At 60.4% G+C, this 57671-nt stretch carries 39 protein-coding genes and 1 pseudogene (2 of these 40 only partly in view); 24 read left to right on the top strand and 16 right to left on the bottom strand.

Features of this window, described 5'->3' with window-relative positions:
* Positions 1-148 carry the final stretch of a FecR family protein gene (locus PSH64_RS12745; RefSeq protein ID WP_105341989.1) on the top strand. Its footprint begins 854 nt before the window's first position, so only the last 148 of its 1002 coding nucleotides appear in the window; its start codon lies off the left edge, out of view; it ends in the stop codon at positions 146-148.
* Positions 149-203: 55 nt separating this feature from the next.
* Here the strand turns inward: PSH64_RS12745 and PSH64_RS12740 are convergent, their stop codons facing one another.
* Positions 204-2549 carry an acylase gene (locus PSH64_RS12740; protein WP_105341991.1) on the bottom strand — a complete coding sequence of 782 codons (2346 nt, stop codon included), beginning with the start codon at positions 2547-2549 and terminating at the stop codon, positions 204-206.
* A 231-nt stretch (positions 2550-2780) separates the two neighbouring features.
* On the opposite strand from PSH64_RS12740, the gene PSH64_RS12735 reads away from it, so the two are divergent.
* Complete coding sequence (locus PSH64_RS12735; protein WP_105341993.1) at positions 2781-3182, top strand: fe2+ zn2+ uptake regulation protein; 402 nt, start codon at positions 2781-2783, stop codon at positions 3180-3182.
* Here the strand turns inward: PSH64_RS12735 and PSH64_RS12730 are convergent.
* A complete protein-coding gene (locus tag PSH64_RS12730; RefSeq protein WP_018926107.1) occupies positions 3172-3360 on the bottom strand; it encodes a hypothetical protein in 189 nt (62 codons plus the stop codon). The genes PSH64_RS12735 and PSH64_RS12730 overlap by 11 nt on opposite strands.
* 57 nt (positions 3361-3417) lie before the next feature.
* Entirely contained in the window at positions 3418-3603 is a 186-nt protein-coding gene (locus PSH64_RS12725) for a hypothetical protein (RefSeq protein ID WP_305481225.1), read from the bottom strand.
* A gap of 344 nt (positions 3604-3947) precedes the next feature.
* Between PSH64_RS12725 and PSH64_RS12720 the strand changes: the two genes are divergently transcribed.
* The 5 genes from PSH64_RS12720 to PSH64_RS12700 all read left to right on the top strand — a co-directional run bounded on the left by PSH64_RS12720 (position 3948) and on the right by PSH64_RS12700 (position 11059).
* Complete coding sequence (locus tag PSH64_RS12720) at positions 3948-5189, top strand: MFS transporter (RefSeq protein ID WP_305480849.1); 1242 nt, start codon at positions 3948-3950, stop codon at positions 5187-5189.
* A gap of 21 nt (positions 5190-5210) precedes the next feature.
* On the top strand, positions 5211-6341 hold the full coding sequence (locus PSH64_RS12715; protein ID WP_305480847.1) for an acyl-protein synthase: 1131 nt from the start codon (positions 5211-5213) through the stop codon (positions 6339-6341).
* A gap of 1 nt (position 6342) precedes the next feature.
* Complete coding sequence (locus tag PSH64_RS12710; RefSeq protein WP_305480846.1) at positions 6343-8745, top strand: aldehyde dehydrogenase family protein; 2403 nt, start codon at positions 6343-6345, stop codon at positions 8743-8745.
* Positions 8746-8807: 62 nt separating this feature from the next.
* Complete coding sequence (locus PSH64_RS12705; RefSeq protein ID WP_305480845.1) at positions 8808-10100, top strand: AMP-binding protein; 1293 nt, start codon at positions 8808-8810, stop codon at positions 10098-10100.
* Positions 10097-11059 carry a GNAT family N-acetyltransferase gene (locus PSH64_RS12700; protein WP_305480844.1) on the top strand — a complete coding sequence of 321 codons (963 nt, stop codon included), beginning with the start codon at positions 10097-10099 and terminating at the stop codon, positions 11057-11059. The genes PSH64_RS12705 and PSH64_RS12700 overlap by 4 nt, the downstream gene beginning before the upstream one ends.
* Here PSH64_RS12700 and PSH64_RS12695 read toward each other — a convergent pair.
* Positions 11048-11974 (bottom strand): LysR family transcriptional regulator, encoded by a 927-nt coding sequence (locus PSH64_RS12695; protein WP_105342006.1) that lies wholly within the window; start codon positions 11972-11974, stop codon positions 11048-11050. The genes PSH64_RS12700 and PSH64_RS12695 overlap by 12 nt on opposite strands.
* Positions 11975-12087: 113 nt before the next feature.
* Between PSH64_RS12695 and PSH64_RS12690 the strand changes: the two genes are divergently transcribed.
* Entirely contained in the window at positions 12088-13083 is a 996-nt protein-coding gene (locus PSH64_RS12690; RefSeq protein WP_105342008.1) for an aldo/keto reductase, read from the top strand.
* A gap of 48 nt (positions 13084-13131) precedes the next feature.
* Here PSH64_RS12690 and PSH64_RS12685 read toward each other — a convergent pair whose 3' ends face one another.
* On the bottom strand, positions 13132-13662 hold the full coding sequence (locus PSH64_RS12685; protein ID WP_105342011.1) for a hypothetical protein: 531 nt from the start codon (positions 13660-13662) through the stop codon (positions 13132-13134).
* Between the two features lie 547 nt (positions 13663-14209).
* Between PSH64_RS12685 and PSH64_RS12680 the strand changes: the two genes are divergently transcribed.
* The 13 genes from PSH64_RS12680 (at position 14210) to PSH64_RS12620 (ending at position 32279) form a co-directional block, all read left to right on the top strand.
* On the top strand, positions 14210-14656 hold the full coding sequence (locus tag PSH64_RS12680) for a DUF411 domain-containing protein (RefSeq protein WP_305481146.1): 447 nt from the start codon (positions 14210-14212) through the stop codon (positions 14654-14656).
* Positions 14656-15090, top strand: a complete 435-nt coding sequence (locus PSH64_RS12675; RefSeq protein WP_105342015.1) for a YqaA family protein — start codon at positions 14656-14658, stop codon at positions 15088-15090. Before PSH64_RS12680 ends, PSH64_RS12675 begins: the two co-directional genes overlap by 1 nt.
* 75 nt (positions 15091-15165) lie before the next feature.
* Positions 15166-16203: an alpha/beta fold hydrolase gene (locus tag PSH64_RS12670; protein WP_305480843.1), complete on the top strand. Its 1038-nt coding sequence runs from the start codon at positions 15166-15168 to the stop codon at positions 16201-16203.
* 13 nt (positions 16204-16216) lie between these two features.
* Positions 16217-17170, top strand: coding sequence for a D-2-hydroxyacid dehydrogenase family protein (locus PSH64_RS12665; RefSeq protein ID WP_305480842.1), 954 nt, complete (start codon positions 16217-16219; stop codon positions 17168-17170).
* A 586-nt stretch (positions 17171-17756) separates the two neighbouring features.
* Complete coding sequence (gene glgA, locus PSH64_RS12660) at positions 17757-19343, top strand: glycogen synthase GlgA (protein WP_305480841.1); 1587 nt, start codon at positions 17757-17759, stop codon at positions 19341-19343.
* A 13-nt stretch (positions 19344-19356) separates the two neighbouring features.
* On the top strand, positions 19357-21153 hold the full coding sequence (gene treZ / locus PSH64_RS12655) for a malto-oligosyltrehalose trehalohydrolase (RefSeq protein ID WP_305480840.1): 1797 nt from the start codon (positions 19357-19359) through the stop codon (positions 21151-21153).
* Complete coding sequence (gene malQ, locus PSH64_RS12650; RefSeq protein WP_305480839.1) at positions 21150-23228, top strand: 4-alpha-glucanotransferase; 2079 nt, start codon at positions 21150-21152, stop codon at positions 23226-23228. Before treZ ends, malQ begins: the two co-directional genes overlap by 4 nt.
* Entirely contained in the window at positions 23225-26020 is a 2796-nt protein-coding gene (locus tag PSH64_RS12645; protein WP_305480838.1) for a malto-oligosyltrehalose synthase, read from the top strand. The genes malQ and PSH64_RS12645 overlap by 4 nt, the downstream gene beginning before the upstream one ends.
* Before the next feature lie 21 nt (positions 26021-26041).
* Positions 26042-26383 carry a DUF2934 domain-containing protein gene (locus PSH64_RS12640; protein WP_305480836.1) on the top strand — a complete coding sequence of 114 codons (342 nt, stop codon included), beginning with the start codon at positions 26042-26044 and terminating at the stop codon, positions 26381-26383.
* A gap of 93 nt (positions 26384-26476) precedes the next feature.
* The gene (gene glgX, locus PSH64_RS12635) at positions 26477-28633 is read left to right on the top strand and encodes a glycogen debranching protein GlgX (protein ID WP_105342033.1); all 2157 of its coding nucleotides are present in this window, start codon (positions 26477-26479) and stop codon (positions 28631-28633) included.
* A 366-nt stretch (positions 28634-28999) separates the two neighbouring features.
* Positions 29000-29758, top strand: coding sequence for a PIG-L deacetylase family protein (locus PSH64_RS12630; RefSeq protein ID WP_105342036.1), 759 nt, complete (start codon positions 29000-29002; stop codon positions 29756-29758).
* A gap of 230 nt (positions 29759-29988) precedes the next feature.
* The gene (locus PSH64_RS12625) at positions 29989-30789 is read left to right on the top strand and encodes an endonuclease/exonuclease/phosphatase family protein (protein WP_305480835.1); all 801 of its coding nucleotides are present in this window, start codon (positions 29989-29991) and stop codon (positions 30787-30789) included.
* Between the two features lie 425 nt (positions 30790-31214).
* Positions 31215-32279, top strand: coding sequence for an autotransporter outer membrane beta-barrel domain-containing protein (locus tag PSH64_RS12620; protein WP_305480834.1), 1065 nt, complete (start codon positions 31215-31217; stop codon positions 32277-32279).
* A gap of 62 nt (positions 32280-32341) precedes the next feature.
* Here PSH64_RS12620 and glgB read toward each other — a convergent pair whose 3' ends face one another.
* From glgB to PSH64_RS12600, 4 genes and pseudogenes are all read right to left on the bottom strand, one after another.
* Positions 32342-34573, bottom strand: a complete 2232-nt coding sequence (gene glgB / locus PSH64_RS12615; RefSeq protein WP_305480832.1) for a 1,4-alpha-glucan branching protein GlgB — start codon at positions 34571-34573, stop codon at positions 32342-32344.
* A 2-nt stretch (positions 34574-34575) separates the two neighbouring features.
* Positions 34576-37917 carry a maltose alpha-D-glucosyltransferase gene (gene treS / locus PSH64_RS12610; protein ID WP_305480831.1) on the bottom strand — a complete coding sequence of 1114 codons (3342 nt, stop codon included), beginning with the start codon at positions 37915-37917 and terminating at the stop codon, positions 34576-34578.
* A gap of 163 nt (positions 37918-38080) precedes the next feature.
* Positions 38081-40078 carry an alpha-1,4-glucan--maltose-1-phosphate maltosyltransferase gene (locus PSH64_RS12605; RefSeq protein WP_305480830.1) on the bottom strand — a complete coding sequence of 666 codons (1998 nt, stop codon included), beginning with the start codon at positions 40076-40078 and terminating at the stop codon, positions 38081-38083.
* A 401-nt stretch (positions 40079-40479) separates the two neighbouring features.
* Positions 40480-40979: pseudogene (locus PSH64_RS12600) on the bottom strand (MgtC/SapB family protein).
* 137 nt (positions 40980-41116) lie between these two features.
* Between PSH64_RS12600 and PSH64_RS12595 the strand changes: the two are divergent.
* The 3 genes from PSH64_RS12595 (at position 41117) to mapR (ending at position 44575) form a co-directional block, all read left to right on the top strand.
* Positions 41117-41350, top strand: a complete 234-nt coding sequence (locus tag PSH64_RS12595) for a DUF3203 family protein (RefSeq protein WP_105342052.1) — start codon at positions 41117-41119, stop codon at positions 41348-41350.
* Between the two features lie 195 nt (positions 41351-41545).
* On the top strand, positions 41546-42976 hold the full coding sequence (ccoG, locus tag PSH64_RS12590; RefSeq protein ID WP_305480829.1) for a cytochrome c oxidase accessory protein CcoG: 1431 nt from the start codon (positions 41546-41548) through the stop codon (positions 42974-42976).
* 189 nt (positions 42977-43165) lie between these two features.
* The gene (gene mapR, locus PSH64_RS12585; RefSeq protein ID WP_105342056.1) at positions 43166-44575 is read left to right on the top strand and encodes a GntR family transcriptional regulator MpaR; all 1410 of its coding nucleotides are present in this window, start codon (positions 43166-43168) and stop codon (positions 44573-44575) included.
* Between the two features lie 116 nt (positions 44576-44691).
* On the opposite strand, the gene PSH64_RS12580 is transcribed toward mapR, so the two are convergent.
* The 7 genes from PSH64_RS12580 to tpx all read right to left on the bottom strand — a co-directional run.
* A complete protein-coding gene (locus PSH64_RS12580; RefSeq protein ID WP_105342058.1) occupies positions 44692-45438 on the bottom strand; it encodes an SDR family oxidoreductase in 747 nt (248 codons plus the stop codon).
* 193 nt (positions 45439-45631) lie between these two features.
* Positions 45632-47767, bottom strand: a complete 2136-nt coding sequence (locus tag PSH64_RS12575) for a bifunctional diguanylate cyclase/phosphodiesterase (protein ID WP_305480828.1) — start codon at positions 47765-47767, stop codon at positions 45632-45634.
* A 266-nt stretch (positions 47768-48033) separates the two neighbouring features.
* The gene (locus PSH64_RS12570; protein WP_105342063.1) at positions 48034-49515 is read right to left on the bottom strand and encodes an efflux transporter outer membrane subunit; all 1482 of its coding nucleotides are present in this window, start codon (positions 49513-49515) and stop codon (positions 48034-48036) included.
* Positions 49512-52619: an efflux RND transporter permease subunit gene (locus PSH64_RS12565; protein ID WP_305480827.1), complete on the bottom strand. Its 3108-nt coding sequence runs from the start codon at positions 52617-52619 to the stop codon at positions 49512-49514. Before PSH64_RS12565 ends, PSH64_RS12570 begins: the two co-directional genes overlap by 4 nt.
* A complete protein-coding gene (locus PSH64_RS12560; RefSeq protein ID WP_305480826.1) occupies positions 52616-55720 on the bottom strand; it encodes an MdtB/MuxB family multidrug efflux RND transporter permease subunit in 3105 nt (1034 codons plus the stop codon). The genes PSH64_RS12565 and PSH64_RS12560 overlap by 4 nt, the downstream gene beginning before the upstream one ends.
* Positions 55717-57033 carry an MdtA/MuxA family multidrug efflux RND transporter periplasmic adaptor subunit gene (locus tag PSH64_RS12555; RefSeq protein WP_305480825.1) on the bottom strand — a complete coding sequence of 439 codons (1317 nt, stop codon included), beginning with the start codon at positions 57031-57033 and terminating at the stop codon, positions 55717-55719. Before PSH64_RS12555 ends, PSH64_RS12560 begins: the two co-directional genes overlap by 4 nt.
* 181 nt (positions 57034-57214) lie before the next feature.
* A protein-coding gene (gene tpx / locus PSH64_RS12550; RefSeq protein WP_105342071.1) for a thiol peroxidase crosses the window boundary here: on the bottom strand, positions 57215-57671 show its 3' portion. The gene runs 44 nt beyond the window's last position; only the last 457 of its 501 coding nucleotides appear in the window; its start codon lies off the right edge, out of view; its stop codon occupies positions 57215-57217.

The following is a 57671-nucleotide window of genomic DNA, read 5'->3' as shown; positions in this document are numbered from 1 at the left end:
CTCGATCCGCCTCGGCGGCATCTACAGCATCAAAGAGCTCGACAACCTGGTGGCTTCGCTGCCCAAGGTGCTGCCGGTCTACCTGACCCGCAACAAGGACGGCAATCCAGTTCTCAATTCGATGCCGCAACAAGCCCCAAAAAGCTGAAGGCCGCGACCTTTGCGGGGGGCGACCTTCATTTTTCATTTAAACGCTATCGCTGTTACTGCGCGGCGATCTTCCCTGCTTTTTCATCCTGCTCGCGGATCGTCTGAGCCTGGTACTGCGGATCGGCCTTGATCTGCTGCTCGGTGAACGGCAACACACTCAACTGTTTCTTCGAAAAAGCCAGTGTCTGGTCCCTGGAATACTTCGACGCCGGATCACTGGACAATGAGAATGCCAGCAGGCCCTGAGCCTGCGGCCCGTTGTCATCGAACGTCACCACCTGCAAATAGCTGGTGCCACTGACGACTTCGCGTTTGCCGTCGGTTCTCGGCACGCTTTGAATGGCGTTGTACACCCCCAGCGTGCCGAGACCACCATGGATCGGCGTTTGCCGCCCGCCACTGCTGGCCACCTGAATGTCGCCCCAACGGCTATCAGCCTTCAGGCCAAGGGTTTTCACCTTTTCTACCGAGGCCAGCATCGCCGCCCGAAGCGCTTTGGCGATTTCCGGCCGTTCTATGGCCAGGCCACTCGGCGTGTGTTGCGCGTCCTTCGGATCGAACGCCACACGCCAGAGGTCAGGGACTTGCTGCAACGCCAGCATGACATTCTGAAAATGCACAAAGCCCAGCCCACTGTCCAGATTCACTCGGCGATCCCAAGTCTTGAGACTGGCACACAGCGGCGCCAGTGTCGGCGCATCGGGGCCGAGGGCCGCGGCGCAGAATTGCAGGAGGTCCGGCATGACCAGGGCCGCCTGATACACCTGATCGTCCATCACCATGTGCTGCAGATCCGCCGCAGTGATAGGCCCCGCCTTGCTCAAGATGCCCAGACGCTCCAATGCGAAGCGCGAACGCAGCCCCAATGGCAGATTGTCCTGACTGATCAACGGCGAAAAACCAGTGAGCGGCTGTGCCGGATTGGCCATCCACGCCGAATCGTTGGAGTGCTGCACAAAGTCTTTGCGCAGCAGCTGCGGCAGTTTGTCTGCCGCATAAATACCTTTTTGTGCAGCATTCGGGTCGATATCCCAGGCGCAGGCGCTTTTGGAGCCGTCGAGCAGGATCATCTGCAGTCCGGCCCGTGGATCGCTGCACTTGGCCAGCTTGTCGGCACTGACGTTCGGCACCACCGACAGGTTCATGTAAAGCGTCTGCCCTCGATCGTCCACCGCCAGGGTATTGACCCACGGAATTCCCTGAATCTTGTGCACCGAAGCCTGCAACTCCTTGAGGCTGACCGCACGGTTCATCGCGTACCACTGCTGCAAGACCCGGTCGTTATCCAGGTTGGCATCGCGCAGGCTGTAGGCGAATTGGTTGTTCCAGTCCAGCTTTCCCGGCCATTGCACAATCGGGCCGAATGGCGAGCTGTAGACCACATGGGAAATCTGCCGGGTCTGACCATCGGCTTGCTTCGCGTTGACGGTCAGCGTCTGCTTTGTCATCGGCAAGGACTGGCCATCGAGCAGGTAACGGGTCGGATCCTTTGGATCGAGTTGCAAGCGATACAGCGTGAAGTGCCTGGACGAATCCACGGTGTGGGTCCATGCCAGATGTCGGCTGAAACCGATATTGATCATCGGCAAACCGGGCAACGCCGCGCCCATGACGTCCAGTTTGCCGGGAATGGTCAGGTGCATCTGATAGAAACGCATCCCGCCCGCCCAGGGGAAATGCGGGTTGGCCAGCAGCATTCCGCGACCGTTGAACGAGCGCTCGCTGCCGACCGCCACGGCATTGCTGCCGCGATCCAGAGCGAATCGTTGCATGCGCGAGGCCGCCAGTTGGAACGATGCCGGTTCACCTGCCACATGAGCGACGGATTCAGGCGGGGCCGCGCCAGCCAGGGCTTCGGCAAACTGCCCCACTCCGCCTTCGACCAACAGACGACGGGTCAACTTGACCAGGTCCTGGGCGGTAATCGCGCGCACCCACTCTCCCTGGCATTGCTGCGGCAGCCCCTGCGCCCGACGCTCTGTCAGCGAACGGTTGTAGCCCGCCACATAACCTTCGATGAGTTCCCGCACTTCAGGCGTTTGCGCCTGCCAGAAAGCGGCGACGGCCTGGGGAGTATTCAGCCAGTTGAAAAACACATCGCTGGCCAGGTTGCCACGCTCCTCGAGCGTCAACTGGTCCGGGCCGAAATACCGTGAACGTTCGCCATTGACCGTCACGATCTCATTGGCCAGCAAGCACACGTTGTCTTGAGCGTAGGCATAGCCAATGCCATAGCCGAGCCCGCGCTCGTTTTCGGCACGGATATGCGGTACGCCGAAACTGGTTCGACGAATGTCGGCGGTCGCCTGTTCTGGCTGGGTACGCGCGTTTGCCGCAAGGCTCACCCCCAGAATTACACCCGCAAGGCTCAACCCGGTTAATTGCCTGGAAATAATCACGCTCGCTCCTGATCGAAAAGACGTATGACAGCCAATGCGCCTTCCATTAAAACGAAGCGAACCACAAAAAATTAGGCCTTTGCGGGCTTCCCCACGCCCATCTCACAGAGCGCTGACGTAACAGCGACAAATTTTCTACATACGGGCATTCATTATTTCCTCGCTCGTACGTCTTATTGCTTGAGAGCACCCATCACTTTTCCTGATCAGGCTCTGAAAAGGAGTTTTTGCATGTACAACCCGCAACTGCCAACGGATGGTAGCCATGCACCAAAGGGCCCTGGCATGGGCACCGGCGTTTTCAATCAACAGACCGAACGTCAAGGCAACGAACGGATCAGGTTTCTGCTCAAATCCTTTGGCCTGCGCACCAGCCTGATTCGCCTGAAAGTCATCGACGCCTTGCTGACCGCCGCCGAGAGCGAGCGCAGCCTGGGCGTGCGTGGCGTGCATAGCCACTTGCTGGAGTTGGACATTCCCCTGTCCTTTCTCAGTGTCCGCGAAGTGTTGAAACGCCTATGCGGTGAGGGTGTGATTACGCTCAATCCGGACAAAAGCTACAGCCTGCATCCACAGGCTGTCGCTGTCCTTCATGGTGAGCATTCAGGCCGGCAGGCATCGCTCAAGGCTTGACCTTGCGACGCATCACGCCATTGATGACCACCACGACCACCGCCACGCCAATGGCGATGTACTGGAATAATTTCTCGCTGATGAACCCTGCGTTCTGCAGCCAGGAAAGGCCGAACATGATCCCCAGTACCACCAGGGAAATCAGAATCGAGTACTTCAAACGTTGCGACTGGGTCATTACGGGTTCCTGAGCAAAAATATGTATCCGGTTTGTATCCGATTGCTTACCAAGCCCCTACAGTTCAGCACGAATGCGGGGCTGCAAACGGGGTCTCATGTTACAGCCGATGAAGAGTTTTGACTTCATTGCGGCGATAACCATGAGGATTTTGAAATGCTCCGTCGAATCACACTGCTGATTCCACTGCTCGCGCTCCTGACCCTGAGTGGCTGCATCATTTTTCCCAATAACGGCTGGCATGGCGGCCACCATTATGACCGTGGCGGACCGGGCTATTATCACCGTCGATAGTTTGAAATGGCTGACATTAACGATTATTCAGCCGATCCTTCGTAAGAAAAAAATCATTCTTTTGCCCACTGAACAAATGCCCGCACCCTGGCGGGCATTTTTCGTACACGATTGTTCCAGTCGGGCTGTCAGCTGAATCCATCATTTTTTGCATGTTCCCAAACCTGGAAATATTGCGAAAACCGTTGAAGCTTTAAGTCTCAATCGTGCATTTGAGCTGTTCGTAGTCGATCTCTATTCTCGAGACATCAGAGAAGAATCAACTCTCTAACTTCGAGTAATACAGGGATTTCATGCTCAAGCCTTTAATACATATCAGCCCCCATCATGTGCTTGGCTTTTGCCTTGCAATCACTCTTTTTGAACTACTGACTTATATGGGCAGCGACATGATCATGCCCGCCATGTTGACTGTAACGCGTCAACTGAATGCCAGTTCGAGTCACGTTCCCTATGCCTTTAATCTTTACTTGATTGGCGGCATTCTTTTGCAATGGCTTATAGGGCCGTTGTCCGATCACTTCGGCCGCCGCAGATTATTGCTTATCGGGTGTGCGGTGTTCGCGCTGGCCTGTGCCGCGGCGTTCCATGTGCAAAGTATCATTGCCTTCAATGGCTTGCGCCTGATTCAGGGCATAGGATTGGGATTCGTCATCGCCGTCAGCTATCCAGCCCTGCAAGAAGTCTTCTGCGAAGCCGATGCGGTAAAAATCATGGCGTTGCTGGGGAACGTCGCACTGCTCTCCCCCCTGCTTGGTCCCCTGCTCGGTAGCCTGGCGCTGGAATGGCTCTCCTGGCGGGAGCTGTTTTTACTATTGGGCGTTGGCGGCGTGATGGTCTGGTTCGGGCTTTACCTGTTCATGCCGGAAACCGTGGGCACCTTGCGCCAGGATGGTCAACGACTGGCCGCGGTGCCTTTTGAATGGGGCGGTACGGTGCGCCGCTACGCCGCTTTGCTCACCAACCCGCAATTTCTGAGCGCTACCGTCGCCTTGGGTCTGATGGGCCTGCCGTTGATTGCCTGGATCGGGTTGGCGCCACTCCTGCTGATCCAGAACCAGGGACTCTCCCCCTTGCACTACGGCCTGTGGCAGATCCCGGTATTTGCGGCCGTCATTCTCGGAAATCTGATACTCAACCGACTGATTGCCAGCACTGAACTGGCCCAATTGATTAGGTATGCGCTCTGGCCGTTTTGCGGCGGGCTCATCGCATTAGTCATGGTCATGCTCATCGGCGCTTCAACAGTTCTGGTGGTCAGTTGCCTGTCGCTTTACGCCATCGGTCTTGGCATGAGCAACGCGGCGCTATACCGGCTCGCACTGTTTTCCAGCGACGACGGCAAAGGCCTGGTCTCGGCCATGATCGGCATGATCTCCATCGCCGTCATGGGGGGCGGCGGCTCGATTATCGCCGCGCTGGGTGCCGGTGACAGCCTTGAAGCCTTCGCCCTGATGGCCGGTCTCACGGGGCTCTTGTGCCTGGTTCCTCTGCAACTGTTTCTGCGCCGCTCTCACATCGAACTTTCGGTCTGATCCCACACCATAGGTCCTTTGATGATCCATCTACCCCACACCGATGCGCTTTGCGCGCTGACGCAACCCTATTGCCTGGATTCCATGCCGGAAGGCCTGTTCGATCAGGCCATGGGTGAAATCAGTCTGTTTCATTACCATCACACGCCCGGATACGAACGCTGGCTGAACGCCAATGGCCTTGATGCCAACGCCCTGGAGACGCTGGATGACTGGTCAAGGCTGCCGCCGATTTTCGCCAATTACTTCAAGCGTCATCTGGTGTTCGGTCCAACAGGCGAAGGCGCGCTGGAGCTGACATCGTCCGGCACCAGCGGCCAGAAGAGTCGCATGCGCTATGACCAGCGCAGCATGGCCGCGGCACAAGGCATGGTGAGCCACATTTTCCGGCATTACGGTTGGGACACCCCGGACAGCCCCTGCAATTATCTGCTCCTGAGCTATGAGCCCGAGGCTGACATCACCCTGGGCACTGCCTACACCGATCATTTTCTGTGCAGCTATGCCCCCGTCAACCGAGTGGTTTACGGCTTGCGCCTGACCGGAAAAGGCCACGAATTCGATCTTTTTGGAGTGATTCGTGCCTTGCAGGCGTTTGCCGAGGAAGGATTGCCCGTTCGAATTCTCGGATTTCCCGCACTCCTTTCTCATGCACTTCAGTGCATGGAAGACACCGGCGTGGCCGATTTGCAGTTGCCTGACCAGTCACTGGTATTTCTGGGGGGCGGCTGGAAAACCCAGACAGCGCAGGAAATCCCCCTGAGTCAGTTGTATGCACGAATCAACCGGCAATTGGGTATCGACCTGTCTCGCTGTCGGGACGGATATGGGGCCGTAGAGCATGCCGTGCCCTATATCCAGTGTACCCATCATCATTTTCATGTACCGATTTACTCGAAGGTTTTCGTGCGCAACCCATCCGATTTCACTGTCCAGTCCTACGGCCGACGCGGCTTGCTGGAATTCGTCTCACCGTACATTTCATCCAGCCCTGCTCATGCCGTGGTAATGGGCGATCTGGCGACATTGCACCCCGCCGCCAGTTGTGGATGCGGCCTGATGACAGACTGGTTCGAGCTGCATGGGCGTGCCGGTACCAGCGCCAGCCGCAGCTGTGCCATGGCCGCTTCTGAATTGATCGGGAGGGCTTGATATGTACCTGATCAATGGCCAACTACGTGACGACGTTACCCCACAAAGCGCACTCGACCTTCTTGAAAAACAATTGCCCCGGCTGCTGGCCGCGCCGATCGATAGCGATACCGTCATCGAGTCCGCCGTTCGCTTTGCCACGCAGTTGCAGGCTCACCATCCCGATCTGCCCCTCGATGACGATCAACGTCAGGGATTGATCGTCTTTTGCCAGCACAGCAACCTGAGCAGCAAACTCGATCGGGAACTGGGCCAGCAACCGCGTTCGCTGCGCCGCATCGACTATCGGCAACCCTGCTTCGAAAGCTGGCACCCGTTGGGGCTGGTGGTGCATATCACCCCAGGCAATGCGCCCATGCTGGCGTTCTGCGCGGTGCTCGAAAGCCTGTTGGCCGGCAACATCAACTGGCTTCGCCCCAGCTCCAGCGATCGCGGTTTGACTGCCCGGTTGCTCGCAGCCCTTGTGCAGTGCGACATCAGCGGCAGGCTGGCGGAATTCGTAGCGGTTCTGCCGGTGAACACCTCTTGCATCACGCAACTCTGCGCCAGGGCTGATGGAGTATCGGCCTGGGGCGGGGAAATGGCGCTCAAAGCAATCCGTCAACAAATCCCCGCCGGATGTCGATGGATCGATTGGGGACACAAAATCAGCTTCGCCTATCTGTCACCTGACGCGGCGAATCCTTCAGCGCTCGATGCGTTGGTGGATGAGGTCTGCCACCTGGATCAGCAAGCGTGCTCCAGCCCTCAATGGGTGCTGGTGGACAGTAACGATCCGGCGGTCCTGCACGACCTGGGAGATCGTCTGGCCGAAGCATTCAAACAGCGCGCCCCACATTGGCCGGCGCTGGTACCGACAGACCAGGAAGCTTGCGAAATCACCACTCGCATTGCCTTGGCGCAGCTCGATCAATGCTTTGCCGATCAGACCGGTCATGTGTGGACCGGCCCCGGATGGCGCGTCATCTGGGAGCATCATCAGACGCTCGCGCCGTCGCCGCTGTTTCGTACGATTGTGCTCAAACCCGTACCACGACACCTGCTCATCGAGACACTGCTGCCCTGGCGCGCCGTCCTGCAAAGTTGCGCATTGATGTGCCCCCGGGCAGAAACCCCCGAGCTCGTTCGAACGTTGCTCAACGCCGGTGTCAGCCGCATTGCGCCTTGCCAGTCGATTCATGACGGCTACGCCGGTGAACCCCACGATGGTGTCTACGCGCTGACTCGCCTGAGTCGCCGCCTGTCGGTGAGCCTGCCAGCGGATGTCTCGACGGGCCGTGCAACGCTCGACCCGGTTCCGTGCGCACCCGACACCTGCGATGACCCGATCATGGACAAGGAGACCTTCACGACCCAACCGATCGGCCCCCAAGCGCAATTGTATTTCCGCTCTGGCGGCAGCAGCGGGATCCCGGCCCTCGCCGGCTTCAGCTATCGCGACTTTCAGCAACAGATGCGCGCCGCCGCTGACGGGCTGTTCTGCGTCGGGCTCGACCCATCAACGGACCGGGTGATGAACCTGTTCTATGGCGGCAACCTTTATGGTGGATTTTTCAGCTTTTCGAAGATTCTTGAACAGATGGGCGTCGCGCATTTACCCATGGGGGCTCCCCAGGATGATGATTTCAGCGAAGTCGCCCGACTGATCGTGGAGCAGCGTGTCACCGTGCTGATCGGCATGCCCAGTACGCTGCATCGCCTGTTTCTCAAAGAGCAGGATCGACTGCGCGCCTATGCCGGTGTCGGCAAGGTGTTGCTTGGTGGCGAGCATCCGGGAGAGACCAGTAGACGGCTGATGGAAAGCTGCGGGGTGTCGACGATTCGCTCTGCCATCTATGGCTCCGTCGATGCAGGCCCCTTGGGGCATGCCTGCCCGGCGACGGCGGACGGCGTGTTTCACTTGATATGCGAAACCCAGCATCTGGAAATCGTTCAGCTCGAGCAGGATGTGCCGGTGCAAGGCAGTGAAATCGGTCGCCTGCTATTTACGTCCCGCGCCCGGCAAGGTCAGCGCGTGCGCCGGTATGACGTCGGCGACACCGGCCGCTGGATCCCCGGAGCCTGCCCTTGCGGACTCGAAACGCCGCGATTCGAACTGTTGCAGCGGCACGGCAAGCTGGTGCGGATTGGCACCGAATTCATTTCCCCTTCAGCGCTGGCGCATAGCTTGGAAGTCCCCATTCAAGTTGTACTGGGTCACACCGCCGACGGGATCGAACGAATGCACGTTCTCGCGGATGCGAACCCCACCTGGGTCCACGAAAAACTGCTGACCCACGAAGCCTTGGCCAATGCGGTCAGTGCCGGGCTTTTAATTGTGGAAGTTACAGCGTGCGTCGAACAGGAATTCATCCGAAATAAACACAGCGGCAAAATCCCATTGATTATCGATCGAAGAATATAAAGACAGAACGTTCAACGACCGTAATCTTTAACCAAGACGCCTGATTCAAAAGAGGGGACCCCGTGAAATCTACTTATTCACTCGAACAACTTTTGCCTTTTGTACGACAACACTCAAACTACTACTGCGAGCATCTGAAACACCTACCCACAACAGGGATTACTTTAGAGAACTTACCGTTAACCAACGTGATCGACTATTGGGCCGGCAGTAACGATTTGAGTCACTGGCCGGTCCTCACCGGAAACGTCGATAATGCGCTGGTATTTAAATCGGGAGGTTCAACCGGCCAGGGTAAACTTGCGGTGTATTCCTACGAGGAATGGCACGCATTGGTCAGTACTTTCGGAGCCAGCATCTCATCTCAACTGAATAACGGAGACCGAGTCGCCAATCTGTTCTTTTCAGGGGATCTTTACGCCAGCTTTTTGTTTATTCACGACTCCCTGGCCCATGTCGGGCGATCCATCAGCGAATTTCCGTTTACCGGAAACGTCGAGCTGGACGTACTGGCGGATGCCATCGCGCGATACCGGATCAACGTTCTGGCCGGAGTACCGGCACAGCTACTGCGATTTGCGGCCTACCTGGCGCAGCATCGGCGTGTGTTGTGTGGGGTCGATACGTTGCTGTATGGCGGAGAAAGCCTGTTTGCCCCACAGCTGGCCATCCTTGGCGAAGTCTTCCCTAACGCCCGCTTCGCCTCCATTGGCTATGCCAGCGTAGACGCCGGACTCATAGGCGCCAGCAGTCGCGACTGTGCATTGGGCGAGCATCGGGTGTTCGAACAACAAACCCTGCTGGAAATCATCGATGAACACACTGGTGAAGTCATTGAGGAATGCGATCGCATCGGAATGCTCGTGTTGACCAATCTGACTCGTCGGCTCATGCCGCTGCTGCGCTACCCGGTAGGAGACCGTGCCTGTTGGTGTGAACCGATTGGGTCTCCAACACGTAAATTTGCGCTCAAAGGGCGCTGCGCCCATAGCCGGCGGGTACGAGTGGGTGTGCTGTCGCTGCTTACCGAAGAAGTACACGAGGTCGTTCAGCGTGTAGCACACAGCGAGCAATGGCAATTGCTGATCGAACAGGCCGGCCACAAGGATCTGTTGAGCCTGAAGTGGGTGCCCGGCTCTGTGTTACAAACTGTCGAAGCGATAGGCCAGGCACTGCTTGAAGCACTGGTTGCCCGTTACCCGGTCATTGACGACCTGAGCCACGAAGGTCTGCTCGAGTTTCGGGTCCTGCCGTGTGCAACGACTGATCTGAGACTTCACCCGCGCTCGGGCAAACAACTCAGGGTGCTGGATTTGCGCGTGTATGACGCTCCCGCACTGGAGTCGGTGCGATGACCCGATTGGTTTTTCGCCCCTACCGCCCCTCCGACGCCGGAGCCGTGAGCCGGCTATTTCGAGAGGTCTACGGCGATCATTACGTTCAGCCGGATGTCTACCTGCCGAACATGATCAATCAGCACAACGCCGAGGGTCACTGGCAATCGATGTTGGCGGTGGATGACGTGCGGGTTCTGGGGCACGCTGCCCTGTGTCGCACCGCGCATTCGAATACCGCTGAGCTGGCGCTGAGCGTGGTTCATCCTGCCGCACAGGGGCAGAGCATCGCGACCCGTCTGGGCCGGGCGTTACTGATGCAATCAGGTTGCCTGGGGCTGGAGAGCGTTTCGATCAAGCAAGTCACCCATCACCCCTACACACAACGCATGGCCCAGAAAATCGGCTTCCACAGCACGGGTCTGATGCCCGATTATGTCCCTTCGCCATTCGCTGATCCGCTCCCGGAAACCATCGTGATGGGCTATCACATGATCGATGGACACAGGCGCCCACTCCCTGACATTCCCTGGCCCGAAAGCTGCCGTACGTTAATGCAGCACCTTTGCTCGGTGTTCGGAACCCACCAGCACAAGACGTCACCCGCCGCGATGCCCTTGCAAATCAAGCAACACCAGCGTCGGTTCGACATTGTGATTCAGTATTTGAACAAAGATTTACTTGAGCAACTCTGGCAACTGCCCAGGCACTGGCTGATCTCGGTACGACTCGAACTGTCCCGGCACTTCGCCCGGAACTTGCGTAGCTTTTCGGCATTGGGTTTCGCCTTTACCGGCCTGATGCCCACACCAGGGGACACTGGCTGGTTCGCACTGTTTCATCGAGGCGTTCAGGCTCGATCCCTCAACCTGAACTGCGCGCACATGCAACAGTTGCATGACGATTTACAGCAGAACGCCAACGCAACGAGAACCTTGCACGGCCCCCATTCCCCTGGCGGTGCCCGCTCAGCCGCGTGAATCCTTTCTATACAAACCATTAGTCGACTGTGCACAGAGCTCCACCATCCAGTCGACGAACACTCGCACCCGCCGGGACAACTGGCGGTGAGGAGGATAGAGCGCCGTCAGCGGCATACCCGGTGGCGGCACGTCCCTCAGGATCTCGACCAAGCGTCCCTCCTTCAACTGGTGGGCAACGTGATAATACGGGGTCTGAACCAAGCCATATCCCGCCTCACACGCTGCCAGATAACCATCGGAACTGTTGACCGAAACGTGCTTGGGCAAGTCGATCAATAGCAACTGGTCCTCGACTTCAAATTCCAGTCCGTAGCGTTTGCCTGTGCTACTGGAAAAGTATTCCACCATCTGATGCCCCTGCAGATCCTCCAGACACTGCGGAGTCCCGCAACGCTGCAAGTATTCGGGACTGGCACACGTGACCTGCTCCAGTGTGACCAATGGCCGTGCCACCAGTGAATCGTCCAGGGCCGAGCCTCCCCTCAACACGCAATCGACCCCTTCGCGGATCAGATCCACAGGCCGGTCATTCAAACCGATTTCCAGCTCGATCAAGGGATATCGGGCAGTGAATTGCGGCAATGCCGGGATCACGATCAAACGCCCCACTCCCGCCGGCATGTCCACTCGCAGCAACCCCTTGGGGTTTTGGCGAGCCGCGGAAAACACCGCTTCGGTCTCTTCCAGATCCGCCAGCAACCGCACGCAACGGGGGTAATAGGCAGCGCCGTCGAGCGTCAGGCTGATCTGCCGAGTAGTGCGTTGCAGCAGTTGCACGCCCAGATGTGCCTCAAGCTGCTTGATCAGGATGGTCACCGAAGCCCTGGGCAACTGCAGGCTGTCCGCTGCCTTGGCAAAGCCGCCCAGTTCGACGATTCGGGTGAACACGCGCATGGCGTTGAAACGGTCCATTGCTTTGGTTACCGATTATTTAGATTTTACAAATAGTGATAGCAGTTTTAGCCGGTTTATCTTGTTTTTGTCGAGAGCAACAATGGGGCTTCAATTCAAAGGGAGCTGATTTCATGCAAACACGTCAATTGGGCAAGAACGGACCACAGGTGTCTGCCATCGGGCTGGGCTGCATGGGCATGACCGATTTCTACACCACGGGCGTAGACACCCGAGAAGCCACCGCCACCCTGCATCGTGCGCTGGAGCTGGGGATCAACCTGCTCGACACGGCAGACATGTACGGTCCGCACACCAACGAAGAGCTGATCGGCAAAGCCATTGCCGGCAAGCGTGACCAAGTGTTTCTGGCCAGCAAGTTCGGCATTGTCCGGGACCCGTCCAACCCTGGGGCACGGGGGGTCAACGGTCGGCCGGAATACATTCGCGAAGCGATCGACGGCACCCTCAAACGCCTGGGCGTGGAAACCCTGGATTTGTATTACCAACACCGCATCGATCCACAGGTGGCCATCGAGGAAACCGTCGGCGCCATGGCAGAACTGGTGAAGGCTGGCAAGGTGCGTTACCTGGGGTTGAGTGAGGCTTCGGTTGCCACGCTGGAGCGAGCGAACAAGGTTCATCCGATCAGCGCATTGCAAAGTGAATATTCGCTGTGGAGCCGCGATCAGGAAGAAAACGGTTGCCTTGCCGCGTGCCGGCGCCTGGGTGTTGCCTTCGTGCCTTACAGCCCGTTGGGCCGGGGCTTTTTGACCGGGTCACTGAAAAGCCCGGATGACTTCGCCGCCGACGACTACCGTCGCTTCAGCCCGCGCTTTCAAGGGGAAAACTTCGCGAAAAACCTGCTACTGGTGCAGCAGGTACAAACGCTGGCCGCTGACAAGGGCGTGACAGCCGGCCAACTGGCCTTAGCCTGGGTCCTGGCCCAAGGGGATTACCTGATCCCGATTCCAGGTACCAAACAGCGTAAATACCTGGAAGAAAATGTGGCCGCGCTGGACGTGAAACTGAGCCGCGAAGAGTTGCAGGCCCTGGAAGCGATATTCCCGGCCAATGCCACCGCTGGCTTGCGCTACCCGGAAGAGGTCATGAAGTTGCTCGACCGGTAGCAGCTGCCTGGCCCGCTCGACAGTTCGAGCGGGCCAGCGCTGCCAATGTCAGGCCCTGGCCTTGACCCCCTTGTCATTGGGGACCGTTGTCCCGTTGCCCTTGCCATAGGCTTGCAAGTTTTGCAGTACGTAAATCGCCGTCTTGTATTCCGGGATCAAGCCAACGGCGTACTTGTCACCCTTGATGCTGTTGTTCTGGATGGCGTCCAGTTGTGTAGCGAAATACTCCAGTGCATTGAATTTCGCGTCCGGGTCTTTCTGTACGCCAAAGCGGTCGAACTTGTCACCGGCATTGAGCAAGGTCATCGAAGTAATATCGGAAATCAGGCCTTTGCTTCTCAAGAAGGCACTGAGATTGCCCAGTTGTTTGGCAGAGACATTTTCCGGGTCGAAGCCCTTGATATTGCGGTGCAGTTTCTGTTCATCCATTTTCGCGGTATTCAGCGCATTGGGATTGCTGCCCACCATTGCTAGCATCTGCTTGACCCTGGCGCTATGGGTGACAGGCTTGCTGCTGCCCGCGTCCCTGACCAGTAATCCTGCCTTGCTCGTCCAGCTACCTGTGTAACCGATTGTCATGACCGGGCTCCCGACTGCGTGGCCGGATGCCCATCATCCAAAACACGCAGACGTCCTTGTGAGGCGACCATAAAAAGTTCCTTGTTTAACCGAGTTAAGTGCGGGCGAGTATCGACGCGCGCACTAGTGCCACCAACAAATATTTCTGTTTTTTACAATTCTTGTACATTTACGATACATAGCAAAAAGCACCTTGTTTCATTGGCCTGCACGGGTCTTTTCGATAGAAGTGCAGGCGACAAAAAACATCTTTATGTACGTGTTGGTTAGTTCGTTTGTATCAAGACCGATACTTCCCGCCTCACACCGCTCGTTCCTCCAACGAAGTCACTCAGGCGACCGGAGCGATGGCATCGAACTCCCGTTTTCCGACGTTCAGGGGGGCAAACCTGACAATTTTGTCATTCCTCGCTCATTCAGCTGACAGCATTGATCTGCGATGATCTGGCTGGCCGACCTTGTATAACTTCGAAACACTCCCGCAATGCCCTGTCGGATAAAAGAGTCAAAATGCATCCTTTTGGCCGCAACCCGAGACGAAATGCCTATGCGAACCCACCTGCGTCTGGTCGCCCTGAGCGCCCTCTTCATTTCCTCCCTGGCCCAGGCCGCCGACCTGATCCCGATCGAAGTTCACCGCGACGCCAACTGTGGCTGCTGCAAAAAATGGGTCAGCCATCTTGAAGCCAATGGTTTCAAGGTCGAAGACCATGTCGAAGCCGACATGAGCCAGTTCAAGCAACAACACGGCGTGCCGCCTCGCCTGGCGTCGTGTCACACCGCGTTGATCAACGGCAAATTCGTCGAAGGCCATGTGCCTGCCGATCAAGTGCTGGCCTTGAGCAAGCGTGACGATCTGTTGGGAGTTGCCGCCCCGGGCATGCCGATGGGCTCACCCGGCATGGAAATGGACGGCATGAGCGACGCCTATCAGGTAATCGGCCTGCAAAAGGACGGCACTGACGTGGTGGTGGCGGACTACTCCGCCCATTGATGTTCGGTGCCTACATCGGGCTGTTTCTCGCGGCGTTCGGCGCCGCAAGTCTGCTGCCCTTGCAGTCCGAAGCGGTGCTGGTGGGACTGTTGCTCAGCGACCAGTACTGGCTGTGGTCGCTGCTGGCGGTCGCAACGCTGGGCAATGTGCTGGGGTCGCTGCTGAATTGGTGGTTGGGGCGCGGCATCGAACGGTTTCGCGAACGGCGCTGGTTTCCGGTCAGCCCTCGTCATCTTCAACAAGCCCAAAAACACTATCAGCGCTATGGTCATTGGTCCTTGCTGCTGAGCTGGGTACCGATCATCGGCGACCCGCTGACGCTGATGGCCGGAGTCATGCGCGAACCGCTGGGGCGTTTCCTGATGATCGTAACCCTGGCCAAAGGCGCCCGTTATGGTGTGCTGGCATTGGCCACGTTGGGCTGGATGGGTTGAACGATCATGGCCTGTGGTTAATGTCACCCTAATCACGCCAATCCAGCATCGGTGGATTTCCTGTGGAGGTCTCCCATGTCGCCCATTCTTTCCCGCTGGTTACCCGGCCTGCTGCTGACGGCGGCACTGCCCGTTCTCGCCCACGCGCAGAACCAGACCGAAACACCGGAATATGGCCCCGAACTTCAGGGCTTTGAGTATCCCTACACGGTCAAGCATTTCGCCTTTGAGTCCCAAGGCAAATCCCTGCAAATGGGCTACATGGATGTCGCCGCCCAAGGCAAGGCCAATGGCCGCAGTGTGGTGCTGATGCACGGCAAGAATTTCTGCGGCGCCACCTGGGACAACTCGATCAAGGCGCTGAGCGAGGCCGGTTACCGGGTTATCGCCCCGGACCAGATCGGCTTCTGCACCTCCAGCAAACCGGACCACTATCAGTACAGTTTCCAGCAACTGGCGAGCAACACTGCGCAACTGCTCAAAGCCCTCGGCATCCAGAAGACGACCCTCCTGGGCCACTCCACCGGCGGCATGCTCGCCACCCGCTATGCGCTGCAATACCCCGATCAAGTCGAACAACTGGCGCTGGTCAATCCCATCGGCCTGGAAGACTGGAAAGCCCTTGGCGTGCCCTATCGCACGGTTGACCAGTGGTATGAACGCGAGCTGAAAGTGACGGCGCAAGGCATTCACGATTACCAACGCAGCACCTATTACGATGGCCGCTGGAAGCCCGAGTTTGACCGTTGGGTGGACATGTACGCAGGCCTGGCCAAAGGCCCGGGCAAAACAGCGGTGGCGTGGAATTCGGCGCTGATCTACGACATGATCTTCACTCAACCGGTGTACTACGAGTTCAAGGACCTGAAAGTGCCGACCCTGCTGCTGATCGGCACCTCCGACACCACGGCCATCAACAAGGACATCGCACCGCCCGAGATCAAGGCGAAAATCGGTCGCTACGAGGTGCTCGGCAAGCAAGTGGCGAAGCTGATTCCACAGTCGACACTGATTGAGTTCCCGGGCCTGGGCCACGCGCCGCAGATGGAGGAACCGGCGAAGTTCCATCAGGCATTGCTCGACTGGCTGAACAAAACCAATCCCGTTCGTTGATGAGGTGAAGCTGATGGCGGTGCAGATTGCAGTGATCGATGACTGGCAGGACGTGGCGCGCGATGTGGTGGACTGGTCGGTGCTGGACAGCATCGGCCAGGTGAGTTTTATCCATGACTACCCGGCCGACAACGAAACCCTGGCCGAACGTCTGGGCGCCTTCGAGGTGATCTGCGTGATGCGCGAGCGCACCCGGTTCGACGAAGACCTGCTGCGTCGCTTGCCCGCGCTTAAACTGCTGGTCACCGGCGGCATGCGCAACGCCGCCCTGGATCTGCAAGCGGCCGCCGCGCTGGGCATCCAGGTCTGCGGCACCGACAGCTACAAACACGCGGCTCCCGAATTGACCTGGGCACTGATCATGGCCGCGACCCGCAACCTGGTGGCCGAAGCCAACGCCTTGCGCGCGGGCCAATGGCAGCAAGGCCTGGGCGGCGACTTGCAGGGCAAGACGCTGGGGATCCTCGGCCTGGGCAGCATCGGTCAACGGGTCGCCCGGTTCGGCCAGGTGTTCGGCATGCGCGTCATCGCCTGGAGCGAAAACCTTACCGCCGAACGAGCGGCCGAAGTCGACGTGACCTATGTCAGCAAGCAGGAACTGTTCGAGCAGGCCGATGTGCTGTCGGTCCATCTGGTGCTCAGCGAGCGCAGTCGCGGTCTGGTGGACGCCCAGGCGCTGGACTGGATGAAGCCCACGGCATGGCTGGTCAATACTGCGCGCGGGCCGATTGTCGATGAGTCGGCGCTGATCAAGGCGCTGCAGAAACAGCGCCTGGCGGGCGCGGCGCTGGACGTGTTCGAGCACGAGCCGCTGCCCCGCCATCATCCCTTCAGAACGCTGGACAATGTATTGGCCACGCCCCATGTCGGGTACGTCAGCCGACAGAACTACCAGCTGTTCTTTTCGCAGATGATCGAGGACATTCAGGCTTGGGCGGCCGGGGCGCCGATTCGGCTGCTGGGATGAGACCGCGTTATCGTTCATCACGGGCAAGCCCGCTCCCACAGTGATCTCGGGTGTTCACAAAATATGTGACCACAACCAATCCCTTGTGGGAGCGGGCTTGCCCGCGAAGAGGCCCTCAAACCCACCCCAAATCCTGCGCACCGCAATGGTGCAATCCACACTCCGTCGCGCCCAACTATCGTGACCTCCAGGTCCCGATTTGACCCATCCCCAAAAACAAAACTGCCCTTCGTCGGTGCGTTGCCCCATGAAGCCCGCGTGTTTTGTACCTTCTCCCAACCGATTGTCGAACAATCTGTCCGGTGGACCGTCCCCCCTCCAAGTTCTGGCCTAGACTGTTTTCGGGGATAAAACCGACTGGTCATTCGGTGAAAAAAATCGAAACTTTTGGTGCTGGCTTCGGGTCAGGTGAAAGGTAGGGCCACAGCGACTGGTGCATTCCTTGCAACAGCCACTTCACCCATTGAGCTTCAGCGCATGGGCAGCACTTGCTCACCGATGCGTAGCGCGTTTGCGCCCGGCCACAGGATTTGGCCAACCGTTTGTGCCAGGCCTGGAATCAGATCAACAACACGGGGAGATGCATATGATCAGTACGGCGTTAGATATTAAGGGAGAACGTGCTCATCAGCAGGTCGGCGAAACCAGTACCGTGGGAACCCTCACAGCCAAAGCGGTCAGTGTGCCGGTCACCAAGATGCTGGCACCGGTAGTCCGTCAGAATCCCAACAAGAAACGAGTGCTGTTTGTCACCTCGGAGATTGCCGACCTGGTGAAGACCGGCGGCCTGGGCGACGTTTCCGCCGCCCTGCCGCGTGCCATGGCGCATCTGCACGATGTGCGTGTGCTGATCCCCGGTTATCCGCAAGTGATGAACAGCGAGAACCCGATTCATATCATTGGTGAACTGGGCGGGCACGCGGCGTTGCCGCCCTGCAAGATCGGGCGCATGGACATGCCCGACGGCCTGGTCATTTACGTGTTGATCTGCCCTGAACTGTACGAGCGCGAAGGTTCACCCTACGGCGCCAACAACGGCCGCGACTGGCCGGACAACCATATTCGTTTCGCCCGCCTGGGCCTCGCGGCCGCCGATATCGCGGCCAACCTCGCTCAAATTCACTGGTGCCCGGATCTGGTGCACGCCCACGACTGGCCCGCCGGCCTGGCCCCTGCCTATATGCACTGGCGCGGCCAACGCACCCCGACCCTGTTCACCATCCACAACCTGGCCTACCAGGGCGTCACCAGCCTCGGCTCGTGCCCGGAACTCGGTATTCCCATGCATGCCTTGCAACAGGAAGGCATGGAGTTTTACGGCAAGATGTCGTTCCTCAAGGCCGGCATGGCCTATTCGAGCCACATCACCACGGTCAGCGCCACCTATGCCCAGGAAATCACCACGCCGGCCTTCGGCTGCGGTCTCGACGGTTTTCTCGCCGCCAAGACCCAGCAAGGCCTGCTCAGCGGGATTCCCAATGGCATCGATGAAAGCTGGGATGCGGCCACCGATCCGCACCTGTTCCACCCGTTCGGCATCGGCGACTGGGACGGTAAAGCCGTCAACGCGATGCACGTTCGCAGGCTGTTCGATCTCGAAGACTCCAAAGGTCCGCTGTTCGCCGTGGTCTCGCGACTGGTCTACCAGAAAGGCCTGGACCTGACCGAAGCGGTGGCTGAATACATCGTCGCCAACGGCGGGCAGATCGCAATCATCGGCCGTGGCGAACCGGAAGAAGAACAAGCCATGCGTGAACTGGCATTGCGCTTCCCCGGACAAGTCGGGGTGCACATCGGTTTCAATGAAACCGACGCCCGCCGGATGTTCGCCGGCAGCGATTTCCTGCTGATGCCTTCACGTTACGAACCCTGCGGCCTGAGCCAGATGTACGCCCAGCGTTTCGGTTCATTGCCGGTGGCGCGCAATACCGGCGGCCTGGCCGACACCATCGAAAACGGCGTGACCGGTTTCCTGTTCGACGAATCCACCGTGGAAAGCTATCGCGAAGCCCTGAGCCGCGCGTTCAAGGTGTTCGCCTTCCCCGGCCTGCTCAACGCCATGCGTTGCCGGGCCATGGCGGCGCCCTTCAACTGGTGCAAGGCAGTCGAACCCTACGCCGAACTCTACGAACAACTGGTGGCTAAAGCGCTGGGTAAATCGGCCAAACAGTAAGAGGCTTTAAACGATGCCGTTACGGACCCTCGAGACCTGGCCCCACGGCGCAATCATGCTGGACGCAGAACACACGCGTTTTGCCTTGTGGGCGCCAGATGCGTTTTACGTCAGTCTTGAACTGGAAGATGGACAATCCCTGCCGCTACTGCCTCAGGCCGATGGCTGGTTTGTGATCAAGACCCGCTGCCCCGCGGGCACCCGTTACCGCTACAACATCGATGGCGAGCTGGAGGTGCCGGACCCGGCCTCCCGCGCCCAGGCGGGGGATATCGGCAGCCCCAGCGTGGTGGTCGATCCCCTCGCCTATCGCTGGCAACACCGCGCCTGGCAGGGTCGGCCATGGAACGAGGCGGTGATCTACGAACTGCATGTCGGTGCTCTCGGCGGTTTCAGCGAGGTCGAGCAGCATCTGGCGCGACTGGTCGAACTGGGGATTACCGCCATCGAACTGATGCCGTTGGCGCAATTTCCCGGCGAGCGCAATTGGGGCTATGACGGGGTTCTGCCATATGCGCCTCAGGCCTCCTACGGTTCGCCCGAACAACTCAAGCACCTGATCGACACGGCCCACGGCCATGGCCTGGCGGTGATTCTCGACGTGGTCTACAACCACTTCGGCCCGGACGGCAATTACTTGCACCGCTATGCCAAAGGCTTTTTCCGCGAAGACAAACACACCCCGTGGGGCGCAGCCATCGATTTTCGTCGGCGCGAGGTGCGCGACTTCTTTATCGACAATGCGTTGATGTGGTTGCTGGAATATCGCTTCGACGGTCTGCGCCTGGATGCGGTGCACGCCATCGAAGACCCGGATTTCCTTCAAGAGCTGGCGCAACGGATCCGCCGGCAAATCGACCCGGCGCGGCATGTGTGGCTGATGGCGGAAAACGAGCACAACCAGGCCAGCCTGCTGGAGCAAGGTTTCGACGCACAGTGGAACGACGACGGCCATAACGCCCTGCACGTTTTGCTCACCGGTGAAACCGATGCCTATTACGCCGACTACGCCCAGAACCCCACCGAACAACTCGCCCGCTGCTTAAGCCAGGGCTTTGTGTTTCAAGGCCATATCACCCACCACGGTACGCCGCGCGGTGAGCCGAGCGGTCACTTGCCGCCCACGGCCTTCGTGCTTTTCCTGCAGAACCACGACCAGATCGGCAACCGCGCCTTTGGCGAGCGGCTGCATCAACTGGCCCGCTCCGAAGCCCTCAACGCCGCCACCGTGTTACTGCTGTTGTCGCCGATGATTCCGCTGATGTTCATGGGCGATGAGTTCGCCGCCGAGCAACCGTTCCTGTTCTTCACCAGCCATCACGGTGAACTGGCGGAGTTGGTGCGCGAAGGTCGACGCAACGAATTCGCAGCCTTCAGCGCCTTTGCCGACCCGCACAAACGTGAGCAGATTCCCGACCCGAACGCGACGCAGACCTTCGAGGCATCGCGGCCGACACTGACCGCCAGCCAGGAACCGGCCACTTATGAGTTGTATCGCCAACTGCTGCAAATCCGCCACCGACATATCATCCCGCACCTGCCCGGCGCCCACGCGCTGGGGGCGCAGGTACTGGCCGAGGGCGCGGTGTCGGCACGCTGGCGGCTGGGCAATGGCAGTCAGTTGCGCATTGACCTGAACCTCCGCGACGCACCCGTGGTCCACTCCCCACAGGCCGACGCGACACTGCTGTTCGAATACCCGCCGCATTCGGCCGGCCTGTTGAATCAGGGCATGCTTGCCCCGTATTGCGCGCTAGTCAGCCTCACGGCCGCAGCCCCTTTGCTACCCCCGGATGGAGAGCGCCCATGAGCGATACGCAACTGGAAATACTGGCCAGCCAAGCCGGCCTGGCCGTCGACTGGATCGACGCCAATGGCCGCCCACAGAAAGTGACCCCGGCAGTGCTGCGTTCAGTGCTGGCCGGGCTTGGCCATCCTGCCAGTACCGCCCAGGAGATCAACGCCAGCCTGGCGCAACTGCAGGAGGTGCGACAAACCCGGCACCTGCCGCCGCTGCTGACGTGTGACGTTGGCGTCGGGCTTGATCTGGCCCACTACTTCGCACCGCAAACCCCCTGTGAGATCCATCTCGAAGACGGCTCACGGCTCAACCTGAAGCTCGATGACAACGCTGTTTTACCCGGTTTGGTGCCGGTGGGTTATCAGCACGTCATCATCGACGATCAGTCGTTCACCCTGGCGGTGGCCCCCGAGCGCTGCTACAGCGTCGGCGACGCCGTTGACAGTCAAAACCCGCGTGTCTGGGGCCTGAGCGTGCAGTTGTATTCGCTGCGCCGGCCCGGCGATGGCGGTTTCGGCGACACCCAGGCGCTTGAGGACCTGGCCCGGGTGGCCGGCGAACGGGGCGCCGAAGCGTTGGCGATCAGCCCGCTGCATGCGATGTTCAGCGGCGACACCCAGCGCTACAGCCCCTACTCACCGTCCAGCCGTTTGTTTCTCAATAGCCTGTACGCGGCGCCCGGTGCGATTCTCGGCGAGCGTGCCCTGCGCACCGCGATCGACGCCACGGGGCTGGCCGCCGAACTCAAGCACCTCGAAGCCCTGCCGCTGATCGACTGGCCCACCGCCGCCGAGGCCAAACACCGTTTACTGGAAGCCTTGTACGAAGGGTTCACCCACGGCGCCCACCCCTTGCATGCCGACTTCAGCAGCTTCCGTCACGCCGGTGGCGAAGCGCTGGAAAATCATTGCCGCTTCGAAGCGATCCAGGAAGCCCGTGCCAGGCGCGGTGAAAACCTCGACTGGCGCGAGTGGCCCGAACAATGGCGTAACCCGCGCAGCGCTGCCCTGGCGCAATTTGCCGAGGAGAACAGTTCGCGCATCGGCTACTACGCGTTCTGCCAATGGCTGATCGCCCGCAGCCTGGAACGCGCCCAGACCGCCGCTCGCGGTGCCGGCATGGGGATCGGCCTGATCGCCGACCTGGCCGTGGGCGCCGACGGCGGTGGCAGCCAGGCCTGGAGTCGCCAGGACGAACTGCTCGCCTCGCTGACCGTGGGAGCGCCACCGGACATCCTCAACCGCACCGGCCAGGGCTGGGGTATTTCCGCGTTCTCGCCTGAAGGTCTGGTGCGCAACGGATTTCGTGCGTTCATCGAAATGCTGCGGGCCAACTTCGCCCATGCCGGCGGCCTGCGCATCGATCACGTCATGGGCCTGCAACGCCTGTGGGTGATCCCCAAGGACGCGCCGCCCAGCGACGGCGCCTACCTCTATTACCCGGTGGACGACCTGCTGCGCCTGCTGACCCTCGAATCCCATCGGCACCAGGCTATCGTTCTCGGCGAAGACCTCGGCACCGTGCCCGATGGCCTGCGCGAGAAACTCATCGCACGCTCGATCCTCGGGATGCGCGTGCTGCTGTTCGAACAGGACAACGCCCACTTCAAGCCGATTCTCGACTGGCCCGACAATGCGCTGGCAACCACCAGCACCCATGACCTGCCGACGCTCAATGGCTGGTGGCATGGCCGCGATATCGATTGGAGCGCGCGCCTGGACCTGGTCGACGCCACGGGTGAAATCCAATGGCGCCAACATCGCGAACGCGAGCGCGAAGGCTTGCGCCGGGTGCTGAGCCAGGACCCGCAAAATTTCCGTGAAGAGTCCCATGAAACCGATCAGGTGCTCGACGCCGCCGTCCGGTTCCTCGGTCATACCCGCGCGCCACTGGTGTTGCTGCCACTGGAGGATGCCCTGGGCATCGAACAACAGGCCAACCTGCCCGGCACCACCGATACCCATCCCAACTGGTCCCGTCGGTTGCCCGGCGACAGCGAAACCCTGCTTGATGATCCGGATGCCGCCCGACGCCTGGAACTGCTCGCCTGTGCGCGACTTCAGGCGGCCGAGCGTGACCAATGAATCAACCGCTCATCCCACCGCTGCGGGCAACCCTGCGGCTGCAATTTCATAAGGACTTCACCCTGGATCAGGCGGTGCCGCTGGTGCCGTATTTCGCCAGCCTGGGCATCAGCCACCTCTACGCCTCACCACTGCTCGCCGCCCGCGCGGGCTCCATGCATGGCTATGACGTGGTGGACCCGACCACGGTCAACCCTGAACTGGGTGGCGAAGCGGCATTGCGCCGCTTGGTCAGTGCATTGCGCAAACAGAACATGGGGCTGATCCTCGACATCGTTTCCAACCACATGGCCGTTGGCGGTGGCGACAACCCCTGGTGGCTCGACTTGCTGGAATGGGGGCGGCTGAGCCCTTACGGCGAATTCTTCGACATTCAATGGCACTCACCCGACCCGTTGATGGAAGGCCAGTTACTGTTGCCCTTTCTGGGCAGCGATTACGGCATCGCTTTGCAGGACGGCACCCTGCCCTTGCGTTTCGATGCCCGGCGCGGCGCCTTCTATGTCGAGCACTATGAGCATCATTTCCCGATCAGCCCCACGGACTACGGAGAACTGCTCAAGCCCGATGATCGATTGAATGCCGAGCAGACCGAGCAGCTCAAATCCCTGGCCGACCGCTTCAGTACCTTGAGTTACCAGACCGACGCCCACAGCCTGGCGATTCCGCTAAAGGCCGAGCTGCATGAACTCGCCAGCGATCCGGCCATTCTTCACGCCATCGCGCGCACCCTCGGCACGTACGACTCGCTCACTCCCGAGGGTTTCCAGCGCCTGCATAACCTGCTGGAGCGCCAGAGTTATCGCCTGGCCAGTTGGCGCACCGCGGCGGATGACATCAACTGGCGGCGTTTTTTCGATATCAATGAACTCGGTGGCTTGCGCGTCGAACGGCCGGCGGTATTCGAAGCGACCCATGCAAAGATTTTCGAGCTGGTGGCCGAAGGACTGGTCGACGGCCTGCGCATCGACCACATCGACGGCCTCGCCGATCCGCGTGGCTACTGCCGCAAACTGCGGCGCAGGATCGATCGCCTGGCACCCGGCCGACACCTGCCGATCTACGTCGAGAAGATCCTCGGCGAAGGCGAAACCCTGCACCGCGACTGGTGCGTCGATGGCAGTACCGGTTACGAATTCATGAACCAGCTGTCGTTGCTGCAACATGATCCCGAAGGTGCCCAGACCTTGGGCGAACTCTGGAGCCGGCATAGCGAACGCCCCGCCGACTTTCGCCAGGAAGCGCAACTGGCACGCCAGCAGATTCTCAACGGCTCCCTCGCCGGAGACTTCGAAAGCGTCGCCCACGCCCTGTTGCAAGTGGCCCGCAACGACCTGATGACACGGGACCTGACCCTCGGCGCGATCCGTCGGGCCTTGCAGGAACTGATTGTGCACTTCCCGGTGTACCGCACTTACATCAGCCCATTGGGTCGCTCAGCCCAGGACGAGGTGTTTTTCCAACAGGCCATGGACGGTGCCCGGCAGACCCTTGGCGAGGCCGATTGGCCGGTGCTCGATTGCCTGGCCGGCTGGCTCGGCGGCCAACCCTGGCGCAAGCGCCCGGTGGGCCGCCCGCGCAAACTGCTCAAGCATGCCTGCGTGCGCTTCCAGCAACTGACCTCTCCGGCGGCGGCCAAGGCCGTGGAAGACACCGCGCTATATCGCTCGGCAGTGCTGCTGTCGCGCAACGATGTCGGCTACAACACCGAGCAGTTCAGCGCCCCGGTTATCGACTTCCACGCCGTGTGCGCCAATCGCCTGGCCGAATTCCCCGACAACCTGCTGGCCACCGCAACCCACGACCACAAACGCGGTGAAGACACCCGCGCGCGGCTGGCGGTGTTGAGCGAGCGCAGCACCTGGTACGCCGAGCAGGTCGAACAGTGGCGAATACTGGCCGACGCACTGCGCATTGACCCAGGCGCCCCCTCGGCGGGCGACGAGCTGATTCTCTATCAAGCGATTCTCGGCAGTTGGCCGCTGGACCTGCGCAGCGATGATCAGCCAGCGCTCGAGGACTACGCCAAACGCCTCTGGCAGTGGCAACAGAAAGCCCTGCGCGAAGCCAAGTTGCAAAGCAGCTGGAGCGCGCCACACGAGGGGTATGAACAGGCGACCCAGGGGTTTCTCGAACGCCTGCTGCTCAGCCCCGAAGGCCAGCCGCTGCGCACGGCCATCGGTGCGGCGGCGCAACGCATTGCCGCCCCGGGCGCGCTCAATGGATTGGCGCAAACCTTGCTGCGCATGACCGTGCCGGGGGTGCCGGACCTCTATCAGGGTAACGAGTTCTGGGACTTCACACTGGTCGATCCGGACAACCGCCGGCCGGTGGATTACACCCTTCGTCAGCAGGCCCTGCAAAGACCGTTGGACCTGCCCGATCTGTTGGCGAACTGGCATGACGGGCGCATCAAGCAAACCCTGATCGTCCGGGCATTACACGTGCGCGCCGAGCATGCCGAGGTGTTTCAACAGGGGACTTACCAGGCCCTTGAAGTCATTGGCAGCCAAGCCCACCGGGTGTTGGCGTTTGCTCGAGAATGGCAGGGAAAACGGGCTATCGTGGTAGTACCGATACGCTGTGCCGAACTGCTGGAAAACAGTGCCGAACCACGGGTTGACGCGCCGCTGTGGGGCGATACCCGAGTCAAATTGCCGTTCGCCGTCACTGAAGAAAATCTGAAGGGACTTTTTGCAAGCGTCGCAGTCACAAAACACAGGGAATTGCTGGTCAACACCGCGCTGGGGGACTTCCCGGTCAATCTCTTTATCCAAACTACCCAAGCTTGAGTTCAGTTCAGGAGCATTGCGATGAGTACCGACGAAAAACGCATCCGCGAATTTGCCTATCAAATCTGGGAATCCGAAGGCAAACCCGAGGGCCAGGAAGAGCGCCATTGGAAGATGGCCTGCAAACTGGCCGAGGCCGAAGCGCTGGCGCCCGGCAAATCAGCCAAGGCCAGCGGCAGCAAAACCGCCGCCACCAAACCTGTCGGCAAGCCCGACGGCAAGCTGGTCAATGCCAAGGGCATCGAAGCCAAACCCCGAGCCAAGCCCAAAGCCAAACCCGCCGCTGCTTCGGCAGTGATCCCGCCAGGCGAAAAAGCCACCGTGAAAAAGCCTCGCGCAGCGCGTAAACCGCCAACGACCTGACGCTTCACGGCCTTGTCCTGATTAACTTCGTGGCGAGTTCTCTCGCCACCGAGAGCGCATTCGCCCTCGAAAAATACCGTTGCAGGAGCAGCTATGACCAGTCCAAAGAAAACCGCGCCCGAACCTCACGAGGCCTCGCGAATCCGTGAAGGCTTGCCCTTCCCGCTTGGTGCGACCTGGGATGGCCTGGGAGTCAATTTCGCGCTGTTTTCGGCTAACGCGACCAAGGTCGAACTGTGCATCTTTGACGATGCCGGCGAGGTGGAAATCGAACGTATCGAGCTGCCCGAATACACCGACGAGATCTACCACGGCTACTTGCCCGATGCCCATCCGGGATTGATCTACGGCTATCGCGTCCATGGGGCGTACGACCCGGCCAACGGTCATCGCTTCAATCCCAACAAACTGCTGATCGATCCCTATGCCAAACAATTGGTCGGCCAGCTGAAATGGTCCGAAGCGTTGTTCGGCTACACCATCGGCCACCCTGACGCCGACCTCAGTTTCGATGAACGGGACAGCGCGCCCTTCGTGCCCAAATGCAAAGTGATCGACCCGGCCCACACCTGGGGCCACGACCATCGGGTCAGCGTGCCGTGGGACAAGACGATCATTTACGAGACTCATGTACGCGGTTTCAGCATGCGTCACCCCTCCGTCCCCGAGAACCTGCGCGGCACCTTTGCCGGGTTGATGGTCGATGACGTGCTGGAACACATCCGCAAGCTCGGTGTGTCGACCGTGGAATTGCTGCCGATCCATGCCTTCGTCAATGACCAGCATCTGCTGCACAAAGGCATGACCAATTACTGGGGTTACAACAGCATCGCGTTCTTTGCCCCGGACCCGCGCTACCTGGCCAGCGGCAAGATCGCCGAGTTCAAGGAGATGGTCGCGCACCTGCACGACGCCAATCTGGAAGTGATCCTCGACGTGGTCTACAACCACACCGCCGAGGGCAACGAACAAGGCCCGACCCTCTCGATGCGCGGCATCGACAACGCCTCTTACTACCGCTTGATGCCCGACGACAAACGCTACTACATCAATGATTCCGGCACCGGCAACACCCTGGACCTGAGCCACCCGTGCGTGCTGCAAATGGTCACCGACTCCCTGCGCTACTGGGCCACGGAAATGCACGTGGACGGGTTCCGTTTCGACCTGGCGACCATTCTCGGCCGCTACCATGAGGGCTTCGACGAGCGGCACAGCTTCCTCGTGGCCTGCCGGCAGGACCCGGTGCTGCGCCAGGTGAAGATGATCGCCGAACCCTGGGACTGCGGCCCCGGCGGTTATCAGGTCGGCAACTTTCCGCCGGGCTGGGTCGAATGGAACGACAAATTCCGCGACACCGTGCGCGCGTTCTGGAAAGGCGACGACGGCCAGCTCGCCGACTTCGCCAGCCGCATGACCGCGTCCGGTGAAATGTTCAACCAGCGTGGGCGCCGGCCATATGTTTCGTTGAACTTCATCACCGCCCATGACGGTTTCACCCTCAATGATCTGGTGTCGTACAACGACAAACACAACGAAGCCAACGACGAGAACAATCAGGACGGCAGCAACAACAACCTGTCCTGGAACCACGGCGTCGAAGGCCCCACCGACGACCCCGAAATCAATGCCCTGCGCCAGCGGCAGATGCGCAACTTCTTTGCCACGTTGCTGCTGTCCCAGGGCACGCCGATGCTGGTGGCCGGCGACGAGTTCGCCCGCACTCAGGAAGGCAACAACAATGCCTATTGCCAGGACAGCGAAATCGGTTGGGTCAATTGGGACCTGAGCGAAGACGGCAAGGCCCTGCTCAAGTTCGTCAAACGCCTGATCAAGTTGCGCCTGGCCTATCCGATCCTGCGCCGTGGACGCTTTCTCGTGGGCAATTACAACGAAGACATCGGCGTCAAGGACGTGACCTGGCTTTCCCCGGACGGCAGCGAAATGTCCACCGAACAATGGGAGGAAGGCCACGGTCGTTGCCTCGGCATGCTGCTCGACGGTCGCGCCCAGGAAACCGGCATACGCCGCAAAGGCGCTGACGCGACCCTGCTGCTGGTGGTCAACGCCCACCATGACATCGTTAACTTCCTGCTGCCGGAAGTGCCTGACGGCGGTTTCTGGACCTGCATGATCGATACCAATCAACCGTCGATACGTGGCCAGGAACGCTTTGAGTTCGGTCGCGAATATTCGGTCACCGGCCGTTCGCTGCTGCTGTTCGAATTGCAGCATGAGGAAGAAGAGTGAGTGGATCTCAGGGGTAAAGCACAACTCATGTGGGAGCGGGCTTGCTCGCGAAGGCGGTGTGCCAGGCAACATTAATGTCGACTGACACGCCCTCTTCGCGAGCAAGCCCGCTCCCACACCAATTGTGTTGCCTCGAAGGTTCCGGTGATTTTTTGCGAACCCCGACACAGCCAGGGTTAAAAAAACCGCATCAGACCAAAGGCTGAGGCGACGAATAGCGTTTCATGAGCAATACTCTGCCGGCGGCAATCCAGGGTTCGGAGCGCTGCACATTGCTATCTACCCGCCTTCACGGGTCTGCCAGGCTTGCGCCCTTGCAAGCATCGCGCACGACTGAGGGCAAGACAGAACAAGGACGTAGCGCCTATGAAACCGGTTTCCATCAGCGAAAACAGCTTGCCCGCGCAGATCTGGAACAGCGCCCCGCAACTGGACAACATCCCCGTCATCAACACCGAAACACTCGTCCCGTCCGGGGCTCGCGCAGTGGTCATCGCCCCGCATCCCGGTGATGAAGTGGTGACCTGCGGTGGCCTGCTGCAACTGTTGTGCGCCCTCGGGCATCCCCTGCAATTGATCTCGATCACCGACGGTAGCGCCAGTCATCCGGGGTCGCGACAGTGGTCGGAAAAACGCCTGAGCGTGTTCCGCCCCCAGGAAAGTGTCGAAGCCTTGCGCCGGCTCGGGTTGCCGATGCACAGCCTGAAGTGGATTCGCGGCGGCTTCACCGACAACGCTCTGGCCGAGCGGGAGTCCGAGTTGACCCAATTCATCGTCCGCTACCTGCGCCCCGGCGATGTGGTATTCACCACCTGGCGCGAAGATGGCAACGTCGATCACGACGCCGTCGGCCGTGCCAGTGCCAGGGCTGCCGCCCTGGTCGGAGCGACGCTCAACGAAATACCGGTCTGGGCCTGGCATTGGCCGATGCGCGATCACGGTCTGATCCCCTGGCATCGCGCGCGCAAGCTACGCCTCGACACCTGGACCGTCGCGCGCAAAAGCCACGCCACTTACGCCTATGCCAGCCAACTCGACGGTGAACCGGCGATCGGCATCGCCCCGATGCTGCCCCGGGTGATTCTGGAGCGTATGCGCTTGCCATATGAACTTGTGTTTGTCTGAATCATTCGAGGAATGCCTTTTGTGGCAAAGGCGCTTTTGTGGCGAGGGGGCTTGCCCCCGTTGGGTCGCGAAGCGGCCCCAAAAGCTTTGCGACTGCTTCGCAGCCGAACGGGGGCAAGCCCCCTCGCCACAGTAGCCCGCTCCCGCATTGGATTGGCTGCGCTCAAACTGAACTGCTCGCCAATGCATCAGTCGCATGCATACAGCAACCCTGATTCAGAGGAGTGAACGTGACCCGCGATTCCGAACGCCAAGCCGTCGAATCAATGACACTGAACACGCCCCCGGCGATTCATCGACTCAGAGTGCTGACGGTCAATACTCACAAGGGGTTCACTGCCCTCAACCGACGTTTCATCCTCCCGGAACTGCGCGAGGCGGTACGCAGTACGTCGGCGGACCTGGTGTTTCTTCAGGAAGTGGTCGGTGAGCACGACCGCCATTCTTCCCGTTACAACGACTGGCCACCGACCTCGCAATACGAATTCCTGGCCGACAGCATGTGGAGCGATTTCGCTTACGGTCGCAACGCGGTCTACCCCGACGGCCATCACGGCAATGCCCTGCTGTCGAAATACCCGATACGCGAATTTCGTAACCTCGATGTCTCGATCACCGGCCCCGAGCGGCGCGGCTTGTTGCACTGTGTGCTGGATGTACCGGGCCATGCCGAAGTGCATGCCATTTGCGTGCACCTGAGCCTGTTGGAAAGCCATCGACAACTCCAGCTGCAGTTGCTCTGCCTGTTGCTTGAATCGCTGCCCGACGATGCCCCGGTGATCATTGCCGGCGACTTCAACGACTGGCAATTGCAAGGCAACGCCGCCCTCTCCCGACGCAATTACCTGCATGAAGCGTTCGAACGCCACCACGGTCGACCGGCGAAGACGTACCCGGCGCGGTTTCCCCTGCTGCGCCTGGACCGTATCTACCTGCGCAATGCCAGCAGTCATGAACCACGCATCCTGGGCCACAAGCCCTGGACGCACCTGTCGGACCATTTGCCCCTGGCGGTGGAAGTGCACCTGTAATACCGTCAAACGACAGGCGCCAAAGGCTACCGGCTTTAGCAGAAAAAATGACAGCAATGACGTTCCAACTCGCTCAATATCTTTTCACTGATCATCCATCGCTCGACCGATAGCCCACTACCAAACACGTCTGGATCGCACCTTCAAGAATGATTTTTCGCACAAACAACAACTTAGATCTGCGACAAAAATCAGTCACTTATAAAGCATAAATTATCAATACCACTTATCGGCCATTTTCTTGACGCAAAGCCATCGGTCTTCTTAGCTAGTCCTTACTACCCCCGGAAATCCATCCGGGGCAAGTCTCCAGACACCCTCGAAACGGGCGGGTCGGACCTTGCCTCAATCCATTCGGTCGCCCCTCATTCGGGGTAGGAGAGACGCCACAGCGAGATACACATGCGATTGCAAGGTAGACCTCCATGAGAACTTCATTCACCCCACAAGAGATAAGATTCACTTTTTGCGTTGTCTCCGGTTCACTCCTGCTGTGCTCATCCATGGAGGTGCGAGCGTCGTCTGCCGAGGACGAAACATCGCCCTGGTACAGCCAGCAACCGCCGACACTTACCTTGCCCTTCGGCTTGGCCACGTATCCCGACCGTTTACGCGTCAACTCCGACTTACCCAGCTCGCGCCTGACAATCGAAGACGCCGCGCCCCTGGCCTGGGAACACGCCTATGGCCCGACGTCGCGGCAGGCCCAAACCGATTATCTGGCCCAGGGCACGATCCCCGGAGCCAGCGAATTCAAAGGCCCGGCGCTCCTGACCGTGCAAAGCAACAGCGGTCATACCCAACGGGTCGGACTGATCGGCGGCAACGCGCAATTCCAGGGCAATGACAACGGCCTGCTGACCAGCCGCGCCCTCGCCGCCCCCAGCCATGACACGCTCAACCTTCAAGGCCAAAGCCTTGGTGCCTACTGGAGCCTGACCGGGCCGCAAGGCTGGCACGTCGACTTGACGGCCAGCGGTGGCCGGGTCAACGGTTACAGCCGCAATGAACAGGGCGTACGGCAAGCCACCGAAGGCAGCGCGGTGACGCTGTCGGTGGAAGGTGGTTTCCCGATCGGCCTGAGCGAAAACTGGGTGGTTGAACCCCAGGCGCAGTTGATCAATCAACGCATCACGCTGGATACGCCGTATGCCGGCTCCGGCAACGCCTCATCCAGCGACCTGACGTCCTGGAGCGGTCGGGTCGGTGCACGTTTGAAAGGCAGTTACGATATCAACGGCCTGCCGGTCGAACCCTATGTGCGGACCAATTTGTGGCACACGGTGTACACGGGCAATACCGTGAGCCTGGATCAGGTCGACAAAATCAGTAGCAGTCGCAATTCATCGACGGTGGATGTGGGTCTGGGGTTGGTGGCCAGGGTGACGCCTTTGGTCAGCCTGTATGTCAGCGCCGATTACAGCAGCGATGTGGATGACAATGATTTGAACGGGTTGATTGGCAGCCTTGGGGTGCGGATGCGTTGGTGAGGGTATGACTTGATCGTTCCCACGCTCTGCGTGGGAACGATCAAGTCAGGAGGATCAGGATTCTAACCCTCCGGCCGCAGAATCAACACCGCCAACGGCGGCAAATTCAACACCAGTGAAAGTGCCTGCCCATGGCTCGGTTCTTCCTCGGTGAACACCCCGCCACCGTTACCGTAATTGGACCCGGCATAGGTGTCGGCATCGCTGTTGATCAACTCGACCCAGCGCCCGGCAAACGGCACGCCGATACGGTAGGACTGACGCGGCACCGGGGTGAAGTTGGCCACCACCAACACCGGCCTGCCCTCCTTGCTCCAGCGCAGCCAGGCATAGACGCTGTTGATCGCGTCGTCGCCGATCAACCACTGGAAGCCTTGCGGGACATCGTCCTGATCGTGCAGCGCCGGCTCTTCGCGATACAACCGATTCAAGTCGCCGACCAGCTTGCGCACCCCTTGGTGTTCCGGGTATTGCAGCAGATACCAGTCCAGTTGCTGATCGTGATTCCATTCGCGCCACTGGCCGAATTCGCAGCCCATGAACAACAGCTTCTTGCCGGGATGGGTCCACATGAAGCTCAGGTAAGCCCGCAGGTTGGCGAATTTCTGCCAGCGATCGCCAGGCATCTTGTCGATCAGCGAATGCTTGCCGTGCACCACTTCATCGTGGGAGATCGGCAGGATGAAACGCTCGGACCAGGCATATACCAGGCCGAAACTCAGTTCGTTGTGATGATGGGCGCGGTACACCGGATCCTGCTGAATGTAATGCAGCGAATCGTGCATCCAGCCCATGTTCCACTTATAGGCAAAACCCAGCCCGCCCTGTTGCGTGCTCTGGCTGACACCCGGCCACGCCGTGGATTCTTCGGCAATCACCAGTGCACCCGGTGCTTCCAGCGCCACTACGTCATTGAGATGGCGCAGAAAATCGATGGCTTCCAGGTTTTCCCGACCGCCGTGACGGTTGGGCACCCACTCGCCGGCCTTGCGCGAGTAATCGCGATACAGCATCGACGCCACCGCATCGACCCGCAGGCCATCGACGTGGAAATGCTTGAGCCAGTGCAGCGCCGACGCCAACATGTAGCCGTGCACCTCGGTGCGGCCCAGGTTGTAGATCAGCGTGTCCCAGTCCTGGTGAAAACCCTCCATCGGGTTGCCGTATTCGTACAATGCCGTGCCGTCGAATTGCGCCAGGCCATGGGTGTCGGTGGGGAAATGCGCCGGCACCCAATCGAGGATCACGCCGATTTCGGCCTGGTGGCAGGCGTTGATGAAAGCAGCGAAGTCATCCGGCGAGCCGTAACGGGCGCTCGGGGCGAATTGCGACAGCAGTTGATAACCCCACGAACCACCGAACGGATGCTCCATGATCGGCATCAGTTCGATATGGGTAAAACCCAGCTCCTTCACATAAGGAATCAGCCGCTCGGCCAGTTCGGGCCAGGTGTACTGACGGGCGACTTCGCCCAGGTCATCCAGCTCGCATTGCCAGGAACCGGCGTGCAACTCGTAGATCGACAGCGGTGCGCTGGTTCGCTGACGCTCGCTGCGGGACTGCATCCAGTCCTGGTCCTGCCAGTCGACTTTCAGCGGCGAGGCGACTTTTGATGCGGTGTCCGGCGGCAGCGCGGTGGCCAGGGCCATCGGGTCGGCCTTGAGCGGCAGAATGCCGTGGGCGCCGAGGATTTCGTATTTGTAGGCCTCCCCCGCTTGCAGGCGCGGGATGAACAACTCCCAGACCCCTGAAGGGTGCCGCAGGCGCATCGGATGCCGCCGTCCGTCCCAGACGTTGAAATCACCGACCACCGAGACCCTTCTGGCATTCGGCGCCCACACGGCGAAACGCACGCCATCCACACCATCGACTGTCTTCAGTTGCGCGCCGAGGCAACTGCTCAGATCCCGGTGATTGCCCTCGGCGAACAGGTACAAATCCATCTCGCCAAGTAACGGACCAAAGCTGTAAGGGTCCTCGGCGAGTTGTTCACCGCCGGCCCAACGGGTTCGCAATAAATAAGGCCGGGCCTGCTCGAAGTGCCCGACGAACAGTCCCGGAGTCTGGGTCGTCTCAAGGCTGCCGAGTTCTTCCCCGGACGCCTTGTCTACCACCTGCACGCTCAAGGCGTCCGGCAGATAGGCCCGAATGAATTGCCCGCCGGCGCCATCGCCGTGCGGGCCGAGAATTGCAAAGGGATCCTGATGTTCGGCGCGTACCAACGCGTCGATATCCCGCGCCCTGGGCAGCAGCGCCTCTTTAACGTGCCCCTGTTCCTTGTTCGAGATACTCATGACTACTCTCCACCAAGATCGGAAAAGGGTTTAAGCCCACTCAATAATCCGTATAAACCTTGCAACGGCACCGGTAGCCAAGTGGGGCGGTTTTCAGCCTCATAGGCCACTTCGTAAGCCGCCTTCTCCAGACCGAACAACGCCAGCGCAGCATCCTCGCCTTCAGGATCTTGCCATGCATGAGCAAGACTAGCTGCCGCCAGCCGATAAGCGTCGACAAATGATTGTCGCGCCTCTCTTAAATAACGCTCGGCGACCCTTTGACGCGCCGCCCGAGCATCCGCCGTGTTATCGACGTTGTGCACGTTGATCGCCATCGCCGCGGCGTAATCGAAGGAACGCAACACGCCGCTGACGTCTTTATAGGGGCTGTGTTTGCCTCGGCGCTCATGCAGCGGCCGCGCGGGTTCACCCTCAAAATCGATCAGATAAGCATCGCCCTTGATCACCAGCACTTGCCCCAGGTGCAAGTCGCCATGGACGCGGATACGCAAGCCGCCAGCGGCCTTTTTGCCCAACTCCTGGATATGTCCGAGGATCGCTTTCTTGTTGTCCAGCAAGCGGCTGACCAACGTCTGGTCCGTCGCGCTCAGTTCGGTTTGATGCTGCTTGAGCAACTTCAAGGCATGCTCCAGCTGCGCCGCCACGTCCTTGGCCGAAGCCAGGGCATCTTTCTGGCTCATGATTTGTGGGGCGAAGTCCGGGTTGGCGCTCGGGGTCGCCAGTACCTGATGCATCTCCCCCAGGCGCTGGCCGAGCATGCCGGCAAAATCCTTCAGCTCGCCGAGGGCGTTGTAGTGCTGTTCCTGCTCGGACACGGCATCGGCGAGCTCGTCACGAAGCGCCCGTTCGAGGTTGTTCTGGGTCCATTCCCACGCATCGCCCTGATTGCTCAGATAGCCTTGGGCGATCATCAACAGCGTGTCCTCGCCCGCCGCATCGCGACGAATCACCGCCCCCAACAGCGGCGAAATATTTTTGAAACCGGCGTGGGTCAGGTACGCGCTCATTTCCAGTTCCGGATGCACCCCAGACGCGACCTTGCGGATCAGCTTCAACACCAGGCTGGCGCCGATCACCACCGAACTGTTGGATTGCTCGGCGGACAGGTAACGCACCTGCGACTCGGCGCTCAGCCCCAATTTGGTCAATTCATCAGTAGGCTCGAAACGGATCTCGCCGCCGTCCGAGGGCAACACCGTACTGGCCTGCATGCCCTGCAACACTGCATGAACAAAGCTGTCGAGGCTGAAGGCGTCGGTGATCAGGCCGACCTGCCGACCGCGCCGAACCCTGGCCAGCGCCAATTGCTGGGGCAAGGCCGCGCCAACCTGCTCCTCGGAAATAAAGCCGAATGGCAACTGATAGCGGCTGGTCTGGCCAGCGCTGGTGACGTCGATTTCACTCAACAGCACCGGATGCTGTGGGTCGCCGAAGCGCACGCCGTAGGCGAGGTTGACGCTGTCGATGGTGCCGTCCTTACCGGCATACCAGCGACGATTCTGCAGCCAGCTCGGCAGAATGGCCTGCTCCAGCGTGGCGCGGGACGGTGCTTCAAGCAGCTCTTCCATGCGATTCTTCAGCACCAGGGTGGTGAAGTCCGGCAGGCTTTGCGCCGGCTCCACATGCCAACTCGGCATCTGATTTTCCGCCGCCAGGCCGAACCAGTAGAAACCGTAAGGGGCCAGCGTCAGCAGGAAATTCAACTGGCCAATGGGCGGGAACGCGTTGCCGCCGAGCATCTCCACCGGAACCATGCCCACGTAAGCCGACAGATCCAGCTCCGCCGCTTGCGCGCTGCGGGACACGTTGGCCACGCACAGAATGATCTCGTGCTTGCCGTCCGCGCCGGTGAATTCACGGGTGTAAGCCAGGATCCGGCGATTGCTCGGCGAGAGCATCTTCAGCGTCCCGCGACCGAAAGCCTTGGACTGCTTGCGCACCGCGAGCATGCGCCGGTTCCAGTTCAACAAGGAATGAGGGTCGCCGGCCTGGGTTTCGACGTTGACCGACAAGTAGCCGTATTGCGGGTCCATGATCGGCGGCAACACCAGGCTGGCCGGGTCGGCGCGGGAGAAACCGCCGTTGCGGTCGATCGACCACTGCATCGGCGTGCGCACACCGTCGCGATCGCCGAGGTAGATGTTGTCGCCCATGCCGATTTCATCGCCGTAATACAGGGTCGGCGTGCCGGGCATCGACAGCAACAGACTGTTCAGCAGTTCCACACGACGACGGTCGCGCTCCATCAATGGCGCCAGACGCCGGCGAATCCCCAGGTTGATCCGCGCCCGACGGTCGGCCGCGTAGTAATTCCACAGGTAATCGCGCTCCCTGTCGGTGACCATTTCCAGGGTCAGTTCATCGTGGTTGCGCAGAAAAATCGCCCACTGGCAGTTGGCGGGAATTTCCGGGGTCTGGCGCAGAATGTCGGTAATCGGGAAACGATCTTCCTGGGCCAGCGCCATGTACATGCGCGGCATCAACGGGAAGTGAAACGCCATGTGGCATTCGTCGCCGTTCTGGCCGCTGGCGTCGGTATTGCCGAAGTACAGCTGTGTGTCTTCCGGCCACTGATTGGCCTCGGCCAGCAGCATGCGATCGGGGTAATTGGCGTCGATCTCGGCACGAATCTGCTTGAGGACGTCGTGGGTCTCGGGGAGGTTTTCGTTGTTGGTACCGTCGCGCTCGATCAGGTACGGGATCGCGTCCAGCCGCAAGCCGTCGATGCCCATGTCGAGCCAGTAGCGCATCACCGACAGCACGGCTTTCATGACTTGCGGGTTGTCGAAATTCAGGTCCGGCTGGTGGGAATAGAAGCGGTGCCAGAAGTACTGACCGGCTACCGGGTCCCAAGTCCAGTTGGACTTTTCGGTGTCGAGAAAGATGATGCGGGTGCCGTCGTATTTCTGATCGTTATCGGACCAGACATAGAAGTCCCGGGCCGCCGAGCCGGGTTTGGCCTTGCGCGCACGCTGGAACCAGGCGTGCTGGTCCGAGGTGTGGTTGATGACCAGTTCGGTGATCACCCGCAGACCGCGTTTATGGGCTTCGGAAATGAAGCGTTTGGCATCGGCCAGGGTGCCGTAGTCGGGGTGCACGCCACGGTACTCGGCGATGTCGTAGCCATCGTCGCGTCGCGGCGAAGGATAGAACGGCAACAGCCAGATGGTGTTGACACCCAGATCGGCAATGTAATCGAGTTTGGCGATAAGGCCGGGAAAGTCGCCGATCCCGTCATTGTTGGAGTCGAAAAAAGACTTAACGTGAACCTGATAGATCACTGCATCCTTGTACCAGAGCGGATCCTTGATAAAGGTGGCTGACCTGGGTTTCTTCGCCATTTGTAACTCCTGAAAAATTCTGGAAAAACAGTATCCGCCTGAAGAAATGCGGTCAGTGTGGGAGCGGGCTTGCTCGCGAAGGGGCCTTAACAGTCAGCGTTGATGTCGCCTGACACACCGCTTTCGCGAGCAAGCCCGCTCCCACATTTGATCTTCGCCAGACTCAGGAACGAGTGATCCGCCAAATCCCGAACGGCTGATGCCACGGTTCTATCCGCATGAACTGGTACTTGCCGTGCCAGGTCCAGCGGTGGCCGTTCATCAAGTCTTCGCCCTGGGTGCTGGCATCGTCGGGCAAGCCCATTTCCCACAGCGGCAATTCAAAATTCGCTTCCTGGGCGTTATGCGGATCGAGGCTGACGGCCACCAGAATGAAATTGCTGCCATCCTCACTGCGCTTGCCGAAATACAGGATGTTGTCGTTCCAGGCGTTGTAGATCTTCAGGCCCAGATGGGTCTGCAGCGCCGGGTTCTGTCGGCGGATGCGGTTGAGCTGGGCGATTTCGGCAATGATGTTGCCCGGCGCGGTGAAGTCCCGTGGGCGGATCTCGTACTTCTCGGAATTGAGGTACTCCTCCTTGCCCGGCACCGGTGCCGCTTCACACAGTTCAAAACCCGAATACATGCCCCACAGGCCAGAGCCCATGGTCGCCAGCGCGGCCCGGATCAGAAAACCCGCGCGCCCGGATTCATGCAGGAACGCCGGGTTGATGTCCGGCGTATTGACGAAAAAATTCGGCCGGTAGCATTCACGCCACGGCGATTCGTTGAGTTCGGTGAAATAAGTCGCCAGCTCGGTCTTGGTGTTGCGCCAGGTGAAATAGGTATAGCTCTGGGAGTAACCGACCTTGCCCAGGCGCGCCATCATCGCCGGCGTGGTAAAGGCTTCCGCCAGAAAAATCACCTCGGGGTACAGCGCCCGCACATCGGCGATCAGCCACTGCCAGAACGGCAGCGGTTTGGTGTGCGGGTTATCGACACGAAACAGCTTCACGCCCTCTTCGACCCAGCCCACCACGATGTCCCGCAATTCAACCCACAGGCTGGGAATCGCATCCACGGCATAGAAGTCGACGTTGACGATGTCCTGATATTTCTTCGGTGGGTTCTCGGCGTATTTGATCGTGCCGTCCGGGCGCCAGTTGAACCAGCCCGGATGCTCTTTGAGCCACGGATGATCCTGGGAGCACTGAATCGCAAAGTCGAGGGCGACTTCCAAACCATGCTCGGCGGCGGCGGCGACAAGCCGGCGAAAGTCCTCGCGGGAGCCCAACTCCGAATGAATCGCCTCATGCCCGCCTTCGTCGCTGCCAATGGCGTAAGGGCTGCCCGGATCGTCGGGGCCGGCGGTCAATGAGTTGTTCGGGCCTTTGCGGTAGCTGCGGCCTATCGGGTGGATCGGCGTGAAGTACAGCACGTCGAAGCCCATGTCCTGGATCATCGCCAGCCGCGTGTGCACGTCATTGAAAGTGCCGTGGCGGGCCGGGTCATCGGTGATCGAGCGCGGAAACAATTCATACCAACTGGCGAACTGCGCCAGCTCTCGTTCCACGTCCACCGGGTATTCAGGGCTCAGGCTGAGGAAGGGACGATGGTCGGCCTGGGCCATCAAGTCCGCGCTGCGCTGGTGCAGAAACAAGGCAACCTGCTCGGTTTCGAGCAGACCGGACAGCTCGTGGTGCAACGCCGCCAGCTGCTCGCTGAGGAGGCCTTCGCTGCGTTCCGCTGCCTGCTGGACGTGCATGCGCCCTTCCTGCAATTCCAGGCTGACCGACATGCAGGCCCCGTGCTTTTTTTTCAGTTCATAACAAAAACTGGCGTACTGATCGATCCAGGCTTCGATACAGAACGCATAGCGGCCCTGCTTCTTGACACGGAACTGGCCCTGCCAGCCGTTATTGCCCAGCGCATCCATCACCTCGCTCTGCCAGGCGTCGTCGCCTTCGGCACGCCAGCGGATGCGCACGGCCAGTTGGTCGTGACCGTCGGCAAACACTTTGCTGGTCACCACCACGTCCTGATCGACCACGGCTTTAACGGCGAATTGCCCGCCATCGAGGGTCGGCATGGTGTTTTCAATTACGATCCGCGGCAGCAACAATGCCTGGGACAGGGGTATATGCGGGTTGTAGCTCAGTTCTGTGGGTTTCTCTGCAGTCATCGAGCATCTCTCCTTTACGCCCCAAGGACGCTCTTGTGCCTGGTCATCATTCACACGAAGCAGTCTGCCCCGACATGAACGCACCGGCATGAACTCACATAAGTTCCGAGCCACAGGCGTCGGCAAAGTTCACAGGGATTTGCCAAGTCTTTCGGGGAATCAAATCCGCCAGGCACGGGTCAACCAACTTAAGCACGACTCACGCCATCTGCCACTGGAGCCTTATCCATGAGCATTCCAATCCCGGCCGAGACACCCGATCCGAACATTGATGAGCCGACAATCCCGCCCACCGAGCCAGGCCCGGTACCCGAGCAAGAGCCGCCCGGAACCACTCCGCCGCCCCGCGAGGAACCGCAGACTCCGCAATCACCAGTGATTGTGAATCCGTGAGCGCGCCCCTACGGGTTTCGATCTTTTTCCAGCTGACGCACGATGACCGGCATCACACCGAGGATCACCAACGCCAGCAATGTACTGAGCACCGCCGTCGCCTCGCGGCCCAGCCCGGCCGAAACGCCGATGGCGGCTGTCATCCACAACCCGGCGGCGGTGGTCAGGCCTTTGACGTGGCCCTCATTGCCATCGGTGTTCTTCAGGATAGTCCCGGCGCCGAGAAAACCGATGCCGGCGATTACCCCCTGTACCACCCGGCTCATGGCATCGGCCTGAGCCCCGACATCTGCGGCACCAGCACAAACAGCGCCGCGCCCAACGCGACCAGCATATGAGTACGAACCCCGGCAGCCTTGCCCTTTTGCTCACGCTCGAAACCGAGAAGGCCGCCCAGCAAGGCGGCCATCAGCAATCGCACCGTAATGCGCGTCAGTTGCGAGGCGTCGCCGACATCGGCGAATTCCGCTTGCAGCGTCACCCAAACCTCGTGCCACCAAGCGTCCATCGTGCGCTCCCTATCATTTGAACGGAAAAACGGCCCCCTCTAGACGATGGACCCCACCCACCATTAATCGGTTGCGCAGAACGATGACCGGCGAATGCGCCCTAACCCTTAAGAACCCGCAGAAAAAGGATTGCTCCATGACCGTGCGCATCGAAAATCACACCTGCTTCTTCATCACCGAAAACGGCGAAGAAATTCGTCTTTGCCCCGATGTCACCATCATCACCGACGAGGAGAAATCCATGTCGGCAGTGGACCTCGACGGCCAGCGCTTCTACATCACCGAAGCAGAAGCCGACGGATTGACCGTAGCAGGCGCCGTGGACGGTCGCCGGCATTTGAAGGCCACGGACAGTGATTCGGTGATTTGACTGACCCGCATCAACCCACCCCACCCGCGCTTGGCATAGGCGCTTGCGGCCCGCCGCCACGGGTGCATCAAGTTGTCGCAGGCGGGTGTCGGCACCTCATCTGATCCGCTTTTTATTGCGTTAGCTGAGTCTGTTATGCAAACAGATCGCCGGTCATAGTGCTCAGGCCTGATGGAGGCTGATGAGCGAAAGACCATGAGCGATAGAATCCCCGTCCGAACCGTTGAACCTGCCTCATTTATAAAAAGCAATGAGCCTTCGCGTCCAAAGATGAAGGCCAAGTCCAGCGACAACCTGATCCACACACGCAGCTTCACCGGCCTGTTCCGCACCCTTCGCATGAGTGGCGCGGGGTTTCTGTTTCTGCTGTTCTTCGGCACGGTGTGGCTGAATTGGGGCGGCCGCCAGGCGGTGCTCTGGGACCTGTCCGAAAGCAAATTCCATATCTTCGGCGCGACCTTCTGGCCCCAGGATTTCATCCTGCTGTCGGCGCTGCTGATCATCGCCGCGTTCGGCCTGTTTGCGATCACCGTTTTTGCCGGCCGGGTCTGGTGCGGTTACACCTGCCCGCAGAGCTCCTGGACCTGGATCTTCATGTGGTGCGAGAAGATCACCGAAGGCGAGCGCAACCAGCGGATCAAGCTGCAAGCCGCGCCCTGGGGCCTGAACAAACTGCTCCGCCGCTCGGCCAAACATACCTTGTGGCTGGCGATCAGCCTGCTCACCGGCCTGACCTTTGTCGGCTACTTCACACCGATCCGGCCCCTGGCCGAAGAACTGCTGACCTTGCAAATCGGCGGTGTCAGCCTGTTCTGGGTGCTTTTTTTCACCGGTGCCACTTACATCAATGCCGGCTGGCTGCGTGAAGCCGTGTGCATGCACATGTGCCCGTATGCGCGGTTCCAGAGCGTGATGTTCGACAAGGACACCCTGACCATTTCCTACGACGTGGCCCGTGGCGAAAACCGTGGCCCGCGCAAGCGTGAGGTGAAACCCGCCGAGGTCGGACTGGGTGATTGCATCGACTGTCAGGTGTGTGTGCAGGTCTGCCCGACCGGCATCGACATCCGCGACGGCTTGCAGATGGAATGCATCGGTTGCGCCGCGTGCATCGACGCCTGCGATTCGATCATGGACAAAATGGGCTACGCCCGTGGGCTGATCAGCTACACCTCGGAGCATCAATTGCAGGGAGGCAAGACCCACCTGCTGCGCCCGCGCCTGATCGGTTACACCGCAGTGCTGCTGGTGATGATCGGCGCCCTCGCCCTGGCGCTGGTGGAGCGGCCGATGGTATCGCTGGACGTGAGCAAGGACCGTGGCCTGTTCCGCGAGAACAGTGAAGGCCAGATCGAAAACATCTACAGCCTGAAGGTCATCAACAAGACCCAGCAACGTCAGGATTACCGTCTGACGCTGGTCGATGGCGACGGCTTCCAGCTGCAAGGCAAGACCGAACTGAGCCTGGCCCCCGGCGAGATCGTCGATGTACCGGTATCGGTGGCGATGACCATGGAACGACCGAACAGCAGCTCACAGGCGATCGCTTTCAAGATTGTCGACAGCGATGAACCGGGCATCTATAGCGTGGCCAAGAGCCGGTTTGTTGCGCCGATGAACCGTTGAGCCTTTAAACTGCAATCCTTTGTCCTGTGGCGAGGGGGCTTGCCCCCGTTGGGTCGCGAAGCGGCCCCCTACATTATTCAGATATATCGAGCAGTCTGGTTTTACGACTGCTGCGCAGCCGAACGGGCGATGCGGCGTTCCGACAAGCCCCCTCGCCACAAAATGCACAATTCACTAACCGGGCACTCGATGAAACGCTACGAAAAATTCGCCGACGACATCGCTGAACTGATCCGCTCCGGCGTCCTGGGCCCCGGTCATCGGGTGCCGTCGGTGCGCTACGCCAGCCAGACTTACGGCGTCAGTCCGTCCACGGTGTTCCAGGCCTATTACCTGCTCGAACGCCGCGGTCTGATCCGCGCCCGGCCGCGTTCCGGCTACTTCGTCAATACGCATGCGCCAAGCCCGTTCTCGGAGCCGGTGATCAGCAGCCAGGTCAACGAGTCCACCGAAGTCGATGTCAGCGAACTGGTGTTCTCGGTGCTGGACTCGATCAAGGACCCGACCACCGTGCCCTTCGGCTCGGCCTTCCCCAGCCCCACGCTGTTCCCGCTGCAGCGCTTGTCCCGCTCGCTGGCCAGTGCCGCCCGGGAGATGGACCCGCGCATGGTGGTCACCGACATGTCGCCGGGCAACCCGCAACTGCGTCGACAAATCGCCCTGCGCTACATGGTTGGCGGGCTGATGCTGCCGATGGAAGAACTGCTGATCACCAACGGCGCGCTGGAAGCGCTGAACCTGTGCCTGCAAGCCGTCACCGAACCTGGCGACCTGGTGGCCATCGAAGCCCCGGCGTTTTACGCCAGCCTGCAAGTGCTGGAACGGCTGAAGCTCAAAGCCGTGGAAATCCCCGTCCACCCGCGAGACGGTATCGACCTCGGCGTGCTCGCCCAAACCCTGGAACGGCACCCGATCAAGGCCTGCTGGTGCATGACCAGTTTCCAGAACCCCATGGGCGCGACCATGCCCGAGGCGAAGAAGCAGGAGTTGGTGGAGCTGTTGCGCAGCCATCAGGTGCCGCTGATCGAAGACGACGTCTACGCCGAGCTCTATTACGGCCAACAGGCGCCGAAACCGGCCAAGGCCTTCGACACCGAAGGGTTGGTGATGCACTGCGGTTCGTTCGCCAAGAGCCTGGCCCCCGGCTACCGCATCGGCTGGGTCGCCGCCGGGCGCTATGCGCAGAAAATCGAACGGCTGAAACTCATGACCTCGTTGTGCGCCTCGATGCCTGCCCAGGCGGCGATCGCCGATTATCTGCAACACGGCGGCTACGACCGGCACCTGCGCAAACTGCGCTACGCCCTGGAAGAACAGCAAAGTGCCATGCTCGCCGCCATCGCCCGCTACTTCCCGGCCCAGACCCGCGTCAGTCAACCGGCCGGCGGTTACTTCCTGTGGCTGGAACTGCCGCCGCAGATGGATTCATTGAAATTGTTCCAGATGGCATTGGCGCAAGGGATCAGCATCGCCCCGGGGCCGATTTTTTCACCGACCCAGCGGTTCAGAAATTGTATTCGGTTGAATTACGGCAGCCCGTGGACCGAGGATTCGGAGAAGGCGATGGAGACGTTGGGGCGGATTGTGCGGTCGTTCTGAGGGTTTGATGTTGCCGGTACCGGCCTCTTCGCGGGCAAGCCCGCTCCCACAATGAACGGTGTTGGTCACATGGCTTGCCCGCGAAGAGGCCAGAACAGACAAAGCAAATCCAAGGGTTAACGCCCACCACCCAGGTCGACGAAAGTCCCTGTCGCATAAGAAGCCTTATCCGACAACAACCACACAATCGCCTCCGCCACTTCATCCGGCCGCCCACCACGGGCCATCGGAATCGCCGACTCAAGTTTGCTGACCCGATCCGGATCGCCGCTCAATGCATGGAAATCGGTGTAGATGTAACCCGGACGCACGGCATTGACGCGAATCCCCTCGCCCGCCACTTCCTTGGACAGACCGATGGTGAAGCTGTCCAGCGCCCCTTTGGACGCTGCGTAATCCACGTACTCGTTGGGTGAGCCCAAACGCGAGGCGACCGAGGAGACGTTGACGATGCTGCCGCCCTGCCCGCCGTGTTTGGGCGACATGCGCAAAATCGCGTGTTTGGCGCAGAGAATCGGCGCCAGGACGTTGGTCTTGAGGATTTTCAGAATGCGGAATTCCGACATTTCGTCGATCCGCGACTTTTGCCCGACGGTGCCGGCGTTGTTCACCAGCGCGGTAACCCGACCCAATTCGGTGTCCACGCGGTGAAACAGTGCGATCACTTCGTCTTCGATGCTGACGTCGGCGCGCACGGCGATGGCTTGGGCGCCGAGTGCGCGGACTTGCTCCAGCACACTGTGCGCCGCCTGCTCGTCAGACTGATAGTTGATACAGATCCGATAACCCTGCTCGGCGGCCAACAGGGCCGTGGCGGCACCGATTCCGCGGCTGCCGCCGGTGATGACGATGACTTTATCCATGCTGGCGTTCCCCCGTTCCAAGCGTAAGCAGTCGGGGCCAAGAATAACCGCCATTGCGCGGTTTTGCATGGGTCCACATCAAGGGGCATGGTACATCTTGTAGCAGCTGCCGAGCCTGCGAGGCTGCGTTCGGCGGCGAAGCCGTCGTGAAATGGGCTATCGCGGTGTGTCGGTACAACCTTGCATGTAGGGTTTACGACGGCTTCGCCGCCGAACGCAGCCTCGCGGGCTCGGCAGCTGCTACAGGTACGACGTCCCCAACCTGTTCCGCTCGGTGTATGTCGACCATGAAGCGATCGGCCGGCAGCGGATGCCCGAGCAGGTAACCCTGCAGCGAGTCGCAGCCCAGCTGGGTCAGGAAGTCCTGCTGGACACCGGTCTCCACCCCTTCGGCCACGATCCGCAAACCCAGCGCCTGGCCGAGGGCGACGATGGCCGAGACAATCGCCGCGTCATCGCTGTCGTGCTCCAGATCGCGGACGAACCCCCGGTCGATCTTCAGCTCATTGGCCGGCAGGCGCTTGAGGTACATCAAGCTCGAATAGCCGGTGCCAAAGTCATCGATAGACAGGTCGACACCCATTTCCGACAGTTCCTGCAGCACTGTCATGCTCGCATCGGCGTCGCTCATGGCGGTGGTTTCGGTGATTTCGAGGGTCAGGCTGTTGGCCGGCAGATGATGGGCGGCCAGGGCCTTGGCAACGCTCTGCACCAGCCCCGCGTGGCAGAACTGCAAGGCCGAGAGGTTCACCGCGATGCGCCAGTCGGTATAACCGAGCACATACCACTCGCGCATCTGACGGCAGGCTTCGTTGAGCACCCACTCGCCAATCGGAATGATCAGCCCGGTTTTTTCCGCCAGATCGATGAAACTGTCCGGCAGCAACATGCCCTGGGTCGGGTGCTCCCAGCGCAACAACGCCTCGGCACCCACCGGACGGCCATGACCGGCGTCGAATTTTGGCTGGTAATAAAGCCTGAACTGCTGCTGATCGACGGCATTGCGCAGGTCTTGCAGCAATTGCAGCTGTTTACGCGCGTTGCTGTTCATCGAGGCGTCGAAGAAGCGATGGCCGTTTTTCCCCGCGCCTTTGGCGTGGTACATCGCGGCGTCGGCATTCATCAGCAATTCTTCGGCGGTCTGGCCGTTGCCCGGATAGAGTGCAATGCCGACGCTCGCGGAAATGTGCAGGTCATGCTCGGCGACCCGGAACGAGCGTGCGATCTGCCTGACCTGACGCTCCGCCAGGTTCAGCGCGTCGTTCGGCTCGCCCAGTTGCACCAGCAACACAAACTCATCTCCGCCGATCCGCGCCAGGGTGTCCTGGCTGCGCAGATCCTCGCGCAGTCGCAGGCCGACTTCACGCAGCAACTGGTCGCCCATGTGGTGCCCGAAAGCATCGTTGACCGGTTTGAAGCCGTCCAGATCAATGAACATCAACGCGAAAAAGCCGCCCTGCTCCTGCACCCTCGACATCGCCTGATCGATGCGATCGGCCAGCAACACCCGGTTCGGCAAACCGGTCAGGGTGTCGTGCAGCGCCAGTTGGGTGAGTTCGCGATTGGCCTCGGTCAGCGAGTGGGCCAAATCCGCGGTGCGAGCCTCCAGGCGTGCATCGAGGATCGAGGTCAGCAAGGCAATGCTCAACACCGCCAGGGTGGTGATCAGCACCAGATTGTCCAGGCCATCGCCCTTCAACCCACTGCCGGCCGCGCCACAGAAACTGCCGTCGGCAAAACGCGCCGCAGCCATGCCGGTGTAGTGCATGCCGACGATGGCAATGCCCATGATGACGGCTGCACCGCCACGGAACAGGCGAACATACGGCGTGTGCTGACGCAGGCGGAACGCGATCCATAATGCCGCGCCCGACGCGCCGACAGCGATCAGCAGCGACGCGCCGAACAGAGTCGGATCGTAATCGATGCCCGGCTGCATGCGCATGGCGGCCATGCCGGTGTAATGCATGGCACTGATGCCGGCCCCCATGATCAGCGCACCGAACCCCAGTTGCCAGACCGGCAAACGTGGCTGGCTGACCAGCCACAGGGCAAAACCGCAAGACAGGACCGCGATCAACAGCGACAGCGCCGTGAGGGTGGCATCGTAGCCAAGGTCGATTGGCAATTTGAAAGCGAGCATGCCGATGAAATGCATCGACCACACGCCAATGCCCATCGCAAAAGCGCCGCCCGCTGTCCATAAATGCACCGCTCGGCCCTTGGCCGTGGCGATGCGCCCGGTGAGATCAAGCGCGGTATAAGAAGCCAGTATCGCCACACAGAGCGATATGAAAACCAGCGTAAGGGAATAACTGCCGATGAGCATGAAATTTCTCGCAACAGCCCCCGCTGTACTGTATTTGTTCTCGGGGAGCAAAGCCGGCGATTGTACTGATTCCGCAGACGAACGCACTCACAAAGTAATCAAAAGGCCACCAAGATGATGAAACGTTTGTGTGACCCTGTGGCGAGGGGGCTTGCCCCCGTTCGGCTGCGCAGCAGTCGTAAAATAAGGCGGTTCGGTATATCTGAAGAATGCAGGGGGCCGCTTCGCGCCCCAACGGGGGCAAGCCCCCTCGCCACAGGGTGGTGCTATTGCTTGTCGCTGACCTGAAGCTGCCCGTCCCACCCGCCGCCCAGCGCGGCAATCAACTGCACGCTGGCAATCAGCCGGCTCTGCAACAAGCTCAACACGTTGCGCTCGTTACTCAGCGCCGTGGCCTGAACCACCACCACATCCAGATAGGCAATCAACCCGGCCTTGTACTGATTCCGGGTCAAGCGAAGGGACTCGCGCGCCGCATCCAGCGCTTCCTGGCGCACCTTGGCCTCGTCTTCCAGCACCTTGAGCTGCACCAGATAGTTTTCCACTTCGCGAAAGCCATCGAGCACGGTCTGGCGGTATTTGGCGACAGTCTCGTCGTAGGCCGCTTCACTGCGGTCGACTTCCGCCGAGCGCTGGCCACCGTCGAACAGGGTCATGGCCAGTTGTGGGCCGACCGACCAGAAACGGTTCGGCAGGCTGATCCAGTTGGCATACGTGCTGCTGCTATAGCCGCCGTTCATGCTCAGGGTCAGGTCCGGGTAGTAGGCCGCCTTCGCCACGCCGATGTTGGCGTTGGCGGCCATCACCGAGCGTTCGGCGGAGGCGATGTCCGGGCGCCGTTCCAGCAGCTGCGAAGGCAAGCTCAGCGGCACCTGGGGCAGCGCCGGGATGTCTGGGGTTTCGGCCAGGCTGAATTCGGCCGGCGGCAGGCCGATCAGCACGGCGATGGCATTCTCGAACTGCGCGCGCTGCCAGATCAGGTCGACCATTTCCGCCTGGGTGGTTTTGAGCTGAGTGGTGGCCTGGGCCACCGCATCCTTGCCGGAAACTCCGGCGCGGTACTGGTTTTCGGTCATTTTCAACGAGCGCTGATAGGCCTCGACTGTCGCTTCCAGCAGGCGTTTCTGCTCATCGATCACCCGAAGTTGCAGGTAGTTCTGCACCAATTCCGATTGCTGGCTCAGGCGCATCGCCGCCAGATCGGCAAAACTCGCCTGGGCGTTGGCCGTGTCGGCTTCCAGGCCTCGACGTAATTTGCCCCAGATGTCGGCTTCCCAACTGACCCCGGCCTGTGCCGAGTAAGTGTCACGGATGCCGCTGGACGAACTGCTCAGGCTCGAACTGCTGCTGCCGGTACCCTGGCTGGAGCGGTTCTTGCTGACGGTCAGGTCCACCGTCGGGAAAAATGCCCCCCGGGCACTGCGCACCAAAGCCTGGGCCTGACGGTACTGGGCCTCGGACTGGGCAACGGTCTGGTTGGCGCTGTTGAGCTTTTCGATCAGGCCGTTGAGCTGCTGATCGCCATACAGCTCCCACCAGGCACCACGCGCCAACGAATCGCTGGGGTTGGCCTGACGCCAGCCGGCCGCCTCTTTGTACTGCGCCGGTGTGGCGGCTGGCGGGCGCTGGTAATCCGGGCCGATGGCGCAGGCGCTGAGCATCGCCACGCACAGCGACAGGCTCAGCAAACGCGAGCCTCGGGCCGTGATCAGCGGTGCAGCCAGGTTGAGAAGCGAACGGTCAGTCATAGCGGAGTTTCCAGAGCAGCATCGGTACGCACCCCACGCCAGCGGTTGAAACGATGGCGCAGTTTGTCGAGATAGAGGTAAACCACCGGGGTGGTGTAAAGGGTCAGCACCTGGCTGAAGACCAGCCCGCCGATGATGGTCAGGCCCAGCGGCTGACGCATTTCCGCCCCTTCGGCACGGCTCAGCAGCAACGGCAAGGCCCCGAGGATCGCCGCCAGAGTCGTCATCAGAATCGGCCGCAGCCGTTGCAGGCAAGCGCTGCGGATCGATTCCAGCGGCTCCAGGCCTTGGTGCCGTTCCAGTTGCAGCGCCAGGTCGATCATCAGAATGGCGTTTTTCTTCACCACGCCAATCAACAGGAACAGTCCCAACAAGGAGATCAGGCTGAACTCACCGCCCAGCACATAGATCGACAGCAGTGCGCCGACCCCGGCCGACGGCAAGGTCGAAAGAATGGTCAGCGGATGAATGTAGCTTTCATACAGCACCCCCAGTACCAGATACACCGCCACCAGCGCGCCGAGAATCATCCACGGCTGGCTCTTCTGGGCGGCGGCGAAGGCATCGGCGGTGCCGGCCATTTTCGAGATCACGTCTTCCGGCAGGCCAACCTTGGCAATCGCCCGTTCGATGGCCGCCGAGCCCTGCTCCACCGTCACTCCGTCGGCCATGTCGAAGGCAATGCTTTCCGAAGCGAACTGGCCTTCGTGGCTGACCCGGTCGTTTTCCAGACTGCTTTCGTAATGGGCAATGGTCGACAACGGAATCCGCGCGCCGTCGGCGGTGATCACTTTGACCTGATTCAGGGTGACCGGGTCCTGGGCGTATTTCGGATTGACCTCCATCACCACCTGATACTGGTTGAGGCTGTCATAGATCGTCGAAATCTGCCTCTGGCTATAGGCGTTGTTCAGCACTGCCGTGACCATATTCATGTCCACGCCCAGCCGCTTAGCCTGATCGCGATCGACAATCAGCGTCACTTGCTGGGCGCCACGGCCTTCGCGGGCGTCAATTGCCGTCAACTCCGGCAGGGCCTTGAAGGCGGCAACGACTTTCGGATACCACTCGCGCAACGCGCCGAGATCGCCACTTTGCAGGATGTAGGAATACTGCGAGGTGGTCTGCTCGCGACCGCCGCCAAATTGCAGGTCCTGGTCGGCCATCAGCATCAGTTGCGCACCGGGCACCTTGGGCATTTCCTTGCGCAAACGCTCGATGACTTTCTGCGCGGACAGGTTGCGCTCCTTGATCGGCTTGAGCCGCACCAGCATGAATGCGTTATTGGTGCCGTTGTTGCCACCGATGAACCCTGCAACGCTTTGCACCGCGTCGTCCTTGAGCACGGCGCGGCGGAAGGTTTCCATCTTCGGCTGCATCACGCTGAACGACAGGCCATTATCGCCACGTACGAAACCGATCAGCTGGCCGGTATCCTGCTGCGGCATAAATGTTTTAGGAACAACAACATACAGCGCAATGTTCACGCCAATCGTCACGAATAGACTGAGCAAGGTCAGTCGGCGATGACGCAGCACCCAGTCGAGGCTGGTGGCGTATTTGCCAACCATCCAGTCGTTGGCCCGCTGGCTCCAGCGTTGCAGACGGTTTTCCTGCCCCGGCGTATGTGGCTTGAGCCAGCGGGCGCAGAGCATCGGCGTCAGCGTCAGCGACACCAGCAACGACACCACGATGGCCGCCGCCAGGGTGATGGAAAACTCGCGGAACAGGCTTTCGATGATCCCGCCCATGAACAGGATCGACAGGAACACCGCCACCAGCGAAACGTTCATCGACAGCAGCGTGAAGCCGACTTCCTGCGCCCCGAGGTAGGCGGCCTTCATCGGTGGCACGCCTTTGTCGATGTGCCGGGAAATGTTCTCCAGCACCACGATGGCGTCGTCCACCACCAGCCCGGTGGCCAGAATCAGCGCCATCAGCGACAGGTTGTTCAGGGAGAAGCCGTAGAGGTACATCACCGCGAACGTGCCCACCAGTGACACCGGCACCGCCAGGGTTGGAATCAGCGAGGCGCGAAAGTTACCGAGGAACAGGAACACCACCAGAATCACCAGCGCCACGGCGATCAACAGGGTCATTTCCGCTTCGTGCAGGGTGGCCTTGATCACCGGTGAGCGGTCCATCGCCAGGTTCAGCTTGACGCTGGCCGGCAGCACCGCCTGCAACGCCGGCAATTGCGCCTTGATCTCGTTGACCGTCTCGATGATGTTGGCGCCGGCCTGGCGGTTGATCACCAGCAACACCGCTGCGTCGTCATTGAAGAACCCGCTGTTGTAGCGGTCTTCGACGCTGTCGCTGACCTTGGCCACATCCTTCAGGCGCAGGGCCGCGCCGTCCGCGTAGTGAATGATCAGCGACTCGTAATCCTTGGCTTTTTCCAGCTGGTCGTTGGCCTGCACCTGCCACAGCCGCTGGCTGTCTTCGACCGAGCCCTTGGGCCGGCGCACGTTGGCGTTGGCGACGGTGGTGCGCACATCGTCCAGTGCCACGCCGTACTGGTTGAGCGCCTGGGGTTCGAGCTCGATGCGCACCGCCGGCAACGAACTGCCGCCGATCTGCACTTCACCCACGCCCTGCACCTGGGACAGGCTCTGGGACAGAATGGTCGAGGCCAAGTCGTAGAGCTGGCCTTTTTCCAGCACATCCGAGGTCAGCGACAGCACCATGATCGGCGCTTGCGATGGGTTGACCTTCTTGTAGGTCGGCATGCTGCGCATCCCGCTCGGCAGCAGGTTGCGCGAGGCGTTGATCGCCGCCTGCACTTCCCGCGCCGCGCCGTTGATGTCGCGGTCCAGGTCGAACTGCAGAATCACCCGGGTCGAGCCCTGGCTGGAACGGCTGCTCATGGTGTTGACCCCGGCGATCGCGCCGAAGGAACGCTCCAGCGGCGTCGCCACGGTGGAAGCCATGACCTCCGGGCTCGCACCGGGCAGGCTCGCCTGGACCACGATCACCGGGAAATCCATCTGCGGCAACGGCGATACCGGCAACAGGCCGAAGCTCACGCCGCCCAGCAACATGATCGCCAGGCTCAGCAACATCGTCGCGACCGGGCGCCTGATGAAAGGTCCGGACAGGTTCATGGCTGTTCTACCGGGTCCACGGACTGGGCCTTACGGCCCCAGCGCCGCCCGAGGCGGTCGAAGTACAAGTAGATGACAGGCGTGGTGAACAGCGTCAGCACCTGACTCACCAGCAAGCCACCGACCATCACCAGACCCAAAGGCTGGCGCAACTCCGCGCCGGAACCGGTGGCGAGCATCAGTGGCACCGCGCCGAACAATGCCGCCAGGGTGGTCATCAGAATCGGCCGGAAACGCAACAGCGCCGCCTGATAGATCGCAGCCTGCGGGTCCATGCCTTGATTACGTTCAGCCTCGAGGGCGAAGTCGATCATCATGATCGCGTTCTTTTTCACGATACCAATCAGCAAGATGATGCCGATGATCGCGATCATCCCCAGGTCATTACCGCTCAACAGCAGCGCCAGCAAGGCGCCGACCGCCGCCGAGGGCAAGGTCGAGAGGATGGTGATCGGATGGATATAGCTCTCGTAGAGCACGCCGAGCACGATGTACATGGTCACCACCGCCGCCAGGATCAGCAGCAAGGTGCTCGACAGCGATGCCTGGAACGCTTCGGCCGCGCCCTGGAACTGGGTCTGCACGCCAATCGGCATGCCGATGTCTTTCTGCACCTGATCGATGATCTGCACCGCATGCCCCAACGCCACGCCGGGCGCCAGGTTGAACGACATCATCACCGCCGGAAACTGGCCGATGTGGGTGATCGCCAGTTGCGCCTGACGCTCCTCGACATGCGCCAGGCTGGACAGACGCACTTGTCCGCCATCGGTGGTCTTGACGTGAATCTGGTTCAGCGCATCGGGGCCGATCTTCTCGCCGGACTGCGATTGCAGCACCACGCGGTACTGGCTGGCCTGGGTGTAAATGGTGGAAATCTGCCGCTGGCCGAAGGCGTCATACAGCGCGTCGGTGATGTTCGCCACCGACACGCCGACCCGCGACGCCGCATCGCGGTCGATCACCAGATAAACCTGCAAGCCCTTGTCCTGCAAATCGCTGGCGACATCGGTCAGTTCCGGCCGTTGCGCCAGGGCTTCGACCAGACGCTCGCTCCACAGGCTAAGCAACTCGGCATCCGGCGACGACATGCTGAACTGGTACTGCGTACGGCTGACCCGATCTTCGATGGTCAGGTCCTGCACCGGCTGCATGAACAGGCGAATGCCGACCAGCTTGTCCAGCTCCGGTTGCAGGCGGGCAATGACTTGGGTCGCGCTCAGGTCGCGGTGGCTGTGGGACTTGAGGTTGATCAGCAGGCGACCGCTGTTGAGCGTCGAGTTATCACCGTCGACCCCGATGTAGGACGACAGGCTCTCGACCGCGGGGTCAGCCAGAATCACCTTGGCCAGTTGCTGCTGACGCTCGCTCATCGCCGCGAAGGAAATCGACTGCGGCGCCTCGGAAATACCCTGGATCACCCCGGTGTCCTGCACCGGGAAGAAACCCTTGGGCACCACCATGTACAGGAACACGGTCAATGCCAGCGTGCCGATGGCCACCAGCAAGGTCAGCGGCTGATGCTTGAGCACCCACTGCAACTTGCGCCCGTAGGCGGCGATCATCCAGTCGATGGTCGCTCCACTGGAGCGGTAGAACCAGCCCTGATCTTTTTCCTTGGGCTCACGCTTGAGCAACCGCGCGCACATCATCGGCGTTAGGGTCAGGGACACCACCAGGGAAATCAGAATCGCCACCGCCAACGTGATCGCGAACTCGCGGAACAAGCGCCCCACCACGTCGGCCATGAACAGCAGCGGAATCAGCACCGCGATCAACGACAGGGTCAGGGAAATCAGGGTGAAGCCGATCTGCTTGGCACCCTTGAGCGCCGCTTGCAGCGGGCTGTCGCCCTCTTCGATGAAGCGGGAAATGTTCTCCAGCATGACGATCGCATCGTCCACCACAAAACCGGTGGCGATGGTCAGCGCCATCAGGGTCAGGTTGTTGACCGAAAACCCGGCGAGGTACATCACGCCGAAGGTGCCGATCAACGACAGCGGCACCGCCACCGACGGAATGATCGTGGCACTGGCCCGCCGCAGGAACAGGAACGTGACCATCACCACCAGGGCGATGGCGATCAGCAGTTCGTGTTGCACGTCGGTGACCGAGGCGCGGATGGTCTGGGTGCGATCGGTGAGCACCGTGACGTCGAGGCCGGCCGGCAGGTTGTCGGTGATGCTCGGCAGCAAGGCCTTGATCCGGTCGACCACTTCGATGACGTTGGCGCCGGGTTGACGCTGGATGTTCAGCAGCACGGCCTGGTTTTCATTGGCCCACGCCGCCAGGCGTTCGTTCTCGGCGCCATCGACAATTTCCGCCACGTCCTTGAGCCGCAACGGCGCGCCGTTTTTGTAAGCGAGGATCAGGTTGGCGTAGTCCTTGGGGGAAGTCAGCTGGTCGTTGGCGTCGAGCATCGACACCCGGGTCGGGCCGTCGAAGTTGCCCTTGGGCTGGTTGACGTTGGAGGCGCCGATCAAGGTGCGCACGTCCGACAGGTTCAGGCCGTTGGCCGCCAGGGCCTCGGGGTTGACCTTGATCCGCACCGCCTGACGCTGACCACCGGCAATGCTGACCATGCCGACGCCGCTGATCTGGGCGATTTTCTGCGCCATGCGGGTATCGACCAAGTCATTGAGCTTGGGCAACAGCATGGTTTTGGAGGTGATGGCCAGGGTCAGCACCGGGGTATCCGCCGGGTTGACCTTGTTGTACACCGGCGGCGCCGGCAAATCCTTGGGCAGCAAATTGGTCGCGGCGTTGATCGCGGCCTGCACCTGCTGCTCGGCGACGTCCATGTTGATGTCGAGGCTGAACCGCAGGGTCAGCACCGAGGCGCCACCGGAACTGGTCGAGGCCATCTGGGTCAGGCCGGGCATCTGGCCGAATTGACGCTCCAGCGGCGCAGTCACGGCGCTGGTCATGACATCCGGGCTGGCGCCGGGATAGAGCGTCATGACGCGGATGGTCGGGTAATCGACCTGGGGCAATGCCGACACCGGCAGCAGCCGATAAGCGATCACACCGGCCAGAATAATGGCCAGCATGCTCAGGGTCGTGGCGACCGGGCGAAGGATGAACAGCCGCGAGATGTTCATGCGCCGCCCTTTTTCGCCTTGTCGGTGGCCGCCGGCTCAACCGGAGTCGCCGCCGATTTGCCTTGCAGGTGTTCGGTCGGGGTGGTCGGTACATCCTTGCTGTCGTTGACCACTTCCACTTCACTGCCGTCCTTCAGGCGGTCGGTGCCCTCCAGCACCACTCGATCGCCGACGGCCAGGCCTTCGGTAATCACCGTGTTTTCCCCGTCACTGGCGCCGACTTTCAGCTGACGGATGGTGACCTTCTTGTCGCCGTCCAGGGCATAGACGAATGTGCCGTTGGTGCCGAACTGGATCGCCGCCGAGGGTGCAAGCACCACATCTTTAAGGGTATCGGCCAGCAGGTGCACGTTGACGAACTGATTCGGGAACAGCGCTTGATCGCGGTTCTCGTAGCGGGCCTTGAATTTCAGGGTGCCGGTGGTGACGTCGATCTGGTTATCGAGGCTCTGCAGTACGCCGGTGGCCTGCAATTGGGTGTCGCCACGGTCCCAGGCTTCGGCGGGCAGCTTGGCACCGGTGCGATAGCGGGTCAGCACGGTGTCCAGGCTGTTTTCCGGCAAGGTAAAGGCCACGCTGATCGGTTGGGTCTGGGTGATGATCACCAGCGCCGTGGTGTCGTTGGCCGCCACGAGGTTGCCGACGTCCAGCTGCCGCAGGCCCACACGCCCGGTGATCGGAGCGCGGATCTTGGTGAATTCCAGATTGAGCTTGGCGTCGTTGACCGCCGCCTGATTGGTCTTGACCGTACCCTGATACTGGGCGACCAGCGCTTCGGCGGTGTCCAGGGTTTGCTTGGCGATACTGTCTTCGCGGTACAGGCCACGATAGCGCTCGACGTCGACCTGGGCGTTTTTCAATTGCGCCTGATTCTGCAGCAAGGTGCCTTCGGCCTGGAGCAAGGCATTCTGATAAGGACGCGGGTCGATCTCGGCCAGCAGGTCACCCGCCTTGACCATCTGCCCTTCTTCGAAATAGACCTTGACCAGTTCGCCACCGACGCGGCTGCGCACATTGATGGTGTTCAGCGCCGTGACCGTGCCCAGCGCCTTGTAATACAGCGGAAAATCGCCTTTGACCACCGGCGCCACGCGCACCGGAACCGGTCCCGTCGCCCCGCCGAATCCCGGACGCATCCCCCCCGACCGACCGGTATGCCCGGCAACGGCTTTCTGCCCCACACCCTCCTTCGGGCTGCTGCCAGCGGGCCAGAACTTCCAGCACAGGCCGGCGATGACCAACAGGACCAGCAGGCCGAACAGCCAGCGACGAGGATTGCGGGAAGCGGAGGATTGCATGGAATGATCAACCATTGGGCGCGTGCGCTTTTTTTCTACGGGAGGCTGAACGATAAGCACTGGCGGGTATTAAGCAAAGCGCCTTTACCGGCAATTTACCTTTGGCTTACGGAACAGGAGGTATAGCTAAAACACTGAAGCACAAATGAAAACGGCCTGGACAGGGCCAGGCCGTTAACAATTGTAACGACTTCTCTTACTTCAGAACGGCGAGCGCTGCGTCGTAGTTCGGTTCTTCAGCGATTTCCTTGACCAGTTCGCTATGCAGGACCTTGTCGTTTTCGTCCAGAACCACAACGGCACGGGCGGTCAGGCCTTTGAGTGGACCATCGGCAATGGCTACGCCGTAGTTTTCCTTGAACTCGGCACCGCGCAGGGTCGACAGGTTCTGCACGTTTTCCAGGCCTTCGGCGCCGCAGAAGCGGGCTTGAGCGAACGGCAGGTCGGCGGAGATGCACAGCACCACGGTGTTGGCCACGTCATTGGCCTGGGCGTTGAACTTGCGCACCGAGGTGGCGCAGGTCGGGGTGTCGATGCTTGGGAAGATGTTCAGCACTTTGCGCTTGCCGGCGAAGCTCGCCAGGGTCACGTCGGACAGATTGCCGGCGACCAGGGAAAAGGCTGGCGCCTGGGAACCGGCTTGTGGCAATTGG

Source organism: Pseudomonas sp. FP1742 (assembly GCF_030687145.1).
Taxonomy (GTDB): Bacteria; Pseudomonadota; Gammaproteobacteria; order Pseudomonadales; family Pseudomonadaceae; genus Aquipseudomonas; species Aquipseudomonas frederiksbergensis_D.
Note: the sequence above shows the minus strand (reverse complement) of the source record. Positions and strands in the feature narration are given on the sequence as shown.

What these genes read in the sequence shown, in the direction of transcription:
- PSH64_RS12735 (WP_105341993.1), top strand. Translation starts at nt 2,781, where the DNA reads ATGTACAACCCGCAACTGCCAACGGATGGTAGCCATGCACCAAAGGGC.
- PSH64_RS12730 (WP_018926107.1), bottom strand. Translation starts at nt 3,360, where the DNA reads ATGACCCAGTCGCAACGTTTGAAGTACTCGATTCTGATTTCCCTGGTG.
- PSH64_RS12725 (WP_305481225.1), bottom strand. Translation starts at nt 3,603, where the DNA reads ATGCCAGCCGTTATTGGGAAAAATGATGCAGCCACTCAGGGTCAGGAG.
- PSH64_RS12720 (WP_305480849.1), top strand. Translation starts at nt 3,948, where the DNA reads ATGCTCAAGCCTTTAATACATATCAGCCCCCATCATGTGCTTGGCTTT.
- PSH64_RS12715 (WP_305480847.1), top strand. Translation starts at nt 5,211, where the DNA reads ATGATCCATCTACCCCACACCGATGCGCTTTGCGCGCTGACGCAACCC.
- PSH64_RS12710 (WP_305480846.1), top strand. Translation starts at nt 6,343, where the DNA reads ATGTACCTGATCAATGGCCAACTACGTGACGACGTTACCCCACAAAGC.
- PSH64_RS12700 (WP_305480844.1), top strand. Translation starts at nt 10,097, where the DNA reads ATGACCCGATTGGTTTTTCGCCCCTACCGCCCCTCCGACGCCGGAGCC.
- PSH64_RS12695 (WP_105342006.1), bottom strand. Translation starts at nt 11,974, where the DNA reads ATGGACCGTTTCAACGCCATGCGCGTGTTCACCCGAATCGTCGAACTG.
- PSH64_RS12690 (WP_105342008.1), top strand. Translation starts at nt 12,088, where the DNA reads ATGCAAACACGTCAATTGGGCAAGAACGGACCACAGGTGTCTGCCATC.
- PSH64_RS12685 (WP_105342011.1), bottom strand. Translation starts at nt 13,662, where the DNA reads ATGACAATCGGTTACACAGGTAGCTGGACGAGCAAGGCAGGATTACTG.
- PSH64_RS12680 (WP_305481146.1), top strand. Translation starts at nt 14,210, where the DNA reads ATGCGAACCCACCTGCGTCTGGTCGCCCTGAGCGCCCTCTTCATTTCC.
- PSH64_RS12675 (WP_105342015.1), top strand. Translation starts at nt 14,656, where the DNA reads ATGTTCGGTGCCTACATCGGGCTGTTTCTCGCGGCGTTCGGCGCCGCA.
- PSH64_RS12670 (WP_305480843.1), top strand. Translation starts at nt 15,166, where the DNA reads ATGTCGCCCATTCTTTCCCGCTGGTTACCCGGCCTGCTGCTGACGGCG.
- PSH64_RS12665 (WP_305480842.1), top strand. Translation starts at nt 16,217, where the DNA reads ATGGCGGTGCAGATTGCAGTGATCGATGACTGGCAGGACGTGGCGCGC.
- glgA (WP_305480841.1), top strand. Translation starts at nt 17,757, where the DNA reads ATGATCAGTACGGCGTTAGATATTAAGGGAGAACGTGCTCATCAGCAG.
- treZ (WP_305480840.1), top strand. Translation starts at nt 19,357, where the DNA reads ATGCCGTTACGGACCCTCGAGACCTGGCCCCACGGCGCAATCATGCTG.
- malQ (WP_305480839.1), top strand. Translation starts at nt 21,150, where the DNA reads ATGAGCGATACGCAACTGGAAATACTGGCCAGCCAAGCCGGCCTGGCC.
- PSH64_RS12645 (WP_305480838.1), top strand. Translation starts at nt 23,225, where the DNA reads ATGAATCAACCGCTCATCCCACCGCTGCGGGCAACCCTGCGGCTGCAA.
- PSH64_RS12640 (WP_305480836.1), top strand. Translation starts at nt 26,042, where the DNA reads ATGAGTACCGACGAAAAACGCATCCGCGAATTTGCCTATCAAATCTGG.
- glgX (WP_105342033.1), top strand. Translation starts at nt 26,477, where the DNA reads ATGACCAGTCCAAAGAAAACCGCGCCCGAACCTCACGAGGCCTCGCGA.
- PSH64_RS12630 (WP_105342036.1), top strand. Translation starts at nt 29,000, where the DNA reads ATGAAACCGGTTTCCATCAGCGAAAACAGCTTGCCCGCGCAGATCTGG.
- PSH64_RS12620 (WP_305480834.1), top strand. Translation starts at nt 31,215, where the DNA reads ATGAGAACTTCATTCACCCCACAAGAGATAAGATTCACTTTTTGCGTT.
- glgB (WP_305480832.1), bottom strand. Translation starts at nt 34,573, where the DNA reads ATGAGTATCTCGAACAAGGAACAGGGGCACGTTAAAGAGGCGCTGCTG.
- treS (WP_305480831.1), bottom strand. Translation starts at nt 37,917, where the DNA reads ATGGCGAAGAAACCCAGGTCAGCCACCTTTATCAAGGATCCGCTCTGG.
- PSH64_RS12605 (WP_305480830.1), bottom strand. Translation starts at nt 40,078, where the DNA reads ATGACTGCAGAGAAACCCACAGAACTGAGCTACAACCCGCATATACCC.
- PSH64_RS12595 (WP_105342052.1), top strand. Translation starts at nt 41,117, where the DNA reads ATGACCGTGCGCATCGAAAATCACACCTGCTTCTTCATCACCGAAAAC.
- ccoG (WP_305480829.1), top strand. Translation starts at nt 41,546, where the DNA reads ATGAGCGATAGAATCCCCGTCCGAACCGTTGAACCTGCCTCATTTATA.
- mapR (WP_105342056.1), top strand. Translation starts at nt 43,166, where the DNA reads ATGAAACGCTACGAAAAATTCGCCGACGACATCGCTGAACTGATCCGC.
- PSH64_RS12580 (WP_105342058.1), bottom strand. Translation starts at nt 45,438, where the DNA reads ATGGATAAAGTCATCGTCATCACCGGCGGCAGCCGCGGAATCGGTGCC.
- PSH64_RS12575 (WP_305480828.1), bottom strand. Translation starts at nt 47,767, where the DNA reads ATGCTCATCGGCAGTTATTCCCTTACGCTGGTTTTCATATCGCTCTGT.
- PSH64_RS12570 (WP_105342063.1), bottom strand. Translation starts at nt 49,515, where the DNA reads ATGACTGACCGTTCGCTTCTCAACCTGGCTGCACCGCTGATCACGGCC.
- PSH64_RS12565 (WP_305480827.1), bottom strand. Translation starts at nt 52,619, where the DNA reads ATGAACCTGTCCGGACCTTTCATCAGGCGCCCGGTCGCGACGATGTTG.
- PSH64_RS12560 (WP_305480826.1), bottom strand. Translation starts at nt 55,720, where the DNA reads ATGAACATCTCGCGGCTGTTCATCCTTCGCCCGGTCGCCACGACCCTG.
- PSH64_RS12555 (WP_305480825.1), bottom strand. Translation starts at nt 57,033, where the DNA reads ATGGTTGATCATTCCATGCAATCCTCCGCTTCCCGCAATCCTCGTCGC.